Consider the following 57,671-nt stretch of genomic DNA (forward strand, 5'->3'; position numbering starts at 1 on the left):
AGGCGAGCAGCGCGTTCATCTGATTGCTCGCCCGCAGATGGCGCAGCTGCACGATGGCGGCGATGGCGGTCGCGGCGATGACGGCGAACGTCAGGCCGGCGACGATGGTGCTCAACACCTCAAGAGACACGGGCTTGCGCTCCGGCATCGGCGGGGAACTTGTCCACGACCGGGAGATGCGGCGTGTTCGCCGGGTAGGTGCCGTCCGGATATTTGGCTTCCCATAGCATCGCCCGCGACGCGAGATACTCGAACATGTCGTAGACCTGCGAACCGCGCTTTCGCCGGATGATCGCGATGACCGGCTCCAGCTTGCGCCACGACGAGATGATCGGGTAGCTGTTGAGATCCAAGTACGCCTCCTCGCTGATATGGCCCAGCTTGATCAACGAGCCGACCGATTCCCAGAAATCAAGATAGGCGACCTCGGGATGCGCGAGCTTGTCGATCGGCGCGTGCGAGAGCTCCGCACGGTATGCAGGATCGAGCAGCTTGCGCTCAAGCTCTCCTTGGTGCACGAAATTCGCAATTTTACGGAATTCGGGCGCGGCCCATTTGTCCATGAGGCCGATCGTCGCCGTGATTTGATTTGACGCGCGCATGTGGCGCAGCTGCACGAGGGCGGCGATCGCTGTCGCAGTGACGACGACGAACGTGCCGAGGGTTGAGAGCGCAGAGATTGCTTCCCAACTCATCGATTCGTCGCCCCGAACGGAGCTAAAGCTCCGTCGCTACGCGAGGGGTCAGCCGGATCTGAAGATCCGGCTCCACCTCAGTCAGTTGCTCGACGGTCCGGGAGCGGGTTCTTTCTCCGTCGGCGGCGGCTTGAGCGGTTCGCCGGCCTTGCGGAAAACGCTCTTGCCGTCTTCGACGTCGAACAGGATCGCGTCGCCGACCTTGAACGTGCCGCGCAGCAGCTCTTCGGACAGCGGATCCTCGACCAGGCGGCCGATCGCGCGCCGCAGCGGGCGCGCGCCGAACGCCGGGTCCCAGCCTTCCTTGGCGATGAGGTCGCGCGCGGCTTCGGTCGCCGTGAGCGTCATGTGCTGGTTCTCGAGTTCCTTGACGACTTTGGCCAGCTCGAGCGACACGATCTGCTTGATCTGGTCGATGTCGAGCGAGTGGAAGACCACGATTTCGTCGACGCGGTTGAGGAACTCCGGCCGGAAGACGTGCTTGATCTCTTCCAGGATCTTGTTCTTCATCCGCTCGTAGCGTACGGCGACCGAGCCTTCTTCTTTGACCGGCCGGAAGCCGATCTCGGCGTTCTTCTGCATGCCGAGCGCGCCGATGTTGCTGGTCATGATGATGACCGTGTTCTTGAAGTCCACGACGCGGCCCTGACTGTCCGTCAGGCGGCCATCTTCGAGCACTTGCAAGAGCAGGTTGAAAACATCCGGGTGGGCTTTTTCGATCTCGTCGAGCAGCACCACCGTGTAGGGGCGACGGCGCACCGATTCGGTGAGTTGGCCGCCTTCTTCGTAGCCGACGTAGCCGGGAGGCGCGCCGACCAGCCGCGACACGGAATACTTCTCCATGTACTCGGACATATCGATGCGCACCATGTTGTCGGCGTCGTCGAACATGAACTCGGCCAGCGTGCGCGCGAGTTCGGTCTTGCCGACGCCAGTCGGCCCCAAGAAGATGAACGAGCCGATGGGGCGTTTGGGATTCTTCAGACCTGCGCGCGCGCGGCGGATCGCGCGCGAGATCACTTTGATCGCCTCGTCTTGGCCGACGATGCGTTTATGGATCGAGTCGTCCATGTGCAGCAGCTTTGCCGTCTCTTCTTCTTTGAGCTTGCTGACCGGGATGCGCGTCCAGGTGGAAACGATGTGCGCGATCTCCTCGGGCCCGACGGAATTGACCCGCTCGCCCTTCTCGCTGCGCTTTTCGACCCACTCGGCTTCCATCGTCGCCTTCTTGGCGCGCAGTTTCTCCTCTTTATCGCGGATCTGCGCGGCCTTCTCGAACTCTTGCGCTTTGATGGCGGCCTCTTTCTCGGCCTTCACCTTGCGGATCTCGGTCTCGACCTCGCGGATCTCCGGCGGCAGCGAGGTGGACTGCAGGCGCACGCGCGAGGCGGCCTCGTCCATGAGATCCACGGCCTTGTCGGGCAAGAAGCGGTCGCTGATGTAGCGGGCGGACAGGCGCGCGGCAGCTTCCAGCGCTTCGTCCGTGATCTTGACGCGGTGATGCGCCTCGTAGCGATCGCGAAGACCCTTGAGGATCTCCACCGTTTCTTCGACCGATGGTTCTCCGACCATGATGGATTGGAAACGGCGCTCCAGCGCTGAATCTTTTTCGATGTGCTTGCGGAACTCGTTGAGAGTGGTCGCGCCGATGCATTGCAGTTCGCCGCGCGCGAGCGCCGGCTTGATGATATTGCTGGCGTCGATCGCGCCTTCGGCCGCGCCAGCGCCGACCAGCGTGTGCAGTTCGTCGATGAATAAGATGATTTCGCCGGCCGCGGCGCGGATCTCGTCCATCACGCGTTTCATGCGCTCTTCGAACTCGCCGCGGTACTTGGTGCCTGCCACCAATCCGGCAAGGTCGAGCGTGATGACGCGCTTGTCGCGCAGCAATTCGGGCACGTCGCCGTTGATGACGCGTTGGGCCAGACCCTCGGCGATGGCGGTCTTGCCGACGCCGGGCTCGCCGATGAGCGCCGGGTTGTTCTTCGTTCGCCGCGAGAGGATCTGCACGACGCGCTCGATCTCGGTGTTGCGGCCGATGACCGGGTCGAGCTTGCCCTCGCGGGCGAGCTGCGTGAGGTCGCGGCCATAGGCATCGAGCGTCGGCGTCTTGCTCTTGCCTTTGGCGGCGGTTTGCGACTGCGTTTCGGCGCCTAGCAGCGAGGTGGTTTGGACGCGCACCTTTGCCGGGTCGACGCCGAGGTTGGTCAGGACGCGCGCCGCGACGCCTTCGCCTTCCCTGATGAGGCCGAGCAGCAAGTGCTCGGTTCCGATGTAGTTGTGATTGAGTTGGCGCGCTTCTTCGAAGGCCAGTTCGATCACGCGTTTTGCGCGGGGCGTGAACACCATCTCCTGCTGCACGGTTTGACCACCGCGCCCGACGATCGCCTCAACTTCCGCGCGAACCTTCGCCAGGTTGACTCCTAGAGTTTCCAACACTTTGGCGGCAAGGCTCTCGCCTTCGCTGATGATGCCGAGGAGGATGTGTTCCGTTCCAATGTAGTTGTTGCCGAGGCGCTGCGCTTCTTCTTGGGCCAGCACGATGCTGCGCCTGGCGCGCTCCGTGAACGGCTCCCACATTGACATCTAGTTTGTCTCTCCTTGTTAGGGGCGGTTTAACCCCCAACCACCTGTTCGACGCCCACCCCCTACTACATTCTAAACGAAAGGGGAGGGCGAATCGCTCGCCTCCCCTGAGATTTTCCCGAGCTTCGCTCGGGACGCTACATAAAAAGTATTTTCGATTGCAAGCCCCAAGCGATCTCGGTCCTTGCTGTACTGGTGCCCGGTCATCCCGGGAGACGTATCGGCTTTCGCTGGATCGGGCAATGGCCCAATCGCTACGCCCGGGTTACGCAACTCGGATGCGGGTCGGTGCCTGCGACCCGCTCGCCGATCAGTACGCGTCGGAGCGGCCCCTTGAGGCTTAATCGGATGATACGCTCGATGCATTTGCATGTCAAGTCAGGCGACGGACTTTCATGTCGCATGCGCGAAATGTTTGCGCATGACGGAATCGCGCCATTTCGTAGCGCTCGCACTCGGTTCCAACTTGGGCGACCGGCAAGGCAACCTTGCCGCTGCGCTGCAACAACTGCGTTCGGCTGTGGATATCTCGCGCATCTCGTCGCTCTATGAAACCGCGCCGGTGGGCTTCGCGCAGCAGCCCGATTTTCTTAACTTGACATGCGTCGGCAGCACTTTGCTCGAGCCGCGGGCACTGCGCGATGCGATGCTGCGCGCCGAGCGTTTTGTGGGCCGCGCAGCGTCGTTCCCGATGGGCCCGCGCGCGATCGACATCGATTTGCTGCTGTACGACGATCTGGTGCTGCGCGAACCGGATCTGACTATTCCGCACCCGCGCATGACCGAGCGCGCCTTCGTGCTGGTGCCGCTCGCCGAGATCGCGCCGGATGTTGTGCACCCGGTCGCTCGCCGCAGCGTTCGCGAGTTGGCGGCCGCGGTGGACAGCGGGGGCGTGCGGCGTTGCGAGGGCGGGTTGGTCGCGCGCATCCGGCACGACATGCAGGCGCAGCGGCCGGAAGTACCGCTGGCGCTGAACCGAGCCGGCGTTTCGGGCGTGAAAAGCGTGCTCAATGTGGCCTTTGCAGGCAGCCGGCAGACGAGCACGGTGGCGACTATCGACGTGTACGCCGACCTCGACGCGCAGCACAGCGGGGTGCACATGTCGCGTTTCTCTCAGGATTTAGAGGACGCACTTGCCGATATCGCGCGGGAACCGGCGAAGGGCATCGATTCATTCGCCGTAACGCTGGCCGAGCGGGTGGTGTCGAGCCAGCATGCGCGCGTGGCCCATGTCGAGATGCGAGCGGAGATCGCGCTGCCGCGCTACACGCCGGCCAGCGCGATTCCCACGCATCAATTCTACGACGTTCGCGGCGTGGCGGTCGTCGGCGCGGACTTTCGACGCAGCTTGCTGGGCGTCGAGGCGTTTGGCATCACGGCCTGCCCGTGCGCGCAATCCATGGTGGCGGAGCAGTCGCGCGAGCGCTTGCTCGCGGAGGGATTCTCGGAAGAACAGATCCGACGGGTTTTGGACGTCGTGCCCATCGCCACGCACAACCAGCGCAGCCGAGGAACGCTTCTCATCGGCGGCGATGCGAGTTTAGACATCCCGGCGATGGTGGAGATCGTGGAGCAATCCATGTCGTCGGAGACCTACGATTTGTTGAAGCGGCCGGATGAGCTCTTCGTGGTCAACAAGGCGCATCGGCAGCCGCGTTTCGTCGAGGATTGCGTGCGTGAGATGCTGCGCTATTCGCACGACGCGCTCGCCGCAGCGCCGGACGATGCGTTCGTGCTCGCGCGTCAGGTGAATTTCGAGAGCATCCACAAGCACGACGCCGTGGCGGAATCGTGCGCCATGCTCGGCGAATTGCGCCGCGAACTGCGCGGCGAGACGGGGGTGTCGCACACCACCCTCGAACAATGGTTGCATATCAGCAAGGGCGATGTAGTGTACCGAGCGAGCGAAGCGAGCTCGGACTAGGACCAAACTTATGTGGGATTGGGAACGCGCCTCCGTCCCCTTCCAGCCGATCTATCGCCGGCGGCTGTGGCGCCGCCGTCTGCTCGTGTTCTGCTCAGCCCTTGCGATCGTCGTTCCGTACCTGCTCATCCATCATCAACGCGAAACCACGCCGGTCGGTGCGCGCGTTTTTGACGACGTCACGACGGCGATCTCCATGCGCTACTTCGACTGGTCGTATCACGGGCTCGATTGGAACGCCCTGACGCGCCAATATCGTCCGCTTGTCGCCGCCGCCCCCACGGTCGAGCGCCGCTACGCGCTCATGCGGCAAATGCTGCGCCGCTTGGGCGATAGCCATACGCTCGTCTACTCGCCGTCGCAGTTGAAGCCACCCGATCCGCTGCCGCGCCACGGCATCTTCGGCATGACGGCAGGCCGGGCCGGCGATCCCAGCTCGATCGTGGACTGGAAGTCGCTTTCGCGCGACGTCGGATATCTTCGACTCGGCTCGTTCCCCAATGCGATCGAACCCGTGCTCGGCTGGGCCATGGCCGATGTGGGCCGCAAGTCCAAGCTGATCCTGGATCTGCGCGGCAACCCGGGCGGCTTGGTCGATTCGGTGGACAGCGCCGCCGGCGTTTTCTTGCCGGCCGGCACGTTGATCTCGACCGGTCTGCGCCGCTACCACTTCTTCGGCCCGCAGCGCTTTGTCGCATCCGATAGCGTCGGGGCGCGCTACAATGGTCGTCTTGTCGTCTTGGTGGATAGGGGCAGCCGCAGCGGTGCTGAGTCCCTGGCGCGCGCGCTGCAGTATTATCATCGGGCGACGATCGTCGGAACGCGCACGGCGGGCAAGGTGCTGGGCGTCGATCTCGAGATCAATCTCGCGGACGGCGGCATGCTGCGCGTGGCCACGCTGGACATGCGCGCGCCGGACGGCCGGCGTTTGGAAGGCCGCGGCGTCACGCCGGATGTGTTTGTTGCGGCGTCGCGTCGCCGCGACGCGCAGCTCGATAGAGCGTTTCAACTGCTCCAAATGTCACGGCCTCTTTGGAGCGCGTCACGGGACTCGGCGGGGTCTTTTTCAAGTCGAGAGACCCTAAGCGGCTCTACGCATGGTACGAAAAGCACCTCGGGATCAGGCAGCCGTCCGGCTCGGGTGCGGAATTTCACTGGCGCGACGCCGAGGATGGATCGCCGGGCACGACGGCTTGGGCGATCTTCGACGAGAGCAGTGATTATTTCGATCCCAGCCGCGCAGGCTTCATGTTGAACTATCGCGTTGATGATCTCGATGCCGTGCTCGACGCGTTGCGAGCGGAGGGCGTTGAGATCGATCCGAAGCGCGAAGAATACGACTTCGGGCGCTTCGCGTGGATCATGGATCCGGATGGGAATCGGATCGAGTTGTGGGAGCCGAAAAACCGGGGCTGAAGCCCCGGCACTACATCTCCGAGCTCGCTTCGCTCGGAACGCTACACCCGAGCTTCGCTCGGGTCGCTACATAGATCGCGCGTTTATCCCGCGAGGATTTTCAGGTGGCGCTTCACCGCTTCGGCCAGGCCCTTGCGGTCGATGATCTCCGCTGTCGGCGCGGCCTGCCGGGTCTTGTCGAGATCGCTGGGCGCGACATCCGTGAGGATCGCCGGGATGTTGCGCGTATTGAATCCATCCTTAATGTAACGCGCGGCCTCGCGACCGTGGGAGGGCAGGGTGGCGCACGAAATGACGATCACATCAGGCCGCTCTTGCGTCACGACGTCGAAAAACGTCGGCCAGCGCGGCTCGGCCTCGACCAGCGTCGCACCAAGGTCAGCGAGCAGTTTGCGCCGCTCGTCGCATCCGGGGTCGGTGTGGAATTGCAAGAGCAATATCTTTGCCATGCCGGCCAGTTCGTCCGGATGGTGGCCGCGCCCCTGGCATGAATCGCCTGGAGTCTGCCGAATGGCTTGAGTTCACACTAAAAAGCCGAGAAAGAGGATAATCAGAATGGCCACAGCAGGAGCGACCAAAATCAAGGGCATGGACGCATCGTATTACACGGTCAAAGACCTCGATCGCGCGACGAAATTCTATAGCGCACTGTTGAGCATGGAGCCGACCCTGAAGTTCGGCGAGAACGTCGTCGAGTACACATTTCCCAGCGGCGAGACGTTCGGCTTGTACAAGACCGCCGAGGCCGAGTGGACGCAGCACGGCGGCATTCTGTTCGGTGTCGACGACATCAAATCGGCCGTCGCCGAGCACAAGGCGCGCGGCGTGAAGTTCGACGGGGACGGCCACATCGAAGACACGCCCGTCTGCTTTATGGCGTTTGGTGAAGACAGCGAAGGCAACAACTTCATTCTCCACCAGCACAAGGCAAGCAACTAACCCCACGTAGTCCTATAGCGGGTGCGGCCCGGGTCGGCACGGAATCCGGGTCCGCATGCCGCACGAAGAGCGACAAAAACGCCTGCGCGAAAAGCGCGCCCAATCGCTCGTTCCCGCCGGGGAGGACGCGATCGCGCGCCAGCATGCGCGCGGTAAGCTCACGGCGCGCGAGCGCGTCGAACGGCTGCTGGATGCGGGCTCTTTTGTAGAGCTCGACGCGTTCGCGGTCCATCGCACCGACGCATTCGGCTTGGCCGACAAGCAGTTCGTCGGCGACGGCGTCATCACGGGCTACGGCACGATCGACGGTCGTCAGATCTGCATCTTCTCGCAGGATTTCACCGTCCTGGGCGGCTCGCTCGGCGAAGTCTTCGCCGAAAAGATCTGCAAGGTGATGGATCTCGCCGTGAAGATCGGCTGCCCCATCATCGGCATCAACGATTCCGGCGGAGCGCGCATCCAAGAAGGCGTCGTCAGCCTCGGCGGTTACGCCGAGATCTTTTGGCGCAACGTGCAGGCCTCGGGCGTCATCCCGCAGATCTCGCTCATCGCGGGGCCGTGCGCCGGCGGAGCCGTGTACAGCCCGGCCATCACCGACTTCATCATCATGGTCGACAAGATCTCACAGATGTTCATCACCGGCCCCGAAGTCATCAAGACGGTCAGCGGCGAGGAAGTCAGCTTCGAGGAGCTCGGCGGCGCGATGACCCACAACGCGAAGAGCGGCGTCGCGCATTTCCTGGCGGCCGACGAAGCCGACGCGTTCGAGCAGCTGCGTCACCTGTTGTCCTTCCTGCCGCAGAACAATTTGGACGATGCGCCCGTGGCGGCGACGCGCGACGCCCCCGAACGCACCGATCCGTCGCTCATCGACGTGATTCCGGCCGCGCCGAATCTCCCGTACGACATGACCGAGGTCATCCGGCGCGTCGTCGACGACGAGGACTTCTTCGAAGTGCAGGCGCTCTACGGCGGTTCGATCGTGGTCGGTTTTGCGCGGCTTGACGGCCAACCCGTCGGCGTCGTCGGCAATCAGCCGAAGGTCTTGGCGGGCGTGCTCGACATCAATTCATCGCTCAAGGGCGCGCGCTTCGTGCGCTTCTGCGACGCGTTCAACATCCCGCTGATCGTGTTCGTCGACGTGCCCGGTTTCTTGCCCGGCACCAGTCAGGAGTACGGCGGCATCATCAAGCATGGCGCCAAGCTGCTGTACGCGTTCGCGGAGGCGACCGTGCCGAAACTGACGGTCATCACGCGCAAAGCGTACGGCGGAGCCTACGACGTCATGAATTCCAAACACATCCGCGCCGATTTCAACGTCGCGTGGCCGACTGCGGAGATCGCGGTGATGGGTCCGCCCGGGGCCGTCAAGATCATCTTCCGCGACGAGATTGCCGATGCGGAAAACCCTGCCGCGCGGGCGGACGAGTTGGTCAGCGAATACGTCGAGCGTTTCGCTAACCCGTATGTCGCAGCGGAGCGCGGCTACCTCGACGATGTCATCGATCCCGCGAACACGCGGCCGGTCCTCATCAACGCGCTCAAGATGCTGCGCACCAAACGCGTGCCTCGTCCGGCTCGACGGCATGGCAACATTCCGCTTTAGGACTCATCCGGGGCTAAAGCCCCGGCACTACACCCGAGCTTCGTTCGGGTCGCTACATCTACCGTGATCATCACACCGAGGCCGACGGCGGAGGAGGCCGCAGCCATCGCGGCGGCGCTCGCGCAACTCGGCGCGGGCGGCACGGACCTAAAGGTCCGTGGCTACAAAAGCAAGTGGAGTCGACCGGGGCTAAAGCCCCGGCACTACATACAGTTTGATTGGAAAAAAACGGCTAGGCGCGAGGCGGTCGAGCCGGATGTTTAAGAAAATCCTCGTCGCCAACCGCGGCGAGATAGCGCTGCGCGTGATCCGCGCCTGCCGCGAACTCGGCATCGCGGCGGTCGCGGTGTACTCGGACGCCGATCGCGAAGCGCTCCACGTCAAAGCCGCGGACGAAGCGTACCGCGTGGGTCCGCCGCCGGCCGCGCAATCCTATCTCGACATTGATCGGGTCATGCAGGTCGCCGCGTCCGCGAAGTGCGACGCGGTACATCCGGGATATGGTTTCTTGGCGGAGAACGCCGCGTTCGCCCGGCGCTGCACGGCCGAGGGCCTCACGTTCATCGGCCCGTCGGCGCGCGCCATCGACGCGATGGGCGACAAGATCCGCGCTCGCGGCGCGGCGCGTAAGGCAAAAATGCCCGTCGTGCCGGGAACGCTCGAGCCCGTCCGCGACGCCGCGGCCGTCCGCGCCCTCGGCAAGAAATTCGGCTACCCGATCGTCGTCAAGGCCGCCGCGGGCGGCGGTGGCAAGGGGCTCAAGGTCGCGTTGCGGGCTCAGGACGTCGATCAGGCAGTCGCGCTCGCTTCGAAGGAAGCGTCGACCTACTTCAAAGACGGAACGCTCTACGTTGAAAAATACTTGGCGCGGCCGAAGCACGTCGAGGTGCAGATCCTCGCCGACAAACACGGCCGCGTCGTGCACCTCGGAGAGCGGGATTGCTCGATGCAGCGCCGCCATCAAAAACTTGTCGAGGAGACGCCGGCTTGTATCGCCGGCGCGCTGCGCAAGCGCCTGCACGCGGCGGCGGTGAGGCTGGCTGAGTCGATAGGTTATGATAGCGCCGGCACGATCGAGTGTCTCGTCGAGGACGACGAGTTCTTCTTCCTGGAGATGAACGCGCGCATCCAAGTGGAGCACACGATCACCGAGATGACCTGCGGCGTCGATCTGGTCAAAGCGCAGATCCGGATTGCGACCGGCGAGAAGCTCTGGTTCGCGCAAGACGAGGTGGATCCGCGCGGACACGCCATCGAGTGCCGCATCAACGCGGAATCGCCGGCGCGCGATTTCATGCCTTGTGCCGGCACGCTGACGGCCTATCGCGAACCCGGCGGGCCCGGCGTGCGCGTCGACTCGGCCGCGTTCGCGGGTCTGACGATCCCTCAAGAGTACGATTCGCTGCTGGGCAAACTCATCGTGTGGGGTCAAGACCGGGAAGAGGCCAGGCGGCGCATGCTGCGCGCGCTTGGCGAATACACGATCGAGGGGGTGGATACCACCGTCGCGTTTCTCCAACTGCTCGTGCAATCCGACGAGTTCGCGAGCGGCACGTACGCGACCCCGAGCGTCGACGAATTCGTGCGCGCTCGTGCGGGCGACCTTAGCGCGCTGTATTCCGGTAACGCCTCCGTCTCGGGGTCGCCGCCGGGACCAGCAGCGGAGCCGATCACCGTCGAGGTCAACGACAAACGCTTCGTCGTCCGGGTCCACGGGTCGCTGACCGCCGCCGCCGACACGCGTCCGGCCGATCGCCGCCCGCCCGCGTTCAAAGCGCCCAAGAAGATCGCGCACGACGGCGCAACGGTCGTCTCGCCGATGCACGGCATCGTAGCGGAGATCCGCGTCAAGCCCGGCGACCACGTCGCCGACGGCCAGGTCGTCGCTATCATCGAGGCGATGAAGATGATGAACGAAGTCGTCGCCCATCGCGCCGGCGCGGTTGCGAGCGTTGCCGCGGAGGTCGGCCAGACCGTCGAGACCGGCGCGACGCTGATCTCGTTGCGGAGCTAGGCGGCGCGGGCGCGATCGCAGAACGTTGCGGTTGATGGAGGAACGGACCACCGACAGCGGCATTCCAATAAAGCCGGTGTACGCGCATGCAGACGTCGCCGATTTGAACCTAGCGCAGCAGCCGCTCGCCGGAGCGTATCCGTACACCCGCGGCATCCAAAAGCTCATGTATCGCGGCCGTCTCTGGACGATGCGCCAGTACGCCGGCTTCGCGACCGCCAAAGAATCCAACGCGCGCTATAAGTACCTCTTGGCGCAGGGGCAGTCGGGACTTTCGGTGGCGTTCGATCTACCGACGCAGATGGGCCTCGACTCGGATGCCGACCAGGCGGCGGGCGAAGTCGGCCGAACCGGCGTCGCGATCAACACCGTCGAGGACATGGAGACGCTGTTCGACGGTATCCCGCTGGACAAAATCAGCGTCTCGATGACGATCAACGCTCCCGCCGCATTGCTGCTGGCGCTCTTCCTCGCCGTCGCCAGGCGACGCGGCATTCCGTCCGATCAGCTCTCCGGCACGTCGCAAAACGATATTCTCAAAGAGTATGCGGCGCGCGGCACGTACATCTACCCGCCAAAACCCTCGATGCGCCTGGTCACGGACCTGATGGCGTACTGCGCGACCCGCGTGCCCCAATGGAACACCATCAGCGTAAGCGGCTATCACATCCGCGAGGCCGGATCTACCGCCGCGCAAGAGCTCGCGTTCACGCTCGCCAACGGCCGTGCGTATCTGCGTGCCGCTGTGGATGCAGGCCTCGACGTCGACACCGCCGCGCCGCGCATGTCGTTCTTTTGGAACGCGCACAATAATTTCTTCGAAGAGATCGCGAAGTTCCGCGCGGCACGCGCCATATGGGCGCGCATGGTGCGCGACGATTTCAAGGCGCAGTCGCCGAAGTCGTGGCTGCTGCGCTTTCACACCCAAACGGGCGGCTCGACGCTCGCGGCTCAGGAACCCGAAAATAACGTCGTCCGCGTGACGCTGCAGGCGCTCGCCGCGGTGCTGGGCGGCACGCAGTCGCTTCATACCAACGCGATGGACGAGGCGCTCGCTCTCCCGACGCAGGCGTCCGCCAAACTCGCTCTGCGCACCCAGCAGATCATCGCGTATGAGAGCGGCGTGCCAGATACGGCTGACCCGTTGGGCGGTTCATATTTCATCGAGCGCTTGACGACGCAGCTCACGACGATGGCGCGAGCCATCATGGCGGACGTCGCCGGGCGCGGCGGCGCGGTGGCGGCGATCGAAAGCGGGTGGATGCAAGAACAGATCGCCGACAGCGCTTATCGTGCGCAGGCGCGCATGGAGTCGCACGAGACGGTCGTGGTGGGCGTCAACAAATTCGTCGATCCGGACGTTTCGGCGCAGGCGCCGCAGTTGCAACGCATCGATCCGGCAACGGAGCGCGAGCAGCGCGAGCGCTTGGCGGCGTTTCGGGCGCGGCGCGATGCGGGTGCGGTGGCCGAACGGCTTGCGGCCGTCAAATGCGCCGCTTCTTCTTCAGCCCCGCTGATGCCGGAATTCGTCGAGGCGGTCGATCAGGGCTGCACGCTCGGCGAAGTGTGCGACGCGCTGCGTGAAGTCTTCTCGGTGTATCGAGCGGTCTGAGAAGGTCCGATCATCATGTCGATGTGGGAACCGTTCACCGAGCCTGCTCGTCGCAGCATCGAGTTGGCACAAAACGAGGCGCAACAGCTCGGCAATAACTTCATCGGAACGGAGCATATCCTGCTTGGCGTCATCGGGGAAGGCGAAAACCACGCGGCTAAGGCCTTGGTATCGATGGGCGTCGATCTGACAAAGGCACGTGCCCGGGTAGAAGCGATTGGCGGAAAGCGCGAACAGGTCGTCCAGCAAGAGATGGTCTTCACTCCGCGCGCCAAGCGCGTGATCGAACTGGCTTTTGAAGAAGCCCGTCAACTCAAGCACAACTACATCAGTACCGAGCACCTCTTGCTGGGTGTGATGCGCGACGGCGGATGCGTTGGCGCTCGCGCGCTCGCCGATCTGGGTGTGGAGACCGCAATCCTGCGGCAAAAGATCATCTCGAGCTTGGGCGCGCCGGCGACCGGGCTTGCAGCAGGTCTGGGGCCTGCCTCTCTTACCGGCCGGCCGATCGATCATGTCGCTCTGGTGGTCGCCGATCTCTTGGCGAGCGAGGCGCTCTACGCGAGCCTCGGTTTCGTCGTGCGCTACCGCGAGCGCGTAGAGGATCAGGAGGTGGACATCGTCGGCATGAGCGCGGGCGAATCCACGATCGAGTTGCTCAGACCGCTGCGAGAGGATTCTCCGCTCGTCCGCTTTCTGGGAGACAAGACGTCGAGGCTGCACCATCTCGCCTACCGGGTGGTCAGCATCGTCGATGAGCTCGCCAGGCTCAAGGCGCTCGGCTTGCGCCTCATCGATGAAAAGCCTCGGCGCGGCGCGCACGGCAACTTGATCGCCTTCATCCACCCGTCTGCGACCGGCGGGGCCCTCATCGAGGTCTGTCAGCCGGCAAGATGAGAAACACGGACCTAAAGGTCCGTGTCCACAAGGTCCGTGGCTACATCCGAGCTTCGTTTGGAAGGCTACATCCGAGCTTCGCTCGGAACGCTACATTCCGGGGCTAAAGCCCCGGCACTACATGCTCCGAGTGAGCGAGGACTCCACCTGCACCTCGAACGTCCGCGGCCAGGGAAGATAGAGGTTGAGGCGTCTATTGATCCAGCCGCGCGGCGCGAAGTCTTCATTGAAGATGTCGAGCGCGCGGCGCCATAGCATGCGTCGCAGTTGCGATTGCGCGAGATCCGTGGCGTCGCCGAGCCCATACGTGTCGAAGCCCCGCCGGATCATATCGTCATTGAGCGCCGGGCGGACGTCGAGCCTGAACGCGTAGTCATCGACGTAGCGCTCGAAGAGGAACGTTTCGTTGGCGGCGCGAGTATCAAGCCCGAAATGGCGCGCGATCGCGCCACAGCCTGCTTGAGCGAGCGCAGTTCCGACGGAATTGGCGGTGGTGTTCCAGGAAGCGTACGAGGCCAGATCGGCGCTCAAGCCACGCCGGCGCAGCTCGTCGACCGCTTGATGTTGCCCGAGAAGATCGCGATCCAGGAACGACAGGTCAACGAGCGCGCTGGACGTACCACCCTGTACTGACGATTGCAACTTGTCGAGGAGCGCGAGCGATTCCGCCGATGACGTGCCCGGCGTCTGCACGAAGAGGGAGAAGTCCGCGGCGCCCGGCGCATGCGTCATCCGCATCAGTCCTATCAGGTTGTCGATGGTCCGCGAGATCGGAAGGTACTCGTACTGGTCTTGCGCCGTCGCGCCGCGCTCTGATGAGAAGATGACGTCGACCGACGGGGTCCAGCCCACCGCATCTTCGACTGCGCGCGTGACCATGCTCATGCCCATTTCGTCTGTGCCGGGGTTTTGAAAGATCCGCCGGCGCACGCCGAGGGACCCCACCAACGCGTGCAAGCGAGCTTGTTCGGGAACTTGCAGGCCCGTGTCGACGCCGGCGTCGTCCTGCGTCAACGTCAGGTATGCGATGTCGCCCTGCGCGGTCAGTGCCACCAACTGCTTGTCGATTTCGAAATCGCGAGCTCGTGCATAGATGTAGCCCTGGAACGCGTCGTCGGGGACGTGCGAGCGCAGCGTGTCGAGCTCGGCGCGCTGCGCGTCCGTCGGATTCGCCGTTCCGGCGAGCTGCGCGTAGTTCGTGAGCGCTTCGACGTACGATTCGGTCTCCGGAATCTTCGTCGGCGCCAGGCGCATGACCGTGCCGAACGCGTAGATCGGTACTTCCGGGTGCGCTTCGTGGAAGCGGCTAATGGCACGGAGGTGAAAGTTCGCGTCTCCAAGCGGCATGCGCGGCATGCGCGATGCCACGAGCCCGCCGTATGCGAGCATGTCGGAAGACAGCACGACCGCGCTCAGTCCACGCGGGTCGAGGCCCGCCAGCCAGCGACCCAAGCCGGCGGGATCTCCCGGATGCGTGAAATGACCGAGTAACTGCTGCGGCGGCAGTTCGAGCGAAACACCGCAAATCGAAGCGACCTCGCGTGGGAAACGCTCCGTCGCCGGCCTGTCATCCAACGGGATGAATGCGATCCGGACGTCTGCGGGCAGCGTGAGCAGGAGTGCGATCGCGGCAAAGACAGCCGCCATCATGATGTAATCTTGATCAGACCGCGAGATACTTGCTGATCAGCGCGTCGTTGCCGCGAAGTTCTGCGGATTTTCCCGAGGCGACCACGCGGCCATCCGATAAGATGTGCGCGCGGTCGGACACCGCCAGCGAAAAGCGCGCGTTCTGCTCCACGAGCAGCATGGTCGTGCCTTCCGCCTTCATCTGATGGATCGCCGCTTCGATCGCCTGCTGGATGACGGGTGCCAGCCCTTCGAGCGGTTCGTCGAGCAGCATGATGAGCGGATTTGAGATGAGCGCGCGCGCGATGGTGAGCATCTGCTGCTCGCCTCCCGACAACGACGCCCCAAGGTTCTGCTTGCGCTCGGCCAAGCGCGGGAAAAAATCGAAGACCTTCTCGTAGTCCCATGCTCCCTTGCGGCCGGCAAGCGTCGCCAGCTTCAAGTTCTCCAGCACCGTGAGATTGGGAAACACCCGGCGCTCTTCGGGCACGAACGCGATGCCGAGCCGCGCCACCGAATAGGACCGCATCCCGGTGATGTTCCGCCCGCCGAGCGTGACGCTGCCGCGCCTGGGCGGCACGACGCCCATGATGCTTTTCAAGGTGGTGCTGCGTCCCGAGCCGTTGCGCCCGAGCAGCGCGACCACCTCGCCGCGATCGACGTCGAGTGACACGTCTTGCAGGATATGGCTTTTGCCGTAGTAGGTGTTGAGGTCGCGCGCTTCGAGCAGCATCAGGCTTCCGTTCCAAGGTACGCCTGGCGCACGAGCGCGTTGGCGCGGATGTCCGCCGGCGTCCCCTCGGCGATCTTCTTTCCGTTCTGCATCACCATGATCGGGTTGCACAGCGTCATGACCAGATCCATGTCGTGCTCGATCAGCACGATGGTGTGCTGGGTGCTGAGCTCGCGCAACAGCTCTATCGTCTGCCTGGATTCTTCCGGCGACATGCCCGCGGTCGGCTCGTCGAAGAGCAAGAGCGCAGGATGCGCGGCGAGCACGAGGCCGATCTCGAGCCGCTTCTCGTCGCCGTGCGAGAGCGTGGCGGCCTGCGCGGCGGCGAATTTCGAAAGACCGACGCGTTCGAGGATCGCCTCGGCTTTGTCGTCGACCTCGCTCAGCCATTTCGGCCGGACGAGGATGCCCATCGCATCGCCGTACGTCGCCTGCACGGCGACGCGCACATTCTCATACACCGTCAAACCGCCGAAGATGTTGCTGATCTGGAACGAACGGCCGATGCCTTTGCGCGTGATCACGTGCGGCGGCAGTCCGGTGATGTCTTCGTCGCGAAATGAGATGCGGCCGCTGGTCGGCCGAAAATTGCCGGTCAGCATGTTGAAGAACGTGGTCTTGCCGGCGCCGTTGGGCCCGATGATGGCGTGGATCGCGCCTTCTTGGACGGCGTAGTCCACCGCATCGACGGCCCTGAGCGCGCCGAAGTGCTTGGAGAGTTGTTCGGTGCGGAAAATCGTGCTCACGCGCTGCGCCGCCGCCACGCGCGCCAGCCGCTCTCCGCGAGGCCCCAAATGCCTTGCGGCGCGAGCAGCACGAACGTCACGAACACGATGCCGATGTAGCCCTCCCAGTATTGCGCGTAGCTGGCCATCCACTGCTGCACCGAGAGATATTGCTCTAAGAACTTGAACAGCGCGCCGCCGAGAATCGGGCCCCAGAACGTCGGCGCGCCGCCGAGCAGCGTCATCATGACGATGTCACCGGATTGCGTCCAGCGCAAGTCGCCCGGATTGACGGCGCCGTTGTAGTACGCCAGCAGCACGCCGCCGAAGGCCGGCAACAGCGCGGAGATCACGAACGCATTGATCTTGTAGCGCACCACGTTGTAGCCGAGGAACTCCGCGCGCTGCCGGTTCTCGCGAATGGCGTGGCAAACGGCTCCGAACGGCGAGTGCACGACGCGCCACATGAACAGGCACAACACCCACACGATCACCGCGCTCAAGATGTAGAAGTTGACCGAGTTGTTGAAATCGCGGTGGATGGAGGGCAGAATCGTGAGCCGGGAGACGCCCTGCAGTCCGTCGTCGCCGCCGGTCACCGCATTCCAGCGCTCGCCGACGAAATACAGCACTTGCCCGATGGAGAGCAGAACCATGGAGAAATAGATGCCCGTGCTTCGCGGCACGACGATACGCGCAGCGATGAACGCCAGCAGCATCGCCAGCGCCACGCCTACCGCCATGCACGGGAAGAAAGCCCAGTGATGGTTGAGCGCCATGTAAGCCGCGGCGTAGCCCGCCAAACCGACGAAGCCCGCGTGCCCGAACGACAATTCGCCCGTGTGGCCGTACAAGAAATTGAACCCGAGCGCGATGATGGCGAAAATGATCATGTTGGTGGCGAGCGGGATGTTGCTCTTGAGCACGTGGACCATCACCCATGGCAGCAGGGCCAGGACGATCGCCCACAAGAGCATCGGGTGCAGCACGATCCCGAGAACGCCGGCCGATTTTGGCCGCACGGACATCGCTTGATCGGCCATCAGTCGAATAACCCCGCTGTGCCGAAAAGGCCGCGCGGCCGCACCAGCAAGATCAACAGCATGAAGGCGAACGGCACGATGTCCACTGCCGACGAGCCGCCGGGGATGAGCTCGACTGTCGCTTCCTGCAATACGCCTATGACCAGTCCGCCGACGATCGCGCCCCAGAACGACCCGATGCCGCCGACGATCACCACCATGAACGCGATGATGACGAAGTTGGCTCCCAAGTTCGGATCGATGACGTGCAGCGGCGCCTCCAAGCCGCCGGCCAAGCCGCCGAGGAACGAACCGATGCCGAACACCAGCGTGAACGTCGCCGGCATGTTGATGCCGAGGATGTTGACCATTTCGCTGTCGCGCGTCCCGGCGCGGATCGTGAGGCCAAGGTTGGTGCGCACGAGGAGCAAGTAGACCAGCGCCAAGACCACGATGGTGATCACGACGACCAGTAGCCGGAAGCTGGGATACTGCGTGAAACCAAGATTGACCGTGCCGGACAGCGCGGGCGGCAGCGACAGCGGCTGCGGGTCGTCACCCCATATCCTGCGGATGACCTGCGTGATGACGAGAAACGCTCCGAAGGTGAACATGAGCACGTGTTCGGGAGGGCGCCCATAGAGACGGCGGATGAACGCGGCCTCGCCCGCCATGCCGAGCAGCGCTGTCAGGAACGCGGCCGCAACGATGGCGGGGAACAGCCCGAGGTGCGTCGACAGCGCGAACGTGAAGTAGGCGCCCAGCGTGAACAGCGCGCCGTGCGCGAAGTTGATCACGCCCATGAGTCCGAGGATGATGTTGAGGCCCAGCGCCAGCAGCACGTACAGCATGCCCAGGCTCAAGCCGTTGAACAGCATCTCGACGATTTGGGCAGGCGCGATCGTAGCGTAGTAGAGCGCCAGCGACCAGCCTACGTGCACGAGTAGCGGGATGGAATGCGCCTCCTCGCCGACACCCTACATCGAGGGGCGCCTTGACGGCGCCCCCAAACGCAGCGTGCTGCGACGCGTTATGTCTTGGGCGTGTAGCTCTCGCGTGATACGATCGACTGCCTGCTCAGAACCGCCGGCGCGTCGCTCTTGTCGCACGATATCAGCGTTTCGCTCGCGGGCACGATCTTGAGGATCTTGAAGAACTGATTGGGGATCTTCCATTGCGACTTCGGAATCGCTTGCGTTACGAGCACGTCGAGTTCGTTCTGATGATCGCAGGCTCGGATGTGGCAGAACTTGCGCTGCAAGCCGTTGAACGTGAGGCCTTCCATCGCGCGCACCAGCTTGGAGGCATCGGTGCTCTTCGCGCGCAGGATGCCCGTGATCGCCGCTTCGGCCGCGAGCCATCCGAGATACATGCGCCAATCGACGTACTTACCGCCGGCGGCCAGGAGCTTCTTGCCGAGTTCCTTTGAACCGTCGCTCGGATAGTCCGGCGCCCAGGGAGCGCCCCAGATGCCGACGTTGTTCTCGGCCCCGATGCCGATGACGACTTCCACGCCGTTGAGGGGACCGGCGATCTGCTTGAAATGCTTATGGAGGCCGGCCTGAACCAACTGTTTCAGGCAGTTCGACAGGTCAGCGCCATACAAGCTCAAGATGAGCACGTCGGCGTCGCTGTTCTTCGCCTTGGTCAGTTGCGGCGTGAAGTCGCCCGATGCGTTCGGGAAAGGCGTGAGCTCGTTGTCCACGGCCGTGCCGCCGTTCGCCATGAGCACGTTCTGGAAACCTTGCTGCGCTGAGTGGCCGTACGCGTAGTCGGGCGTGATGAAGAACCACTTCTTGCCGTATGGCAGCACGTAGTTGGCCACGGCATTGGCGAGCATGGCGTTCGCGGCGGTCGTCCGGAAGCAGGCCAAGTTCGCCTTGCTGCCGGTGATCGTCGTGTCGTGCGTACCCGAGGCGACGAACACAATGCCTGCGCTTTGCGCGTACGAGGATAGCGCAAGGCCGACGTTCGAGGACACCTCGCCGACGAGCACGTCGACTTTATCTTGTTCCACAAGTTTTCTGGCCGCCGGAATCGCGATGTCAGTTTTGGCCGCCGTGTCCGCGTGGATCATCTGGATCTTGCGCCCGAGCACGCCGCCGCGCGCGTTCCAGTCGTCGATGGCGACCTTCTTGCCGAGCGATTGGCTGCTGCCCGACACCGCGTATACGCCGCTGCTCTCGTCAACGTCGCCGATGACGATCGGGGCGTTGTCGGCGACGGCAGCCGGGGCGTAGCCAAGAGAGGTCGCTAAACCGGCGCCGAGGCCCGCGCTGGCAGCGGCGCCGAGGCCGACGCCGGCGATGAATTCCTTGCGCGAGATGCTGGGGCGCTCTTCGTCTTTGCCGGGGACTGACATGACAGGATACCTCCCAAAAAATCGAGCGGCCGGGCCAGTGTTATTCTGCCCGAGGCGCGCTGGATGTCCGGCGGATATTTGCCCCTTGCGGGGGGTCTCCTGGTTAGTCTTAGTCGGGGCGGACCGGTTGCACGGGCATTGCAAGCGGCGCAGGCCTTGTGCCCTGGCCTCGCACGCCGCCGAGCATGTCCATCCAAGCCTTGACGATCGCCGGGTAGATGCTCTGCAGGTGGTGGAGTCCGTTGGGTTGCTCGTAGTAGCGTGCCTCGATGCCCCCGTCTTGGAGCCACTGGACCGTCAGGCGAGCATACGCGTTGGGCACGTTGTCGTCGAGTTGGCCCGACACCACGTAGACCGGCTTGCCGACGAAGCGATTGAGCACATCGGCCCTGTCTGCGTTGGTCATGCTGCCCGCGATCGAGAGGAAGCCGGCCCACACCTCGGGGTGCGCCGGGCCGACCTCGAACACGCCGAAACCGCCCATCGAGTAACCCGACAGATAGACCCGTTTCGGATCGATCGCGAACGCGGAGCGCGCTTGCTCGACCGCGCGATAGATCTCGGCGGGCGCCGGATCCGCATACTGGATGTCGCCGCGCGCGAACGGCGCGAGGATGATAGCTCCCGTGCGCTCGGCGAGATCGCGGAAGATCGGATAGGCGAGCATGTCTTCTTCAGTCTGCGTCCGGCCGTGGAGCAGCACGACAAGCGGCACCGGTTTCTTGCCGTCGTACGTCGCGGGCACGTAGAGCCCGACTGGCTGTTTTGTGCCGTCGGCCGGCGAGGTGACGAAGACCTCTGCTGCGCCGCGCACGTTCGACCAGTCGCGACCTTGCGGCGTGAGCGCTGCGTCGACGAGCGACGCGTCGAGGGTCGCGACGACGCGTGCCATCGTCATGAACTCATCGACCGTCCAGTTCTTCGGTATGTCCTCCGGGTACAGCGCGGAGAGATCGCCGTCGAGGCGCTCTTGGATCTCAACTGCGAGGCCTGAGTTCTTCTGGATGTCCTTGAAGTGCGCGAGCAGCACTTCGCGGGCCCTGGAGATCTGAGCCCGGAGCGGAGCCAGCGCGTCGGATGCGTTAGCGGCCTGCGAAGCGGCCGGAGCCGCAAGCGAAACGAGCGCCGCCGCGACGACGGCTACGGCGGTGAGCATGCTCTCATTTTCGCCGCGCTGCGGGATCCTTCCGTGCCAACATTGATGTTTCATTAATGAAACTTTCACCATAGCGAGCAGTAGAATATGAGTGGTCAGCACAGGGTAGACAAACGTGGTGAAAGGAGCTCCTCCTATGTCCATAGCGCAAGTGCGCTTGGGTGCCGCGAGCGCGGCGGCCGCGCTCGCCGTGTGTTCCCTTGCAGCTTTCAGCGGGCTGCCCTCACGAGCAGCTGACGTGTCGGGAGACGGCACGTGCGGCAGCGTTCGAATCGGCCTGCAGGCAACGACAAGCAAAGACGCCTGGGCGGCGCAAACCTGCTTCTCCAAGGCGTTCGCCAAATGCGATCCTGCGACGCTGTTCGTCAGTTTCGGCGGCGTGGATTCCGGCGTGCGGCGCACGTTTACAACGCTCACGAGCAACTTCGACGGCACCTGCCAAGTCGTCGACGTGGTCGAGCACTATCGCGTGCCCAACTATAGCCAGAGCGACACGTACCTGTGCTCTAGCGTCTCGCAGACGAGCGACGGTTTGATCTTCACCAGATGCGGCGCCGACGGCGACGTGATGGTGCCGACCGATCCGTCGTCGCCGAAGGCAGCGGCCTTCAATCACTAGCACCCCAATGTAGTGCCGGGGCTTTAGCCCCGGTCAGGCGCGGCCGAAGGTCGCGCCTTTTTCCTGCGCTAAGCCCTGCGGATGCGCATCGTGAGCCTGCTTCCCAGTGCCACGGAGATTCTCTACGCGATCGGCGCCGGCGACCAGGTCGTCGGCGTCACCCACGAGTGCGACTTTCCGATAGAGACGCGCGGCAAGCCGCACCTGACATCGAGCTCGCTTCCGCAGGTCGCGCGCTCGGCCGACATCGACCGGCATGTCCGCGCCCATCTGCATGTGGGTTCGAGCATCTACGCGCTGGACGGCGCGTTGCTGGAACGGCTCGAGCCCGATCTCATCGTCACCCAAGAGCTGTGTCCGGTGTGCGCCGTGTCGTACGAGATCGTCAGCGCGGCGACGAAACGGCTCAAGGGTGATCCTCGGATCGTGTCGCTCGAACCGTCGAGTTTGGAAGACGTCTACGACAACATCCTCGCGGTCGGCGAGCTCGTGAGCCATTCCGAGCGGGCCAAGAAGTTTGTCGACGGACTGCGTCTTCGCGAACGGAATCTTCGCGCGCTTGTGGCCGGACGATCTACACCTCGTGCGCTCGTGCTCGAGTGGACCGATCCGCCGATGAGCGGCGGTCATTGGACGCCGGAAATCGTCGAACTCGCCGGCGGGGTTCCCGTGCTCGGCAATCCGCGCAAGGATTCGCAACGCTTGGAATGGAGCGCGATCGCGCTGGCCGATCCCGACTTCATCATCGTGGCGCCGTGCGGCTTCGATCTCACCACGACGGAGCGTGAGACGCGGGCACTAGAAGGCAACCAGATCTGGCGAGAGTTACGCGCCGTGAATTCCGGCGCGCTGGCGCTCGTCGACGGCAATGCCTATCTCAATAGGCCGGGACCGCGCTTGCTTGATACCGCGGAGATCTTCGCGGTCGCGCTGCACCCGGAAGTCGCCGACCAGCTTCCGCGGTATCCGGACGGGTGGAAAATCGCGGACCGGAAGATGTAGTGCCGGGCCTTTAGGCCCGGAAGAAAAAGGCCGGAGCTAAAGCTCCGGCACTACAACGTAGGGTTAGCGGGATCTAAAGATCCCGCTCCACAACGTCCAGGAAAACATTCCGGGGCTAAAGCCCCGGCACTACATTTCCGAGCTTCGCTCGGAACGCTACATTCAGGCGCAAGAAAAAGGCCGGGGCTAAAGCCCCGGCACTACATTTTGGTGGTTAGGTTGTTAGATTGTTAGTAGCCCATAGTGCGGCGCAACGTGAATCGATACGTGCGCGGGCCGACGACATTGCCGTTCGTCAGGCCGAAGGCGACCGGGGCGCCGCTGCTGGTACGGGCGCCGTTGACGAAGGCGACCGGAACCCCCTGGAACGCGTCGATATAGCTCGAGCCGTAGATGTTGGTGAGATTGTCGACCGACATCTGGATCGTCGTCATGCGATCGATGGGGTAGCGCACGCTCGTGTTCCAGACCAGAAATGCGGGCCGATTGTACGAGTTATTATTACCGTAGTACGTCGTGCCGAGCTCGTAGAAGTAGTTGGTCCGGCCGCGGTAGTTCAACGCCGCAAATCCCGACGAGTACGGAATGCTCTGGTTGGACACCGCGTTGAAACTGCCCGGCGATCCGGAACTGCCGCTCGATTGGAAGTTGATGCCGTTGACGATCGCGAGGTTGGTCGTGAACGGTCCGGCCGTCGTCGAATAGAAGCTGGGCGAAAGGCCATACGGGTACGCCTTTATCAACGCGCCTTGGAGCTGGAATCCGAGGCCGACCGGCGGCTGCCGCTGCACCGATGCCTCCAACCCCTCGTATCGCGCGCTTCCCAAGTTCTGGTTCTGCGTCGTGAAGATCGGGCACGGACCGCCTGAGCACGCGCCGTTGTTGCCGCTCACGAAGACGGAGGTCAGGAACTGGTTGTGCAGGTTCGTGGAATAGAAATCCCACGAGATAAGATTGAGGCCGTCGCCGTAGCGCACGTCTTCCCCAACATCATAGCCGAACGAGGTCTCGGGCAAGAGGCCGCCGTTGTTGAGCGTGGCTGTGCAAAACGTCGCGCCGGTGCGGCAGAACGGCGCCGTCGTCGCCTGGCTGACAAGAAACAGGTAGGGCGGCGCCACAGCCGAGCCTATGGCAAAACGGTACGACACGTTAGACGTCGGCTGCCACGCCATGCCGAAGCGCGCATCGTAATGATGCCGTGTGATGGTTTGGAAAGTCGTGCCTCTGTCCGCTGAAAAGCGCGTGTTGTACGTGTTGAGGTAGTTGCTCAGCGTGCCTTGGACTCTATCGCCCATCGGGAAGCTGGCGCGCAGCAGCAGGGTTCCGAAACGCTGGTTCGAGCCGGCCGGGATCGTCGAAGAGAAGAACACGTTGCTCGCCTGAGGGACGCCTAACGCCGGCTGGTTGCCGAACAGCGAGTACGTATTCGAAGCTGCGGTCCACTGATCGTATGCCAGCGTGAGCTGCGTCTGTCCGGCGAGATGATCGTATTCCACCGACCCGCCGTGCAGCTTGTCCTCTTCAGTACTTCGGAAGTATGCGCCGTTGATCGTCACCGCGGCGGTCTGCCCGTTGAAGGTCAGCAGACCCGGCGCCTTGACGGTGCCGTAGAGCTGCATGAAAGCGGTCACGGGAGAGTTGTCGTTGAGCGCGTTGTACTGCAGGCGATTGATGGAAGCCGAGTACCAGCGAGCGAGGATGGTATCTTTGCGGAGCGTTGTGCGCACGTCGGCCTGGAAAATGGGCTCGTTATTGACTTCCCACTCGCCGTCGGGGAAGAAAGTGCCCTGTAGCGTCGGCACAGATCCGGTGACTTTACCGATGTAGTTGCCGGACGCGCTTGGCGTGAGGAGGGTCGGCAGAATGCTGACGTGGTTGCCGTTCTGGTCGCTCCACGTCTGGCTGCCGAGGTAGCTAACGGTCGCCACGGTGCTGCTCGAGAACGTGTAGCGGATCTTGGCGAGTTCGGCCTTGTTGACGTAGGTGGTGCTCACGGGGAAGCAGCACGCGACGATCGTGCTGGTCGCGTTGAACGGATTGTTGATGTTGGCCGGGTTGTTGACGGCGTTGGTCGGAAAGCCGACGACGGGTTGGCCATTGATCAGGTTTCCGCTCGACAACGTGATGAAGGAGTTGGTGTGATTGAGCGGACCCGGCTCATCCCACACGGCATAGTCAAGCGCGTAGCCCCACTTGGTGCCCGGCAGCGTGCCGGTGCCCAACAGGTTGAGGAGGCTGCCGCCTTGGCTATCGTAGCCCAAGTCCAACGCCTCGCGGCGCGCCTGCGTCGGATCCTTGGTCCTGAAATTGATAGTGCCGCCGATCGCGTAGTTGATCTCTGGCGCCGCGGCGCCTGGCCCCTTGATCAATTCGGTATCGGCGAGCGCGTACGTGTTCAGAAATGTCGTGACGTAGTCCCCGAAGGCTCCGTTGGACACCGGATGGCCGTCGATGAGCGTCGCGGTCTCAAATCCAAGTCCGCCGCGGATGTTCGCAAAGGTGATGGCTCCGGGCGACGCGTTGTTGGCGGTTGAGCCCGGATGTGCGATGACGATGCCCGGCGTTTGGTCGAGCACGCGCATGACCTGGGTCTGGCCCTGATCCAAATAGGTCGTCGGGGCGACCACCGCCACGGAGGCCTGCGTCTTGTTGAATCTCGCGCGGCGCGCGGAGATCACTTCGCGGCCGAGCACGCGCAGCGACGTCAACGATTGAGCCGTCATCGTCAGGGTCACTTGCGTTTTGCTGCCTGCCAGCACGCTTACGTCGGTCAGGGTGGTCGAAATGTATCCGGTCTTCACGGCGCTGACCGCGTAGCTCCCCGCTGCGACCGAGTCAAATGAAAAGTTCCCGGCGCCGTTGCTCGTCGTGGCAGCCGCGGTCGGACCTTCGAGCAAGACCTGAACGTTGGCGAGCGGCGTGCCGTTCGTATCGACGGTCTTGCCGGCGATAGAACCCGGGTCGGCTGCCAAGGCGCGCGTCGCGCCGAAGTACATGACAAGCCCCGTTGTGACGAGCGCAATCAGCGCGCGAGTATGCGTGCGCACGGTCTCCTCCTTAGGATAAGAAAAATGCAGTGGCGCAAGTAGGAGCATACTGCCTGGAAATTATGGCCTTGTCAAGGATGCCCCTCCGCGCCAAAACCCCTATGCAAAATAAACCGGACTACGCGCGGCCCGATCACGTTTCCGTTCGTCAGCCCCAGCCTGCCGTTCGCCAGGGGCACAGGGACCCCGCCGTACTGGTCGATGGCCGTTCCGCCATACGCACCGCTCAAGTTATCCACAGATACCTGAAACGTCGTGGTCCGGTCGAGGGCGAACCGGGCCGTCGCATTCCAAACCGCGAAAGCGGGCCGGTTGAACGAGTTGTTCGGACCGTATAGCGTGACACCGATCGAGTAATAGTAGTTCGTCGTCCCGCGATAGCTCAACTCGCCGTATGCCTGCGAGTACGGAATGCCCTGATTCGTGAGCGAGTTGAACGTGCCGGGCACGCCCGGACTTCCGCTCGTCTGGTAGTTGGCGCCCTCGATGACCCCAAGGTTCGTCGTGAACGGTCCGGCCGACGAGGCGTACACGCCGGGCCCGACTCGAACCGGGTAGGCCTTGAGCAGCGCGCCTTGCAGGAGGTAGCCAAGCCCCGCATCCGGCACGCGCCGAAGCGCAAGTTCGAGCCCTTGGTAGCGCGCGTTGCCGAGATTGCCGTTGACGCTCGTGAACAACGGCAGCGTCAACGAGCACGGCGTATTGGGCGGCGACCCGAACGGCGCGACGCACGCGGTCCCATTGCCAAACGTCGACGTGATGAATTGGTTTTGCAGCGCCGTCGTGTACGCATCCCAGACGAATGCGTTGCGGCCATCGCCGTATTGGACGTCCGAGCCGACGTCGAACCCGAAGGCCGTTTCGGGCAGCAGCGAGCCGTTGTTGAGCGTCGACGTCGCGAAGAGGTTGCCGCGAGCGGCTTGCGGCGATGTGGTCGAGACATCGAGCAGGTTCAGAAAAGGCGGCGCCACCGCCGAGCCGAGCGAGACGCGCCACGCTACGTTTTGCGCGGGCCGCCATACCATGCCGAAGCGTCCGTCGTAGCGCGAACGTAGCGAACGCTGAAATGTCGCGCCCACGTCTTTGGTGAAGCGCGTGTCGTACCAGTCGAAATAGTTCGCCAGCGTGCCTCGAACCCGATCGCCCATCGGGAACTCGCCGCGGAGCAGCAGCGTCGTGAAGCGCTGGCTGGATCCGGCCGGGATCGAGACAAGGGTTTGCGCCCCGCTGACATCCGATGCGAACGAATCCGCTTGCGTGCGCTCGAGCGCCAGCGACAAGGACGTGGCGCCGGCTGGGTGATCGAGCTCGAGCGACGCGCCGCGCAGCAGGTCTTCTTTCGTCGAGCGCACGTAAGCTCCGGGAAAGGTGACATTCGCTTGCTGGCCGTTGAAGACGAGTTCTCCCGGCGCGTTCACCGTGCCGTAGAGCGCGAGGCTCGCGCTGGCCGGCGCGTTGGATTCGAGGGCGTTGTATTGCAATCTGTTGATGGACGCGGAGTACGCGCGCGCGAGGATGGTGTCGGTGCGCCACGTGCTACGGACTTCGGCCTGTAAGATCGGCTCGTTGTTCACTTCCCAACCGCCCTCGGGGAAGAACACGCTTTGGAACGTGGCCAGCGGGCCGCTGCGCACGAGGCCGATGTAGCCGGCTGTCGGGTCCGGCCTGAAATTCGTCTGCAGCTGCGCGAGGTTCTTGCCGTTCTGATCGGTCCATGTCTGGCTGCCGAAGTACGCCGCGGTTGCGACGGTCGCGCTTGATAATTTGTAGCGCAGTTTGAGGAGTTCGGTCTTGTCGTCGAACGTGGAGCTGACGCGAAGGCAGCAGGCGATGAGCGTGCTGTTGCCGGCCTGCGGGTTGTTCTGCACGCCGGGATTGACCGTGGCAAACGTCGTCGACCCGTTCTGCGGCTGTCCGTTGATGAGCGCAGTCGCAGGCAACGTGATGAAGCCGGCGGCGCGGTTCATCGGACCAGGCGAGCCATTCACCGCGTAGTCGAGAACGTATCCGAGCCGATCGCCGGGCAGCGTGCCGCTGGCGAGGAAATTGGAGAACTGGCCTCCGTAGCTGTCGTAGCCGAGGTCCAGCGCGCCGCTGCGCGCTTGCGTCGGGTCGCGGGTGCGAAAGTTGACGGTGCCTCCGATCGCGTAGTTGACCTCGGGTGCCGAAGCCCCCGGTCCCTTGACGATCTCGACGTCTTGCAGCACGAACGCGTTGATGAACGTCGTGTTATGCGCGCCGAAGCGGCCGACCGCGACCGGGTGGCCGTCGATCAAGGATGCGGTTTCATACGAGAGGCCGCCGCGCACATCGGGCGTGGTCAGCGCGCCCGGGCTGCCGCCGTTCGCGCTGGCAAGGGCATGCCCGGATACCACGCCCGGCGTCTGATCGAGAATGCGTGCGACCTGCAGTTGTCCTTGGTCGGCAAAAGTCTGCGGCGTGATGACGGCGATCGACGCGGGAGTCGTGTTGAATCCGCCGCGCCTTCCATAGATGACGGTGCTGCCGAGCACGCGCAGCGACGAAAGCGTGACGACCGGCATGATCAGCGCGATGCGCGTTGTGCCGCCCGCGGCGATCGCGATGCCGGTTTGCTCGGCGTCGACATAGCCGGGCTTGCTCGCGCGCGCCCGGTACAAGCCTTCCTTCACACGTTCGAAGACGAAGCTTCCGTGTTCGTCCGTCGTCGATGATTGTGGCGGTGACTTCAGTCCGGCAATGCTTATCCGCGCGGCCGGAATCGGGGCACCCGCGTCGTCAGTCACCGTGCCCGCGAGCACGCCGAACGCGATCAGCGCCGCGATCATTTCGGGGCAGCGAGCGCTTTGCGAAGCGAGCCGCCGGCCGCGGCGAGCCTGCTGCGCGCTTCTTCAACCCCGCAGTTGCTCGCGAGCATGACGCAGGCTTCCCTGACCCGCTGGCCGCTGGCTTCAAGCGCCGCAGTCACGCGTTCGTCCGGCGCTGAGGTCAATTGTTTGACGACCCGGCGAGCCCGCGCGCGAAGTTTTTCGTTCGAGGCGTCCACGTCGACCATGAGGTTGCCGTGCACCCGGCCGAGTTTGACCATCACCGCGGTGCTGATGGTGGTCAGCGCCATCTTCTGAGCCGACGCCGCCTTCATCCGCGTGGAGCCGGCGATGACCTCCGGTCCGGTGAGCAGCGCGATGGGGATCTCGACGTCGCGCAAGAGCTCGGTGCCCGGACTATTCGCGATGCCGATGGTGAGGGCGCCGGCGCTGCGGGCGGCGCGCATAGCGCCAAGCACGTACGGTGCGCCGCCGCTGGCCGAGAGCCCGATAGCCACGTCGTGCGCGTCGATCTTCGCCAAAGCGGCCTCGGCGGCTCCAGCCTGTTCATCGTCCTCTGCCGCTTCAACCGATGCCGTCATCGCGTGGGCGCCGCCGGCGATGTGCGCGCACACGAGGTCTTTCGGCGTCGAAAAAGTCGGTGGGATCTCGGCCGCGTCCATCACTGCGACGCGCCCGCTCGTTCCCGCTCCGAAGTAATGAAGGCGGCCGCCTTCGGACAGCCGCTTCGCGATGGCGTCGACCGCGGTCCCGATGACGTCGAGTTCGCGTTCCACGGCCCACACGCAGCGGCGATCCTCGTCGTTGATACGGTGCAGCAGCTCGTGCGTGTCGAGAAGGTCGAGATCGGCAGTCGAAGGATTCTGCTCTTCCGTGAGGGGCAGCGGCGCGGCCGGGCGATGCTTCACGCCGTCCATTTTGAATGAAATGGCGCTTGGCACCTTGGATGTTGCGGCGAGCGGCGGGATATCGTAGAATATTTGGACCGACTGATAAGGAGTATTTCGATGATGCGTGGGACCCTGCCGGCCATTCTTACCGCCCTTGCGACGGCTGCGCTGGTCGCAGGCTGCAACAGCAGCAGCTCGCCGGTGCCGCCGTCGTTCATCCCGTTTTCGACGATCTACGTGGCGAACAATACCGCCGTTACGAGCTACCCGCTTTCGGGAACCGGCAATATCCTTCCGAGCACCAACATAACCGGCGGCTCGACAACGTTTAACCACCCGTGGGGCATCAGCGTTGACGCGGCCGGCAATATTTTCGTCGCCGACGAAAATGCAAACGCCGTCGACAAATTCGCGGCAGGCGCCAACGGAAACGTCGCACCGATAGGAAGGATAACCGGTCTCAGCACGTCGCTCAACAACCCCCTCGGCGTCTGGGTCGACGGTGCCGGCAAGATCTACGTCGCCAATGAGCTCGAACCTGGTGTCCTGGTTTTCGCCGCAGGCGCCAATGGCAACGTCGCGCCCATTCAAAACATCACCGGCGCTGCGACGCAGATCGTCGATCCAACCGGCATCGTCGTCGACGCGGCCGGCAACATCTTCGTCGGCGATTGCACCTCCGGCGTCCTTGAATTTTCGGCCGGCGCCAACGGCAACGCCACGCCCGCCGCGCACATCGCCGGCGCGAGCACCATGCTTAGCTGCCCCGAGCAAATCGCGCTCGATGCCAGCGGCAAGTTGTATGTGGCCGAACGCAACAACAATAAGGTGCTTGTTTTTGCGGCGGGTGCCAACGGCAACGCCACGCCGGCGGCTCAAATCACCAACGCGACGACGGCTTTCGGAAGTGTGGCAGGTATCGCAGTCGATCAGTCAGGCAAGATCTACGTGAGCGACTTCACCCGCGCGAGCGTGATCGTCTTCGCGGCGGGCGCCAACGGCTCAACTGTTCCGATCCAAACGATCTCGGGAGGCAACACCGCTCTGTCCGGCAACGAGTATCTCGCGCTGCACTGAATGAAAAATATGCCGGACTAAAAGTCCGGCATACCACATACGAGTCTGCTTCGGGTTAGTGGAGCGGCGCCAGCTTGACGCTCGTCGCGCCGAGAGCTTGCGCCAGATCGTAGAACGCCTGGTTGCTGATGAGGTGGTACCAGAGATCGGCGGATTTGCCGAAGGCGGGATTCTTGTCGATGTCGTTCATGACCGCGACATGGATCTTGTGCGACACGGCTTTGTCGAGCAGGTACTCGATCTGAAATGCGCCGCCCTTATCCAGACCCGCCTTGACGAGAGCAACTGCGAGATCTTTGCCCTTGAGCGGAGCCGGTGCCGGCAGTTTGACGCCTGCGGCCGTCGCGATCTTGAGCGCATCGGTGACCGCGAAGTCGAACGTCTTGAGCCACTGCGTGACCTTGGCCTGACCGTATTGCTTGCTGAGCTTGGCGACTTCCTGACCCACCAGATCTTTGCCGACCATGTTGGTGAGCGCGGTGGCCGTCGAGTAGTTGGACGCGCCGCCGCCGGCAGCGACCAGCGCCGCGGTCACGTCGAGCGCCGGCGGACCACTGTACACGGGACCGCCGAAGCGCCCATGCATCGCGCCCATCGCCATGTAGTCTTTGCCGCTGTCTGACATCGAATCGGCGAGTGCGATGGCGCCGTTCGCGGCGATCGCCGCCGCGACGAGCGCAGCGGCAAGGGGATGAATCGATTTCATTGATGACTCCTGATTTTGAGAAGAGTGATTTTTTGGGAAAACCCGATAGCATTACGGCGCAAGTGCGCGGTCGGATGTATCAATCCAAAGAGCGGTGTCGTTCGTTATTCTTTGAGTCTCTCGAGCGCGATCAGCGCAGCGCCGATGGCTGCATCGATGGTCGGCCGAACGATCTCGCAGGGGCCGGTGCTCTCCACCGCGCGCTGCACCGCTTCGGCAAGTGCGGGCACAGCATCAAACGCGCCGCCGGCTAGGACGACCGGCAAAGGCGTGCCGTCTCTCACGGCGTTCGCTACGCGGCCAGCCATAGCGCCAAGGGCACCCGCCTGATGTTCGAGGACTTGCCGTGCGACCTGGTCGCCCGCTTCGCTCGCTTGCGCCACCAGCGGCGCGAGAGCCGCGACTTCCGCCGCGTCGCGGTTCGCGAACCCCATGACTTCCGCGAGGCTCGTCGCGCCGAGCGCGGCAAGAACGCTTTCGACGAGCGCACCCCGAGGCTCAAGGCCGTCGAGCGCGTGCGCCGCGCTGCGCAGCGCGCCCAGGCCGATCGCGTAACCGCTGCCTGCATCGCCGAGCGCCGCGCCATAGCCTCCGGCACGAATGGAGCTTCCGTCGGCGCGCTCTCCGTACGCGATGCTGCCGGTTCCGGCCGCGACGACCGCTGCCGGCCGCGCCTTGGTTCCGGCGCGCAGCCAGGCTTGTGCGTCGTGGCAGATCGTCACCTGGACGTCCGGCGCAAGGAGCACGCGCACGACTTGTTCCAGCGCCTCGGCGTCGGCGGGCCTGCCGCTCCCGGCAGCGGCGAGGCAGGCTGTACGCAACACGGCGCCGTGCGCGAGCGATTCGATCACCTGGCGTAGGTTTGCCGCCACCGCGAGCGGGTCGTTGACGCGGATGTTCGCGCCGCCGGCCGTCTCGCGCTTGAGGACCTGTCCGTCAGCCGACACCAGCACGCCGGTGGTCTTGCTTGCGCCGGCGTCGACGCCGATCGCGATGCCTTCTTTCATGATTTCTTTCTCCGAGCTTCGCTCGGAACGTTACATCCGGGGCTAAAGCCCCGGCACAACATTTTTTGGTTTAAGTGTCGCGTAGTTTTTGGCGGGGTAGATCGCGCCCAAGACCACACGCTTACGCGCTCCCGTGACCGCTGGGATATTCGCCGGCTCTATTCGCACCGTCGCGCGCGCCAGCAACGCGAATGCGATGGCCTCCTTCGCGTCGACGGGCAACCCGAACGCGTCGGAGTCGTCGACGGATACCGCGACGCCGTCTCGCGCCGCCAACGCTTGGACCAAGAAGCGGCGCAGCGTCGCGTTGTGCGCTCCTCCGCCGCTGATGATCACTCGAGAAAAGTCGTGCGGCACGGCTTTGGCGATCGTGACGGCGGTGAGTTTGGTCACGGTCGCCACGATGTCGGCCTCGGGGATGCTCCTTGAAGCTGCGCGCTCCCACACAACGCGGGCATAATCGCTGCCAAAATCCTCGCGTCCGCTCGATTTCGGCGGTGACAATGCGAAGAACGGATGCTGGAGCAACCACTCGAGCAATGCATCGGACACGCGCCCGCGACCGGCCAGCGCACCGTCGACGTCCATAGAGTCTTTCCCATGCGTCGCGAGCCGCACGCATTCGTCGATGAGCATGTTGCCCGGCCCGGTGTCGTATCCGCGGATCGCTTCGACACCGCATTTCGCCGGCAATAGCGTGACGTTGGCGATGCCGCCGACGTTGACCACCGCGCGAGACTCCGCGTCGTCACGCAGCAAGAGATGATCCACGTACGGCACGAGCGGCGCGCCCTGTCCGCCAGCGGCGATATCGGCAGCGCGAAAATCTCCGACGGTCGTGACGCCGGTGCGGGCGGCTATGATCGCCGGCGCGCCGATCTGCAACGTCGAGGGCTGCGGACCTCGACCGTCGTGGAACAAGGTGTGGCCGTGCGAGCCGATGAGCTGGACCGAGCGCGTGGCAAAGCCGGCGTGGTCGGCGAGCGCAAGCGCCGCCGAGGCGAACGCTTCGCCGACGGATGCGTGCAGCCGGCTCACCTCCGCCGTGCTGCCCGGCGCCGGCGGCATCGCGGCGCGCAATTGAGCGTGCAGCGCGGGCGCATAAGGCGTGGTGGCGAAAGCGACCAGCTTGAGATCGAGCCGTCCATCCCGTTCGTCGACGTCGATCGCCGCCGCGTCGATACCGTCGAGCGAGGTTCCCGACATCAATCCGATGATGCGCATGCTGGAGGAACTCACGGAGCTAAAGCTCCGTGGCTACGTGGGCGTGGGTACAAGGGCGTTCACGATGCGAGGCCGAGGTCGCGGATGACCGCGTCATGCACGGCGACGCGCAGCGCTCCTATGGGTTCCGGGTCGCGGCTCACGTGCACGCGGTTGGTGAACAGCGCGATCGTCAGCGCGCGCTCGGGATCGACAAACACCGAAGTCCCGGTGTAGCCCGTGTGGCCGAACGACGACTCCGAGAGCATCGGCCCGCACGGCCTGCCTTCGCCGGCTTTGAGCGCCCAGGCGAGTCCGCGGCGCTCGTCCCCGCTGCGGGCGTGTTCCTTGACCGCCGCCGCTGCCGTCGGCCGCATCAGCACCCGGCGCAGATCGCATGCGCCGCCTTGTCTGAACATCTCGGCGATCTCCGCGGCCGCGCTCGCCGTTCCGAACATTCCCGCGTGACCCGCGATGCCGTTCATGGACCAGCACGTTTCGTCGTGCACCTCGCCCCGCAGCAGGCGGCCGCGCCACGGATCGTTTTCCGTGCAGACCGTGCGCTCGATCAGCGCGCCCTGCGGTCGAAAGCCCAGCTCCGCGATGCCGAGCGGATCGACGACCAACGTTCGCACCGCATCCGCCAGCGGCATCTGCGCGAGCCGGGCGACGGCTTGCCCCACGAGAATGAATCCGCAATCGCTGTAGACCACGCGCTCGCCGGGTGCAGAGCGCAGCGGCATGGCGCAGATGCGCGCGATGATCGGCTCGGCGCCGACCTCGTCGCGGGCGTTGATGCTCGGCGGCAAGCCCGACGTGTGCGTGAGCAGATGACGGAACGTCACGGTCGAGCGCCGCGGATCGCGCCCAGTGAACTCGGGGATCGCGCGCACGATCGGATCGTCCAACGCGCCTTCGCGCCGGTCGATGAGCGCCAACAGCGCCGCGCCCACCACGACCTTGGTGAGCGAAGCGAGGTCGAAGATCGCGTCCGGCCGCGCCGCAGCGCCGCCGGGAAACAATTCGCCGAAAGCGATGTCGCACACGGTCTCGCCGCGATGGCGCACGTGCAGCGCCGCGCAGGTGTAAACGGTGCCCAACGCGTCGGCGATGGCCGCGACTGCGCGTGGAAGTCTCTCGGCGCCGTCGCTCACGACGGATCTCGTCACTGCCATTGCGACGTCACCGCCGCTTGTAATTGCGGCACGCGAACCGGCAGCTTACCGCTTGCGGTAAACGTTCCCATCAGCGTTTCCGCAGCGGCGACCAGCGCATCGTCGCCGTCTCCGTAGGTCGCGATGACCGCGATGCTCTGCGGCAGGACGCCGGCATCGTACGGCTCAAGCGCGGCGATCGCCACAATCGGCTTGCCGAACATGGCGAGATCCGCAACGGCTTGCACTTGCAGCGGATGTGCGGCAGCGCGCCGCGTGACGGCGATGAACATGCTCGCCGCGCCCGCCGCCATCAGCAATTGCTTGTACTCTTGTCCGGCAGGATCGAGCGAGCGTATCTGTTCTTGCACGCGCGCCGGACCGCGCGCGAGGGCAGCGCCAAGTACCGATGTGACGCGGCCGGTTGAACTTTTCGTTCCCGCTTCGGTAGGCATGAAGTTCACGATGAGGATGCGATCCGTGGCTGACGGCTTGAGCGGCAGCACCGCGTTCGGGTCGCGCACGAGCGTGATGGCGCGGCGCGCCGCGGCCGCTGCGAGGCGGCGATGCGCGCTGGATCCGATGCCGGTCGAATCAGCCGGAGGCGAAGACGCTGCCAGCTTCGTGCGCAGCGCGTCGACGCGCGCCAAGCTCTTCTCGACCAAACCCGGATCGAGCGTGCCGGCGCGCACTGCATCGCGCAGCGCCGCAGCCGCGCGAGCCGCGTTGTCCACGCGCTCGAACAGGACAAGATCGGCGCCGGCTGCGACCGCGCGCACCGAAGCATCGCCGGGCTCGTAGGTATCGGCGATCGCCTTCATATCCATCGCGTCCGTACAGATCACGCCGTCAAACCCAAGCTCTTCTCGCAAGAGCCCGGTGAGGATCGCTCGCGAGAGCGTGGCCGGAACGCCGGTCGGTTCGAGCGCGGGGAAAGCAACATGCGCGCTCATCAGGATGTCGACACCCGCCGCAATCGCCGCGCGAAAGGGCACCAGCTCACGCGCGCTCAGACGCGCCAGGGCATGCTCGACGACGGGCAGCGTCTTGTGCGAGTCGAGCGCGGTGTCGCCGTGGCCCGGAAAATGCTTAGCGGCAGCCGCGATGCCGGCGCTGTGCAGGCCGCGGATCGCCGCCGACACGTGACGCGCGACGCGTTGCGGATCATCCCCGAACGAGCGCAAGCCGATCACCGGATTGCTCGAGTTGGTGTTCAAGTCCGCTACCGGCGCGAGATCGAGGTTGATGCCAAGCGCCGCGAGTTCGGCGCCGATCAGAGCATAGATGTCGTGCGTCAGCGCTTCGTCATCGGCGGCGCCGAGCGCCATCGCCGACGGCGTGCCGGTGCCGATCGCCCTGAGTCGCGCTATCGGACCGCCCTCTTGATCGACGGCGATGAGCCGCGGCGGCCGGCTCGAACCGCGCAGCCTCGCCAAGAGACCTTGCGCCGCAGCGACGCTTTGCAGATCGCGTTCAAAAAGGATGGCTCCGGCCGTTTCGGCAATATCCGGCGGCGCGTTCGGGGCGGCGTCGGCCCCGGGGGAACCCACAAGCAGCAGGTCGCCAACGCGGTCTGCGAGTGCGTTCAATTGCACCGATTCCCGCTTCTTCGCTCTGTGAGGAGAATCTTCGTGAAGTCAGTTGCTCCAAGCTGCGTCGCGATCGCCGCCATTGCCATCTTGCTCGCCGGCGGCGCAGGACCATCCAGAGCAGCCTCTGACGTCACGCGCGCCACGCTGCCCAACGGTCTGCGCGTCGTCATCGTACGCGATGGCATCGCGCCGGTCGTCACCACCGAACTGACCTATCTGGCCGGCGCAGACGAGACGCCGCCCGGATTCCCGGGCATGGCGCACGCACAGGAGCACATGATGTTCCGGGGCTCCAACGGTCTGACGTCCACGCAGCTCTCGGCCATCTCGTCCTCGCTCGGCGGCGACTTCAACGCCGATACCGAGCAGACCGTCACGAACTACTACTTCACGATACCGGCTGAGGATCTGGAACTGGCGCTGCACATCGAAGCGATCCGCATGCGCGGCGTGCACGACGCGCAGTCGGAATGGAACGAAGAGCGGGGCGCGATCGAGCAAGAAGTGGCGATGGATCTTTCCAACACGCTCTATCGCTATTTCTCGACCGCGCAGGCGACCTTGTTCAAAGGCACGCCTTACGACCACGACGCGCTTGGAACCCGGCCGTCTTTTGACAAGACGACGGGTGCCATGCTCAAGAAATTCTACGATACGTGGTACTGGCCGAACAACGCCGTGCTCACCATCGCCGGCGACGTCGACCCTGCGCAAACGCTCGCCATCGTCAAAAGGCTGTTCGGCCCGATCCCGCGCCACACGGTTCCTTCACGGCCGCTCGTGAAGCTGCGGCCTCCTTTAGCCCAGACGTTGACGCTCGACAGCGACCAGCCGGTAGCCCTCACCTTGCTCACCTATCGGATGCCCGGCATCGAGAGCGCCGATCATGCCGCCGCGCAGATCCTCGGCTCAGTCCTCGCGAGCCAGCGCGGCGATCTTTATGCGCTGGGACCGCAGGGCAAGGCCCTCGCCGCCGGTTTCGCTCCATTCGCGCAATATCCCAAAGCGGGAGCGGGCATCGTCTACGCGGTGCTGGTGCCCGGCAGCGACACAAAAACTATGATCGGCACGCTCGAAAGCATCCTTGACAACTATAAGAAGAACGGCGTGCCCGCCGAGCTCGTGGATGCCGCCAAGCGCAGTGCCGTCGCCAACGCCGAGTTTCAGAAGAACTCGATCGAGGGCTTGGCAAACGCATGGGCTCATGCGGTCGCGGTTGAGGGCCATAACTCTCCCGACGACGACATCGAGGCGATCAAACGCGTCAGCGTCGCCGACGTCAACCGCGTGCTGCGCGCGTATTTCGACAAATCCAGCGCGGTCGTCGGCATCCTGAATCCGAAGCCCGCGGGCAAACCATCGACGGCTGCCGGTTTCGGCGGCGCCGAGTCGTTTGCGCCGAAGAACCCGGTGGAGGTGTCGCTTCCGGCATGGGCGCAAAGCGCGCTCGCCTCGGTGCAGGTGCCGAAGTCGACCCTTAATCCCACGTCGACGATCCTCCCCAACGGCTTGCGCTTGATCGTGCAGCGCGAGAGCGTGAGCCCGACCGTGAGCGTCTTCGGTGAGATCAAGAACAATTCCGATCTCGAGGCGCCGCCCGGCAAGGAGGGCGTGGACCAAGTGCTCGGCGGCATGTTCGAATACGGCACGACGACGCGCGACAGGCTCGCGTACCGCAAGGCCTTGGATGATATCGCCGCCGATGCGTCCGCCGGACCAAGCTTCTCTCTCACCGTGCTGTCGCCAAGCTTCGACCGGGGTATGGAGTTGATCGCCGACGGCGTGCTGCATCCGGCGATGCCCGACCAAGCCTTCGCGATCGTGCAAAAACAAACGGCCGGAACTGTCGCAGGCGAGCAGCAAAGCCCGGACTATCAGTCGCAGCAAGCGCTCGTCAAAGCGCTGTATCCCGCAGACGATCCGCAGCAGCGCTGGTCGACGCCGCAGTCCGTGTCCGCACTGAGCCTCGACGACGTCAAAGCCTATTACGCCAAGACGTTCAGGCCGGACCTCACGACCATCGTCGTCGTGGGGGACATCACGCCCGAGCAAGCACAAGCCTCGGTTCAAAAATGGTTCGGGGCTTGGAGTGCGACGGGCGCCAAGCCGCAGACGGACTACCCGGCGGCGGCCGACAACAAAGCCTCGGCGGCGCTTGTGCCGGCGACGGGGCGCGTGCAGGACATGGTCTCGCTCACGGAAACGACCGGCGTCACGCGCGGCGACGCGGACTACTATGCGCTGCAACTCGGCGCCAATGTGCTGGGCGGCGGCGGTTACGCGTCGCGCTTGACGCGAGACGTCCGCCAAAAGGCCGGCCTCGTGTACTTCGTCAGCCAGACCTTCGACATCGGCAAGACGCGCAGCATGGTGAACGTCGAATACGGCTGCGACCCGGGCAAAGTGTCTGCCGCGCGGGCGCTCATCGAGAAGAACCTCCACGACATGCAGACCTCGCTCGTGACGCCCGACGAATTGCTGCGGGCGAAAGCCGCGCTGATCAGGCGCTTGCCGTTGGGCGAATCGAGCGAAGGCACGATCGCGCGGGGGCTCTTGGGCCGATCCGTGCTCGACCTGCCGTTGGACGAGCCGGTGCGCGCCGCCAATCGCTACCTGACGACCACGGCGCCACAGATCCGCGACGCGTACGCCAAGTGGGTGCGCGTGAGCGATTTCGTCCAGATCGTGGTGGGCCCGCCGCCAGGCTAAGCGAGCCGGCCGCGGGGGCCTGAATTTCGGCTGAAAGGCCTAAGAAACTTTTCCGGTGGTCCGGCGTATATAGCTTTGTCGTCAGCACCGACCGGAGAAACCTCTTCATGCATCAGAAGCGATGGCTCTCGGCCTGCGTTGCAATTTTGGTTATTTTCGCCCTTGCTCCATCCCTAGCCCGGGCGACGGCAAGCAAAGATCAGAAATTCCCCGCCGTGCGCGCCCCGCACGCGATGCCGCTCGACGCGTCGCTCTCCGATCCGGCCTGGAAGACCGGCTTGGTCGCGAACGACTTCATCAATTTCACGGCCAAGGTGCCCCCGAAAATGGACACCGTCGCTTATCTCTTGTACGACGATCAGAATCTATACGTCGCGTTTCATTGCGAACAGGCCGGCACGCAAGTCGTCGCCACCCAGAGCACCGACAACCTAGGCTTTGGACTTGACGATTACGTGGCGGTCGGCTTCGACACGAGCGGCAACGGCACCCAAGTCTACGATTTCGAGGCGACGCCGCGCGGCGTGCGCTACCAGCACTCCACCGAGAACGTCAAGTACCAGCCGCCGTGGCAGGTCGCGGTGAGCAACGTGGGCACCGGTTGGAACGCCGTCATGGTGATCCCGCTCAAGAATCTGCGCGCGCAGTCGGCGAAGGAGCAGTCGTGGCGGATAAGTTTTCAGCGCCACCTCGCGTCCAGCAGCGAAGACTACTCGTGGGCCTACTCACGCCAGATGGGTTACATCGGGGACTCGACGTATTGGCCCACCTTGTCCGGGCTGCAGTTGTCCGGCGCGCTGACGCGGCCAAAACCGCGCGCGGAGTTCTACGGCCTTTCGAGCTCCGGCAGCGACCGCAATCGTTTTCCGCAGCTCAACGGCACTGCAGGGCCGGCGAGCGCGCGCCATGTCGGGCTGGACGCGACCTATCCTTTCACCAGCTCGCTGGCCTTTGTCGGCACGCTGAACCCGGATTTTTCCAACGTCGAGTCCGACCAGCAGGTCATCACGCCGCAGCAGTTCCAACGCGCGCTCACGGAGTACCGTCCCTTTTTCGCCCAGGGGCAGAACTTCCTGACGCCGACGATCCACTTGGGCATCAATTACCCGGCCAACGAGATCCTTTATACTCCCTCCTTCGGGTCATTTGGCCACGGTGAAAAAGTGGAGGGGACCGTCGGTCTGAACGCCGTGGGCGCGCTCGCCGTGAAAGGCCCCGGTTTCTCGGATCAGGCTTTCGGCATTAATCACATCACGGCGGACCACGCCGACCGGTATTTCGTCGCCGGCGTGATGGCGCATCACACGGGGGACGGCTCGAGCGTGATCCCGTGCCCGGTGTTGAATTCGGTGCAGTTGCCGTCGTGCCGCGACTCGGTGCTCACCGCCGGGTTTCGCATCTCCAGCCTCAAGACGGGGGCTGAGGCCGCGTTCGAGTACGGCGGCGAGTCCGGCGACTACGTGCCAAACTCGACGCAAGCGCGCAACTTCATCACGATCGAAAGCGTCAACCGCGCCAACTACGACGGGCATCTCGCGTATCGCGACGTCGGGCCGTACTACAGCCCGGTCGACGGATTCACGCTGATCAACGACATCCGCGGACCCGCAGTGACGATCAACGGGCAAGGCTCAGGCAGCCCCAATTCGGCGATCAAGCGCTACGACGGCGGCGTGAGCGCGGAGCGCTACGTCGATCGCAGCGGCGCTGCGCGTTTCGCTCAGGACGGCGGCTATTTCGATCTCGTGTTCAAGAATCTGCTCGACTTGAACGGTGCGCTATTCGACTCGGAGCAGCGTCAATACGACATCGGCTTTCCGGTGTACTCAAACGGTCAGACGTTCTCGTCGCACACGCAGGACTTGGCGCTCAACTATCGGGATGGCACGCCGAAGTCGGTGGACGGCTATTACCTCTGGGGTCCGAGCGCGGGCTTCCTCCCAAGCCGCGCCGGCCTCTCCTCATTCTATTTCCAGGAGTGGGGCGCCAGCAGCAGCTATCAGTTGGGCACGCGTTACAGCGTTGCAGGCAACTTCGTGATGGACCGTTTGCGCTGCTTTGACGCATCGTGCAACGGGCATACGTATCTGCGTCGCGTGAACATCGGCGAGACGTTCGGTCCCAACTCGAATATCTCGCTCGGCGTGCGCGGCATCTCCGGCACGCTGCTCTCCCCGTCGGCGACCAACTTCGTGGCCGCGTTCCATCGGAAGTTCGCGACCGGCAGCGAGCTGTTCGTGGATTACGGCGCGCCTTCGACGACGTATCAGCTCAATCGGCTTGTGGTCAAGTACGTCTTACATTTGGGCGGCGGTACGGGAACGTAAGATCCGGGGCTAAAGCCCCGGCACTACATTAGGGCACTACATTTAGGGCTCGGTCGTAGACGAGGGCGGCGCAGGCGATGTCTTCGATGGCGATGCCGAGCGACTTGAAGACCGTGATCTCCTCGCGGGAAGTGCGACCCGGGGACTTGCCCGCGACCGCGTCGGCGAGCAGCGTGAGGCGCGGCTCCTCGGGCAATGCACCCTCGGCGATCGCCTGGATGATGTCGGCGGCCTCGTGCATCGCCCCCTCGATCGAGTCCACGAAGATGCGCGCGCGTGACATCAGCGCGCCCGGCAGCTCGCGCATGGCCGGCGTTGAGGCGCCCACGGCGTTGACATGCGCCCCCATGCTTATCGCGTCTGCGGCGAAGAGCACTTCGGATGCGGCAGTCGTCGTGCATACCACGGTGGCGCCGCGACATGCCTCATCCGCCGAAGCCGCGGCGCGCGCCGGTATTTTCCGCGCGGCTGCCACCCAGCTCGCGAGCGCGTCTGCCTTTGCCTTGGTCCTTCCCCATACGCGCAGCTCTTCAATGCGCATCACCCGCGACAACGCATCGATGTGAGAACGCGCTTGCACGCCGGTGCCAAGAACAGCGAGCACGCCTGCGCTTGAAGCTGCCAGCGTTCGCGTGGCGACAGCCGAGGTGGCTGCAGTGCGGATTTCGGTGATGTAGCGGCCGTCCATCAGCGCCAGCGGTTCGCCCGTGCTCGGGTCGAAGAGCGCGATCACCGCGTTGTGGGTGTGCATCCCCCGCGCTGCATTGCCGAGGAAGAACGTGACGAGTTTGGCGCCGAGCGCCGGCTGCGCCCCCGTGATGACGCCGGGCATCGCGCCGAGGATTCCGCCCGGCGCCTTTAAAGCCTGGCGCAGCGGAAAGTTCGTTTCGCCCGCGGATTGCGCGCGCAACGCGCCGTCCACGGCCGCGATCGCGTCGTCCATGTCGAGCAGGCGCGTGACCTGCGCTTCGTCGAGGACGAGCATCGGCGCTAGCGCGCTTTGAGCCAATCCGCGATGAGCGGAGGCAAGTCGCGCTGCACTTTTCCGCTCACGTACATGCCGATGTGCCCGACGGGAAACGACTTGGCCGTGTAGTCGCTCGAGCCGACGTAGTCCTTCAGCGCGGTGGTCGATGCGGGAGGCACAAGCGTATCCTCTTCGCCGTAGATGTTGAGCACCGGCATGCTTATGCGATGCAGGTCCACGCGCGCGCCGCCGAGTTCCACTTCGCCCTTGATCAGCTTGTTGTGCTGGTAGAAATCCTTGATGAATTGACGCCATGCCTCGCCGGCCTGATCCGGACTGTCGAAGATCCAGCGTTCCATGCGCAAGAAATTGACGAGCTTTTCACGGTCATCGAGGATGTCGACCAGGTCGGTGTACTTGCCGAGTCCTAGCGCGAACGGGCGCAGCAGCAAGAAGCCGAAATTCATGAAGTCGCCGGGGATGTTCCCCAACGCCTGGACCATCAGGTCGGCGTCGAGCGCGTCCGCATCGCCGTTGCAGCCCGCCCATGTGTTGAGCAGTCCTGCGGGGACGTTGAAGTCGACCGGCGTGACCATCGTGATGAAGTTCTTGATGCGCTCCGGATGCAGCGCCGCATAGCACAGGCTGAACGTGCCGCCCTGGCAGATGCCGAGCACGTTGATCTGCTCGAGCTTGTGCCGCTTGAGCACGGCGTCGACGCAGTTGTGGATGTAGCCGTTGACGTAGTCGTCAATCGTCAGCCAGCGGTCCGCGCGCCCGGGGTAGCCCCAATCGATGAGATACACGTCGATGCCGCGCGTCAGCAAGCCGTGCACAAGCGAGCGATCCTGCTGGAGATCGACCATGTACGGCCGGTTGACCAGCGCGTACGAAACGAGCAGCGGCACCGGATGCAGCTGGCTCGCGATCGGCGTGTAACGGTAGAGCGTGACGCCGTCCTCGCGATAGATCTCCTGCTTCGGCGATGCGCCGACGATGGTGTCAGCGTCCTTGATCCCGCCGAGCACCTCCATGCCGCGCACGATCTTGCGGTTGAACTCGATGAGTTCGTGAAGAGCGCTGTCGGGCGTGATGTCGATGGGCAGCGGCGGCACGGCTAGCTGCCCTCGCGTTCTTCGAGTTTCTTCTGCAGCGCTTTGACCATCTTGCCGAGCTCGTAGATGCGGCGGTTGGCTTCGTCGATATCGGTGGGCGTCGGCAAGCCGCGCATCTTCATATACGCTTCGAGCACCTCGCGCTCGCGGATGCGCTGCGTCATCGACGCCTTGACCAGCCTGCTCTGTGCGGCGATGTACGGCTCCGAACGGAAGAACTGCATGAACTCATCGTCGAATTCGTCGATCCACAGCGTGAAGAGCTCGCGCAGACTCGTGACGCTCTCGTGTTTTTCCCCTTTGGCGACGAGCGTTCGCACGAAGCGTTCGTACGCGCGCACCCAGGCGTCCGCCATGAGGCTTTGATAGTCGAGCGTAGCGCGCCGCAGCGCCATCCACGCGTCGAACGCGCGCACTTGTTTGTCGTGGGATTCGCGCGACAGCCCGAGCGACGGCATGTCGATGAGCTTGCCCAACGTGCGCTCGTACGCGCTCCAAAAAAGGCCGCTCATCTCCGATGCAGCGGCTGAGCTGTCCCCCTTCGCGACGTCCTTGAGCGAGCGTTGTGATTGGGTGAACGAATCCATCCACGGTTTGCTGAAATGTCCGAATTGTTCGAGGTACAGTCGCCACAGCTCGGCGGCGTCGGTGCCGGCGTGCGCGAACTGCTCGGGAGACTGCATGAACTGCTTGCGCGCTTGCTCTGCGTGACGCGCGAGCGCCGCGCTCCAATCCTCGCCCGCTTCGACGCGCGGCGCGACATCTTTCCAGGTGTCGGCGAAGAGCGCGGCCAGCCGGGTCATCGCTTCCTGTCCTGCTAGCGCGCGCTTGGCGACTTCTTGCACGAACGGAGCGCTGCCGGCGGTCAACTGCTCGACGCTTTTGGCGGCGAGATCGCGCCATTGCTCGAACGCGCCGTTGGTCGAAGGCGATGCCGCGCGAGTGGCCGTCGGCATGTCAACCCAGCTCTGCAGTATCTCCTTTTGCGCTTGCACCCACGCGTCGGCGAGGGCCTGCGAGTCTTCGATCCAGCTCACTTGTTACGATTTCGCGCTTTTTTCGGAGGATTTCTTTTTCTGACTCAGCGTTTCGGTCCAGCGCTTCGCCCAGTCGCGCTGAGCCTCGAGCGCTTTGTCCGCCACCTCTTGCCACTTGCGCATGAACGATTCGACGTCGCTTTCCCACGCGCCGCCGGTTTTCGCCGTGTTCAGCCTGCTCACGACGCGGATCCATTCCGACCAAAGGCGAGCTTGGGTGTCGGCGAGGGTCTTCATCATGTCGCGCGCCTGGCCCGCCCACTCGCGCAAGCCTTCCGGCGCGTTTGCGGAGCTCAGCTGCTCGGCCCACATCTTGGTCCACTGCGCCTGCATCTCGAGCGCCTTCTTGATCGATTCTTCCAGCGCTTGCATGCTCTTCTCCCACATCTCGCCGGCCTGCGAGCCGCCCAGGCCTTTGGAAGCGGAGAGCATCGTATCCCACGCCCGCTTTTGGGCGTCGGTCCACATCTTGATCATGTCTTCTGCTTGCTTGGTGTAATCCATGACGATTCGTCTCCTGACTATTTACATGTGGTGGCCGCCGTTGATGCGCAAGACCGCTCCCGTTATGTAGCTCGATGCCACGGGCGAGAGCAGTATCGCGCATCCCCAGCCGATCTCGTCCGGCTTGCCGAAACGCCGGAACGGGATCTCCATCAAGATCTTCTCCTTCACTTTGTCCGGCACGGGCTTGAGCATATCGGTGTCGATGAATCCCGGCGTGATGACGTTCACCCGCACGTTGTTCCGGGCTCCCTCGCGCGCAAGCGTTTTGGCGAAGCCGACCAGTCCGGCTTTCGACGCTGCGTAATTCGCTTGCCCCATGTTGCCGCGCTCGCCGACGATCGAGCTGATGAACACGATCGAGCCGCCTTTGCGTTCGTAGAGCTTGCCAACGAGCGGGTGGGTCAGGTTGTACGCGCCGGTGAGATTGGTGTGGATGACTTTCGTCCAATCCTCGGGTGTGATGTTCAAGAACGAGTTGTCGCGCGTGATGCCCGCGTTGGACACCGCGCCCCAGATCGGGCCGAGTTCGTTCTCGACGCGATCCACGGCTTTTTGCATCTCGTCCGCGCTGGCGATGTCGGCTTTTATGGCCAGCGCGCCGCGCTGCCCCGGCGCCGTCTGGTAGGTGTACGCGACCTTGCAGCCCATGTCTTCGAGCAGGCCCACAAGCGCAGCACCGATGCCGCGGCTGCCGCCCGTCACAAAGATCACTTTGCCTTCAAGGCCCAGCGTGATCATTTGCCTTCCTAGTCCGAGCTTCGCTCGGAACGCTACATCGAGAGAGTCTGTTATGCGATCTGCTTGCGCAACGCATTCGCCTCATCGAGCAGCATGACCGCTTCCCCGTCCAGGACCGCCTCCCCATGCTGATTGACGCAGCGGGTGTGCAGGGTGATGATCGGCTTGCTTTCGTGGATCGAGGTCACCGTGGCCGATGCGGTGATCGTGTCGCCGATGAACACGGGCTTCAGGAACATCAGCGACTGCGAAAGATAAATGGCTCCGGGTCCCGGCAGCTTGGTTCCCAGCACCGCCGAGATGAGGCTGGCGGTGAGGATGCCGTGGACGATCTGTTTGCCGAAGCGAGTCCCTTTGGCGAACTCGGCGCTGAGGTGCATCGGATTGTCGTCACCCGACACGCCGGCGAACGTCTTCAGGTCTGCTTCGGTGAAGGTCTTGGTCACCGACGCGGTGACTCCGGGAGCAAGCGTCAAATGATCCTCCTCTTATTTCGCGACGAGTTCGATCGCCAGCGCCGTGGCGCCGCCGGTTCCGTGGCAGATGGCGGCGAGCCCGCGACGGCCGCCGTGGGTTTCCAGCGCATTGAGCAGGGTGACGACGAGGCGCGCGCCGCTCGCGCCGATCGGGTGGCCGAGCGCGATCGCGCCGCCATGCACGTTGAGTTTTTCGTACGGCACATCGAGGAGCTGGTGGAAGAGCGCGTTGTTGAGCGCAAACGCTTCGTTGTTCTCGAACAGATCAAAATCCGCGATGCTCATGCCAAGCTTGGCGAGCAGTTTTTTGACCGCCGGGATCGGCGCCTCGGGGAAGCGCCAGGTCTCGCCTGCCGCCCACGCCCCGCCGAGGATGCGGGCGCGCGGTTTCAGGCCCCGTTTCGAAGCGGCTTCCCCGCTCGCCAGCAACAGCGCCGCCGCGCCGTCCGATAGCTGGCTCGCGTTGCCCGCGGTCAAGACGCCGTCTTTTCGAAATGCAGGGCGAAGCGCGGCCAGCGACTCGCGCGTCGTATCGCCGCGGATGCCTTCGTCGTGCTCGAAGACGGTTGGGGCTTTCTTGCCGTTGAGTTTGATCGGCGCGATCTCACGCGCGAACGTTCCCGTCTCGGTCGCTGCTCGAGCGCGTTGCTGCGACATCAGCGCGATCTCGTCGAGCTCGCTGCGCTCGACTTCGTATTCGCGCGCGAGGCGCTCCGTCTGTTCGCCCATGCCCTCGCCGGTGATGGGATCGGTAAGCCCGTCGACGACCATCAGATCCTTGATCTCTTCAGGCGCGCCGAGCAGCATCTTGTAGCCCCAGCGCGCGCGATGCGAAATGCCGAAGCCGGCCTGCGACATCGATTCGAATCCGCCGGCGAGCACGAGGTCGGCGTCGCCGACGCGGATCATGTTGTGCGCGTTCATGACGCTCATCATGCCCGATGCGCAGACCATGTCGATTGCATAGCCGTCGATGGACTCCGGGATGCCGGCCTTGATGGCGGCCTGGCGCGGCAGCAGTTGCCCGTGACCGCCGCGCAGCACATTGCCGAAGACGAAAAGATCCAGGTCGCCGCCCGGCACGGCAGCCCGCTCGAGAGCGGCTTTCATGGCGTGCGCGCAGAGGTCGGCGGGTGAGAAGTCTTTGAGCGCGCCGCCGAACTTGCCGATGGGCGTGCGGGCAGCGGAGACGAGATAGACGTCGGACATAGCAGTTGAGACTTTGCCGAGCGAGCGAGCACAGTCCTGGGAAACGAGCCTGGAACAAGCGACTTTCGCGGCAGGAACGGACATAAAAAACGGACCTAAAGGTCCGTTGCTACGTAGAGGGGTTGTCTGTGAGGGCTAGTTGATGGCGATGGAGACGGCGATACGCTCGCCGTTGCGCATCACGCCGGTGATCGTCAGCTTCTGGTTCTGACGGATGTCGGCGATGGAGCCGGTTTCGCCTTTGCGCGCGATCGATGTGGTGGGGGTGACGTGAATCGTAACCCTCGCGCCGCCGGTCTGCAGCTCGATCGTGTTCTGACTGTAGTGCACGGCCATCACGACGCCGCTCATCGTGAAGCTGGTCTCGGCGACTAGCGCTTCCTCAGAGATGCTGTATGCGGCATCGAAATAGGCCGCCTGCGCAGTGCTTCCCGTCAGGACAAACGCCAATACCAGGGCCGCGCTGAGGCGCCCCGCAGCGTTGACCACTGCCCCCGACTTCTTGTTCATCATTAATCTAACGAAAGTTTGCGCCTGGTCGTTTCGAGCCCCTGCCGGCGGAACGGACCTGAGGGTCCGTTGCTACGTTAAAGGTCAATCGAGTCCGATATCCCACATGGCTTGGACGTCTTTGCGACTAAAACAGCGGAAAGCGACCAGCGTCATGGTCGCTCGTATGCCCTCGACAGCGGACAAGCGCTCCGTGACCAAGTCATTGAGCTGGTCGTGGTGTTTGACGCGGATGATGGCGACCAGATCGTAGGCGCCGGCCACGCTGTAGACCTCGGTCACCGCCGGTATTTCGAGCAGCGACGACGAGACCGCAGGCACTTTGCCTCGCTCGATGTTCATGAGGACGATCGCGGTGACCAAAGCCTCTCGTGCCTCCCATGCTAGGCGCCCCGTTGTGCGAACGCGAACCCGCCCGCCATGAACAGTACGGAACTGCCATCTCGACTCCTGGGCAAGACCGGGCAGCGGGTCAGCATTTTCGGCCTCGGCGGCGAGGGCGTTTTGCGCACCTTTGGTTACGATGCTCAAGCGAGGGCGATGATCGACGCGGCGCTGGAGGCGGGCGTCACGTATTGCGACAGCGCGCGTGCGTACGCGGGCAGCGAGCAGTATTACGGCGCGGCGTTAGGCCCCCGCCGCGAGCGGATCTTTCTGACCTCGAAAGCGCACGAACGCAGCAAGCGCGGAGCGCTTGCGATGCTCGATGAAACGCTGCGCAACATGCGCACGGATCATCTCGACCTCTGGCAGCTGCACGACGTGCGCACGTGGGATGAGATCGAGATGATGGGCGATCCCGAGGGCACCTATGCCGCGTTCGAGCAGGCCAAGCGCGAAGGCAAGACGCGCTTCATCGGCGTGACGGGGCATCACGACGTCGAGGTGCTGCTCGCCGCGATCAAGCAGTTCGATTTCGACACGGTTTTGCTGCCGATCAATCCGTGCGAGCCGGCGGCCGAGGCGTTTGCCGACGCGGTCGTGCCCGAGGCGAACGCGCGCGGCATGGGCGTGATCGCGATGAAGGTGCTGTGCAGAGGTCTTCTTCTGCAGACGCAGGAGCCGCCCAGCGTGCAGCAACTGTTCGACTACGCCTTGAGCCAAGCGGTGTCGCTGGCGATCATCGGCTGCGACGATGTATTGCAGGTGCGCGAAAACGCGGCGGCCGCGCGTGCTTTCAAGCCGATGGCGCAAGCGGACCAGCGCGCGCTCGAAGCGCGCGTGCGCCCATGGGCCGAGCGCATGCTCTACTATCGGCCTGCGGCAGCTCCCAGATAAAAGCCGGACTAAAGTCCGGCATACCACATCCGGGGCTAAAGCCCCGGCACTACATTTAGTCGAGGATATTTCAGTCGACGAAGTCGATTTTTTCCACCGCGGGGACGATGCCCCGTTCGGCGCCGCGTTCGAGGAAGAGCCGGATGCTCGTCCGCGCATCCTCGCCGAGATCGATGGTGCGCCGGTTGACGTACATGCCCACAAAGGCGTCGGCGGTCTCCTTCTCCATGCCGCGCGCGTAGCGCAGCGCCCACTCCAATGCTTCGGGTCGGTGCGCCAGTCCGTACTCGATGCTGGCCTTGAGATCTTGCGAAGCCTGGCGCTGGACATCCTCGGGCAAGGAGCGCTTGATCGCGTTGACGCCGAGCGGCAGCGGCAGGCCGGTTTCGTCATGCCACCACGAACCGAGATTGACGATCGAATGCAGGCCGAGCTTCGCATGCGTGAGCTGGCCCTCGTGGATGAGCAAGCCGTATTTCACGCTGCCGTCCGCCACGGCTTCCATGATCTTGTCGAACGGCATGACCACCGGGATGAACTCCTTGATGCACAGATGCAGCGCGAGGTACGCGCTGGTCATGAGGCCCGGTACTGCGATCGCCGCGCCGCGCAGCTCCTCGACCTTTGCCGGTTCGCGCGCCACGACCATCGGGCCGTAATCTTTCTCCCCCATGGACGCGCCGTGGTTGAGGATCGCATATTTGTCGGCCACGTACGCGTACGCGTGCACGGAGATCGCGGTGGTGTCGAGCTTGCTCTCTTTGGCCCACTCGTTGAGAGTCTGGATGTCTTCGAGGATGTACTCGTACTTCAAAGCGCTTTTCACGGCGCCCGACGCCAGACCGAAAAACATGAATGCGTCGTCCGAATCCGGCGAGTGACCGAGCGTGAGCGTGTGTGTGGGCGTCATCGTGCGCCGCTTCGCGCAGGACTCCATTTTCTCCGCCCCTAAACAAGCAAGGCCATGAATGACGAAACGACTTCTCCCACGACCACCGGGCCAGCGACCGAAGCCGCTGAAACGCCGGTCACCGAAGAGCGCGTGCGCGAAGAGCTCAAAAATGTCGTCGATCCCGAGATCGGCCTCGACATGGTCAGCCTCGGGCTGCTGTACGGCGTGACCGTCGAAGGCAGCGACGTCAAAGTGCTCATGACGCTGACCACGCCCGCGTGTCCGGTCGGACCGATGTTCGTGAACGCGGTGCATACCGCGGTGATGGCGATGCCCGGCGTGAAGTCGTGCAGCGTCGACCTGACGTTCTCGCCGCCGTGGGATCCGCGCACGATGGCCAGCGACGACGTCAAACTTCAAATGGGGTTCTATTATTGAGCGGCGCGCCGCCCGCGTCCGCGACGCCGAACGGCGCCCTTGACGGCGCCGTTTCCATTCGCCATCTCACCAAGCGCTACGGTGAGGTGCTGGCCGTGGACGATCTCTCGTTCGACGTCGCGCCCGGCGAGTTTTTCGGTTTCCTCGGTCCCAACGGCGCCGGCAAGACGACGACCATCAACGCGATCGTCGGCCTCGCCACGTATCAATCGGGCAACATCAAGATCTTCGGGGCGGACGCGGTGTCGGAATATCGGCGCGCGCGCTCGTACGTCGGGTTGTCGCCGCAGGAGTTCAACTTCGATCGCTACCTGACGGCCGAGGAGATCCTTGAGTTTCAGGCCGGCTATTACGGCATCCCGCGCGCGCAGGCGCGCGCGCGGGCCAAGGAGCTGCTCGATCAATTCGAGCTGACCGACAAACGTCGGAGTTTGTTTATGCAGTTGTCCGGCGGCATGAAGCGGCGCTTGTCGCTGGCCCGCGCGCTCATCCACCAACCGCGCCTGCTCATCCTCGACGAGCCCACCGCCGGCATGGACGTCGAGCTGCGCTTGGAGCTATGGGAGTTCTTGCGCGGCATCAACGCCGGCGGCATGACCGTGCTCATGACCTCGCACTATCTCGAAGAGGTCGAGCAGCTGTGCAATCGCATCGGCATCGTCAACTATGGCAAGCTCGTGGCGCTTGAGGACAAGGCCGCGCTCATGGCCAAGCACGGCACGAGTTCGCTGCAAGACATCTTCCTCGATCTCGTCGGGCGGCGCGCGCGTGCCTAACTACATCGGGCTCAGCACGCTCGTGCGCCGGGAATTCAAGCGCACGGCGATGACGATCAATCAGGTCGTGTGGCCGCCGATCATCACGACGCTGCTCTTCTTGTTCATCTTCGGGGTCGGTTTGAGCGCGCGCATCAAGACGCTCAACGGCGTGCCGTACCTGGAGTTCCTGCTGCCCGGACTCGTCATGATGAACGTCATCTCCTCGAGTTATGACGAATCGTCATCCTCGTTGTTCCAGCAGCGCTTCATGATGTCGATCCAGGAAGTGCTCATCGCGCCGCTTTCTTATTTCGAGATGCTCATCGGTTTTCTCACCGGCAGCCTGCTGCGCGGGGTCGTCATCGGATGCCTGGTCATGGGCATCGGCCTCATCGTCGTGCATGCCGGGCCGAGCAACATCCCGGTCTTCAGCTTCTTCATGTTCGTGACCGCGCTTTTGTTCTCGTCGATCGGCATGATCGGCGGTTTGATCGCGAAGACGTTCGACAACCTCGCCATCGTGACGACGTTCATCATCACGCCGCTCACCTACGTCGGCGGCGTGTTCTCGAGCATCCATCTGCTGCCGCCCCTCCTGCAGCAGATCTCGCTCTTCAATCCTATGCTTTATATGGTGGACGGCTTGCGCTACTCATACACCGGGGTTGCCGACATCAGTCCCGGCATCGACGCCGTCGTCGTCAGCGTGCTCGCGGTCATCGCGTTTAGCGTCGCTTATTGGATGACCAAAAAGGGCGTCAATTTGCGCGTGTAACTCAGGCGCCGGGGGGAGATTCGCGCAGGTACTCTCCGTAGCGTGCGTAGTTGTTGCCGCCCGAGCGCTTCGCGGAGTACATCGCGCTATCGGCGGAGGCGATCAACTCATTCGCGGTGGTCCCGTCTTTCGGAAAACCCGCGACGCCCATGCTGATCCCGACCGATCGCGTCTCGTCGCCGACCTTGATCTTGTCGCGCGCCGCTTCCACGATTTTCTCCGCCATCGATTCGATGTCTCGCGGCAGCGTGATCGGCGGCGTGAGGATGGCGAACTCGTCTCCACCGACTCGCGCGAAGAGGTCGCTTTCGCGCAATCGCCCGGCGATGCTCGTGACGACTCCGCGCAGCGCGTCGTCGCCGGCCGCATGGCCCTTCCTATCGTTGATCTCCTTCAACCCGTCGAGATCGAAATACAAGACCGCGAACGAAAGCTGGTGGCGTTGCGCGATATTGATCGACCGGTTCAGCTCCTGGATGAAATGCCGCCGGTTCGGCAAGCCGGTGAGGTGATCGTTGTTGGACAGCTGCGCGAGCTGCGTCTCGGTGCGCACGTGATCCGTCTCGTCGCGCGCGGCGACGTAGATCAGGCGCCGGCTCGGATCGGGCACGGCGTTCCAGACCAGCCAATGATAGGAGCCGTCTTTGGCGCGGTAGCGGTTGCGGAAGCCGCGCACGCGCTCGTTGCGGCTGAGGCGCAGCATTTGGTAGGCGGTCGGGGCACGATCCGTCGGGTACACGAAATCGGTGAACGGCCGCGATTTCATATCTTTGGGCATGTGACCAAGCACGCGCTGCCACGCCAGATTCGTCCATAAGAAGTAGCCTTGATAGTTGACCACCGCCACGAGGTCGTCCACGGCCTCGACGAAGTGCATGCCCTCCGACTCCAATATCTCGCGGCGGCCTTCCGAGAGCAGCGCGATGATCATGAAAGCAAGGACGGCCAGCACCGCGGTCGCTGCCGCCGCACCGGCGAGTTCCTCGCCGCGCTTGAGTTCCGCCGTGGCCGCGTCGTCCGCCATGCTCAGCATGGCGGACAGGTCCGCGCGCATGCCGCGCATCAAACGCGCCCCGCGCGAGCGGATCGCGACGAGCTCCGCCGTCGCCGGTTTGGTCTCGATCGACGGCCGGGCGACGCCGCTCAGCCAGCGATGATAGCCGCGGTAGAACCGGTTGAACGTGGCTGCCGAAGAGGAGGGCAGGGCGGCGACTTCAAGTCCGGCCTTGCGCATGGTTCCGTCAAACGTGTTGCGATCCGTCAAGTACGAGCGCAGGTCGCGCTGGTCGTGCCAGACGGAGAAGCCGCGCACGCTGGCGTCCTGGTCGAGCAGGTTTGCCTCAAGGGCTAGAATGCTGGAGCGGGCCGCCTGGATGCGTTCTGCGCGATTGAATGAAGGTTCGATCTGCCATTGGACCAGCCAGATGAACAGGAGCGCCGCCCCGAAGACGATCGCAATAGCGATTATACCGAGCCGCTTACCGCTTGTCCGCACGGTGCTCCACGGGGCCAGTGTTTACCAAGTACTCGGCGGCATCCTAGGCCTTCCGGGGCTAAAGCCCCGGCACTACATCCGAGCTAGCGCTCGGGTCGCTACGTTCGATTACGCTCCTTTGGACCTGGTCCGCACGAGTTTCTTCGGGGCGCTGGTGAGCGATTTGCCCTCGAATGCCTCGATTTGGTGCCGGCGTTTATCCGAGATAGCGACCGACTTGCCGGTGGCGTAGTCGTACATCACCTGCACGGAGTTCACCTCGCATACCAGCTGGCCGGTCACGACGTTGCTGATCTCGGCCTCGCACAGGAACGACGAGCGGCGCAACTCGGTGATCCGCACGCCCACGAGCAGTTCGTCGCCGAGTTTGGCCGGCGCGTGGTAGCGCGCGGTCACTTCGGCGAGGACGAAATCGAACTCCGACACATCTTGCAGCTCGCACACCTTCATCCAGTACTCGTTGCGCGCGGTCTCGCAGTAGGTCAAGTACACGGCATGGTTCACGTGGCGCATGCCGTCGATGTCGCGGAACGCCACCTTGATCGGACGCGCGAACTTGAAGCGGTTTTCGCGAGGACCCTGGTCGCTCATGGATTCCTCGGCGCGCGCGGCGCCTTGCCCTCGATCACCGCGATGGCTTCGAGCGCAGCGCGGTGTTGGAACGAGGTTTTCGCGCTCTGCGCATAGCGCTGAAGGTACGGGATGGCCGCGCGATCCCCCAGGCCGGTAAGAGCGCTCACGATCGCCCTATTCGTGCGCGCGTTAGGGTCGCCGAGCAGGCCGCCGAGGAATTGCGTCACCTGCGCGTTGCCCTTGCCGATCTCCCCAAGCGCGTCGATCGCGGCATTTCGCGTGTCCAGTGGAGCCCCGTAACGCGCATACTGTTCCTCGAGCGGGATGACGTCCGCACCCTTGAGCTTTGCGTAACCTCGCAGCGCCGCCGAGGCGATCACTCCCTTGTCGGATGGTTGCTGCAGCGCCTTGGCCAGCACGGCGTCCGCACCCGCAGCCTTCGAGGCTGCGAGCGACTCGACCGAGTTCGCGATGACGGCGTAGGACGGATCGTACGTGGCGTGCAGATTCAACGCCGCGACCGACGAGATGTCGCTGCCGAAGAGAGCCAGCGACTTCGCCGCCGCCGCTCGCACGTGGGCGCTCGGATCGCCCATCGCTTGACGCAGCGCCGAGGCGGCCCGCGGATCCGGCGCGAATTTCGCAAAGCCCGCCGCCGCGTAGGCGCGGGCGTCGGCCACCGGATCGTGCGCCAGGAACGTCTCGGCCGCAGCGAACCGCTGGACATCCGGTTTCGCCGGCGCGATCAGCGCGTCGAACGCATCGAGGCGATCGAACACCGATGGCGCCTTGCGCGCGATGAAGGCCAGCTCGTCGTCGCTGCGCGGGAAGCGCACCTTCGAAACGATGGTGTGGCCCGGGTCGAAGAGCAGCGCCACCGGTTTGGCCGGCGCGGCGATCGTGAACACCTGACGGCGCTTGTCGTTTTGGATCAGCGTCGGGTGCGGCGTTCCGTCGCCGTCGAGCAGCGCGATCGTGATCGGCATGACGAACACGGCAGGCGTGTTCCATGCGGTTTTTTGCGTCTGATCGACCGCCACTCTGATGGTGTTCGTGGTCGCATCATATCTGTACGAGACGCTGTATTCGGGGAAGCCCGCCTTGTACAGCCACTCGATCGTGAACCAACCGAGGTCTTTACCCGAGGCTTGCTCCATCGCGGCTTGCCATTGCGCGGTGTCGACGGACTTTTCGCGGTACTGCGTGAGGAACGCCGTCTGCGCCTTCTGGTAGCTGTCGGTGCCGACCACCGTGCGCAGCATATGCAGCACCAGCGCGCCTTTACCGTACGTCGTGTCGTCTGCCATATCGAACGGATCGCCGTACATCTGCGTCACGACCGGCCTGCGGTAGGTCGCATCGTTGCTGAAGTATTCCGCCTGCGTGTTTCGCCGCTCGATGTCGAATCCATCGATGCCGTGCGCATGTTCGGCGTACAGCATCGTATAATACTCCGCGTAGCCTTCATTCAGCCAGAACTGGCCCCAATCCGCGCCGGTCACGAGATCGCCCCACCACTGGTGCGCAAGCTCGTGCGCCAGCAGGCCTTCGCCGTCGGCGTCGAGCTCGCTGCGCCGGTCGTGCAGGGAGCGACTGGTGAGCGTCACCGCTGAGACGTTTTCCATCCCGCCGTACAGGAAATTGGTGACGACGGTTTGCGCGAACTTCTCGTAGGGATACGGCACGCCGTTGAAGTCGGAGAAGAACTTGATCATATCCGGAGTCGCGCGGAACGTGAACGCCGCCTCGGCGATGGCGTCCGCCGGCGCGTCATACGTCACCGGGATCGGGCCGGCGTGGCTGGAGGCCTGGGCGAACGCGCCCGCGATGATCGAGATGAGATAGGTCGAGTGCGGCACGCTCTCGACCCAATCGAAGGTGGCGGTCCTGCGAGCGCGATCGTGCGTCACCTTGGCCAGCGAACCGTTGCTGATGACCACCTGACCCTCGGGGACGGTGATGACCGTTTCGCTTGGGGCCTTGCGGTCGGGGTTATCGTAGGTGGGGAACCAATAGTGGTTGTCCTCGGGCTCGCCTTGCGACCAGACCTCGCGCGGCAGTCTGGGGTAGAACTTGTCGGGGCCTTCGAAGTACAGACCTTTGATCGGCCGCGCTTGATAGCGCGTTTCGATCGCGTAGGTCTGACCCGAGACGGCAGCCTGCGGCAGGTAAACGCGCACGTAGTCGGCGTGCGTCTCGTAGCGCAGCGACGAGCCGCCTGCGAGCGCAACGCGTGTGAATCGCAAGCCGGATGCGTCGAGGTCGATGGAGCGCCCGCCCGCCTGCACCATGCGAATCGTATTCGTGACGTCGCCGTCGACGGAGCGATTCGCTTCGTCGAGCGTCGCAAGGATTTTCACGTTGACGAGATCGTAGACGTGGGGGCGCGCGACGTGACGATGCGCGCGGCCGGCGGCGAAGAGAACGCGGTGGTCGCCGTCAGCGTTCGCGATCGCGGGAAGCGACAATACCGCGCAGAGGATACCACCTACTACGGCCAGACTAAAGTCTGGCATACCACATGCTTTCACTAGTCTTTCACGACCGCTGGACGGCGCGCCGCCAAGCGCATGAAAACGCCTAGGTACGTCCCGACGAACGCCGGCACGAACGCCAGCAGCGGCGACAAAAGGTAGTCGGGGGTCAGCGGCCTGGTCCCATCCATGAGCCGCGACGTGATCTGCGCGATGGGCACCCAAACGCCGAGAATGGCGGCCCAGCGCCATGCCCTGTTCGGCTGCGCGAAGCCCAGGATGAAGCCGAAGACGAGCAACAACGACACGGTGACCTGCACCTCAGCGGTGTTCAGATCGACGTATGCCGCTATGAAACCGAATACGATGGCAAGCGCAGACAGCCATACGGTGAGCGTCCGCATTGCCGCCCCATTCCATGCGCGCCGGGGACAGTCATTCAGCGCCGACGACGGCGTCGACCTCGATCTCCACCAGCATCGCCGGATCCAGAAGCTGACGCACCTCGACCATCGTGGATGCGGGCCGGACATCGCGGAAGTACTCGGCATGCGCTTCCCCGATGCGCCGCCATTGTGAGATGTCCGTCACGAACATGCGGGTGCGCACCACGTCGTTCATGCTCGCGCCTGCAGCCTCGAGCGCCCGGCGGATCTTCTCGAGCGCGTGTGAAGCTTGTGCGCGGGCGTCGGCGCCGCCCACGACGTCGCCGTTCTCGTCGCTGGCCGTCGTGCCCGCGACGAAGACGTGCGCGCCGGCGCGCACCGCGCGCGAATAGCCGACCACCGATTCCCACGGCGAGCCGCTCGACACTCGATCGCGTTTCAATTGCAGGTCCTCCTTAGATGGAATGGGCGCGACGACCGCGTACCTCGACGCGTAATGCTCGCGACTCAGTTCGGCATGTCTTATCACGATCTCGTCGCGTATTTCTCCGCCGAGTTCGGTTTGCACAAAGGCTTCCCCATCTATT

At 63.9% G+C, this 57,671-nt stretch carries 52 protein-coding genes and 1 pseudogene (2 of these 53 only partly in view); 19 read left to right on the forward strand and 34 right to left on the reverse strand.

The genetic code is table 11. From position 1 onward, the window contains the following. From VN934_04400 to VN934_04410, 3 genes are all read right to left on the reverse strand, one after another. Positions 1-130, reverse strand: partial view of a hypothetical protein gene (locus VN934_04400; protein ID HXM18030.1) — the start only. Its footprint begins 413 nt before the window's first position; only the first 130 of its 543 coding nucleotides appear in the window; it begins with the start codon at positions 128-130; its stop codon lies off the left edge, out of view. Further along, on the reverse strand, positions 120-695 hold the full coding sequence (locus VN934_04405; protein HXM18031.1) for a hypothetical protein: 576 nt from the start codon (positions 693-695) through the stop codon (positions 120-122). Before VN934_04405 ends, VN934_04400 begins: the two co-directional genes overlap by 11 nt. A gap of 81 nt (positions 696-776) precedes the next feature. Beyond that, positions 777-3,281, reverse strand: a complete 2,505-nt coding sequence (locus VN934_04410; protein ID HXM18032.1) for an ATP-dependent Clp protease ATP-binding subunit — start codon at positions 3,279-3,281, stop codon at positions 777-779. A 421-nt stretch (positions 3,282-3,702) separates the two neighbouring features. Between VN934_04410 and mptA the strand changes: the two genes are divergently transcribed. The 3 genes and pseudogenes from mptA to VN934_04425 all read left to right on the forward strand — a co-directional run bounded on the left by mptA (position 3,703) and on the right by VN934_04425 (position 6,621). Next, positions 3,703-5,205, forward strand: a complete 1,503-nt coding sequence (gene mptA / locus VN934_04415; GenBank protein ID HXM18033.1) for a GTP cyclohydrolase MptA — start codon at positions 3,703-3,705, stop codon at positions 5,203-5,205. A gap of 10 nt (positions 5,206-5,215) precedes the next feature. Then, positions 5,216-6,151 (forward strand): annotated as a pseudogene (locus VN934_04420) (S41 family peptidase). Between the two features lie 86 nt (positions 6,152-6,237). After that, the gene (locus VN934_04425; protein ID HXM18034.1) at positions 6,238-6,621 is read left to right on the forward strand and encodes a VOC family protein; all 384 of its coding nucleotides are present in this window, start codon (positions 6,238-6,240) and stop codon (positions 6,619-6,621) included. 83 nt (positions 6,622-6,704) lie between these two features. Here VN934_04425 and VN934_04430 read toward each other — a convergent pair whose 3' ends face one another. After that, positions 6,705-7,070: a hypothetical protein gene (locus VN934_04430; protein HXM18035.1), complete on the reverse strand. Its 366-nt coding sequence runs from the start codon at positions 7,068-7,070 to the stop codon at positions 6,705-6,707. A 106-nt stretch (positions 7,071-7,176) separates the two neighbouring features. On the opposite strand from VN934_04430, the gene VN934_04435 reads away from it, so the two are divergent. The 6 genes from VN934_04435 to VN934_04460 all read left to right on the forward strand — a co-directional run bounded on the left by VN934_04435 (position 7,177) and on the right by VN934_04460 (position 13,689). Further along, entirely contained in the window at positions 7,177-7,560 is a 384-nt protein-coding gene (locus VN934_04435; protein ID HXM18036.1) for a VOC family protein, read from the forward strand. Between the two features lie 55 nt (positions 7,561-7,615). Beyond that, positions 7,616-9,166, forward strand: a complete 1,551-nt coding sequence (locus VN934_04440) for an acyl-CoA carboxylase subunit beta (protein HXM18037.1) — start codon at positions 7,616-7,618, stop codon at positions 9,164-9,166. A gap of 63 nt (positions 9,167-9,229) precedes the next feature. Next, the gene (locus VN934_04445; GenBank protein HXM18038.1) at positions 9,230-9,430 is read left to right on the forward strand and encodes a hypothetical protein; all 201 of its coding nucleotides are present in this window, start codon (positions 9,230-9,232) and stop codon (positions 9,428-9,430) included. After that, positions 9,423-11,180, forward strand: coding sequence for an acetyl-CoA carboxylase biotin carboxylase subunit (locus tag VN934_04450; protein ID HXM18039.1), 1,758 nt, complete (start codon positions 9,423-9,425; stop codon positions 11,178-11,180). Before VN934_04445 ends, VN934_04450 begins: the two co-directional genes overlap by 8 nt. A 34-nt stretch (positions 11,181-11,214) precedes the next feature. Next, positions 11,215-12,792, forward strand: coding sequence for a methylmalonyl-CoA mutase family protein (locus VN934_04455; protein ID HXM18040.1), 1,578 nt, complete (start codon positions 11,215-11,217; stop codon positions 12,790-12,792). Between the two features lie 15 nt (positions 12,793-12,807). Continuing rightward, positions 12,808-13,689, forward strand: coding sequence for a Clp protease N-terminal domain-containing protein (locus tag VN934_04460; protein ID HXM18041.1), 882 nt, complete (start codon positions 12,808-12,810; stop codon positions 13,687-13,689). A gap of 117 nt (positions 13,690-13,806) precedes the next feature. Here VN934_04460 and VN934_04465 read toward each other — a convergent pair whose 3' ends face one another. From VN934_04465 to VN934_04495, 7 genes are all read right to left on the reverse strand, one after another. Next, positions 13,807-15,339 (reverse strand): DUF4127 family protein, encoded by a 1,533-nt coding sequence (locus tag VN934_04465; GenBank protein ID HXM18042.1) that lies wholly within the window; start codon positions 15,337-15,339, stop codon positions 13,807-13,809. Positions 15,340-15,352: 13 nt separating this feature from the next. Further along, positions 15,353-16,051: an ABC transporter ATP-binding protein gene (locus tag VN934_04470; protein HXM18043.1), complete on the reverse strand. Its 699-nt coding sequence runs from the start codon at positions 16,049-16,051 to the stop codon at positions 15,353-15,355. Beyond that, positions 16,051-16,797, reverse strand: coding sequence for an ABC transporter ATP-binding protein (locus VN934_04475; GenBank protein ID HXM18044.1), 747 nt, complete (start codon positions 16,795-16,797; stop codon positions 16,051-16,053). Before VN934_04475 ends, VN934_04470 begins: the two co-directional genes overlap by 1 nt. After that, entirely contained in the window at positions 16,794-17,804 is a 1,011-nt protein-coding gene (locus tag VN934_04480; GenBank protein ID HXM18045.1) for a branched-chain amino acid ABC transporter permease, read from the reverse strand. The genes VN934_04475 and VN934_04480 overlap by 4 nt, the downstream gene beginning before the upstream one ends. Positions 17,805-17,818: 14 nt before the next feature. Next, on the reverse strand, positions 17,819-18,739 hold the full coding sequence (locus VN934_04485) for a branched-chain amino acid ABC transporter permease (GenBank protein ID HXM18046.1): 921 nt from the start codon (positions 18,737-18,739) through the stop codon (positions 17,819-17,821). 89 nt (positions 18,740-18,828) lie between these two features. Further along, positions 18,829-20,160, reverse strand: coding sequence for an ABC transporter substrate-binding protein (locus VN934_04490; GenBank protein HXM18047.1), 1,332 nt, complete (start codon positions 20,158-20,160; stop codon positions 18,829-18,831). A 109-nt stretch (positions 20,161-20,269) separates the two neighbouring features. Then, positions 20,270-21,316, reverse strand: a complete 1,047-nt coding sequence (locus VN934_04495) for a PHB depolymerase family esterase (GenBank protein ID HXM18048.1) — start codon at positions 21,314-21,316, stop codon at positions 20,270-20,272. A gap of 136 nt (positions 21,317-21,452) precedes the next feature. Between VN934_04495 and VN934_04500 the strand changes: the two genes are divergently transcribed. Further along, entirely contained in the window at positions 21,453-21,935 is a 483-nt protein-coding gene (locus VN934_04500) for a hypothetical protein (GenBank protein ID HXM18049.1), read from the forward strand. Between the two features lie 90 nt (positions 21,936-22,025). Further along, on the forward strand, positions 22,026-22,937 hold the full coding sequence (locus VN934_04505; protein HXM18050.1) for a cobalamin-binding protein: 912 nt from the start codon (positions 22,026-22,028) through the stop codon (positions 22,935-22,937). 230 nt (positions 22,938-23,167) lie between these two features. Here VN934_04505 and VN934_04510 read toward each other — a convergent pair whose 3' ends face one another. From VN934_04510 to murQ, 3 genes are all read right to left on the reverse strand, one after another. Further along, the gene (locus tag VN934_04510) at positions 23,168-25,984 is read right to left on the reverse strand and encodes a TonB-dependent receptor (protein ID HXM18051.1); all 2,817 of its coding nucleotides are present in this window, start codon (positions 25,982-25,984) and stop codon (positions 23,168-23,170) included. Between the two features lie 71 nt (positions 25,985-26,055). Then, a complete protein-coding gene (locus VN934_04515; protein HXM18052.1) occupies positions 26,056-28,791 on the reverse strand; it encodes a TonB-dependent receptor in 2,736 nt (911 codons plus the stop codon). Further along, on the reverse strand, positions 28,788-29,699 hold the full coding sequence (murQ, locus tag VN934_04520) for an N-acetylmuramic acid 6-phosphate etherase (protein HXM18053.1): 912 nt from the start codon (positions 29,697-29,699) through the stop codon (positions 28,788-28,790). Before murQ ends, VN934_04515 begins: the two co-directional genes overlap by 4 nt. 99 nt (positions 29,700-29,798) lie before the next feature. Between murQ and VN934_04525 the strand changes: the two genes are divergently transcribed. Then, positions 29,799-30,758, forward strand: coding sequence for an NHL repeat-containing protein (locus VN934_04525; GenBank protein HXM18054.1), 960 nt, complete (start codon positions 29,799-29,801; stop codon positions 30,756-30,758). Positions 30,759-30,813: 55 nt separating this feature from the next. On the opposite strand, the gene VN934_04530 is transcribed toward VN934_04525, so the two are convergent. The 5 genes from VN934_04530 to VN934_04550 all read right to left on the reverse strand — a co-directional run bounded on the left by VN934_04530 (position 30,814) and on the right by VN934_04550 (position 36,417). Then, entirely contained in the window at positions 30,814-31,464 is a 651-nt protein-coding gene (locus VN934_04530) for a hypothetical protein (GenBank protein ID HXM18055.1), read from the reverse strand. A 104-nt stretch (positions 31,465-31,568) separates the two neighbouring features. Continuing rightward, on the reverse strand, positions 31,569-32,471 hold the full coding sequence (locus VN934_04535; protein HXM18056.1) for a BadF/BadG/BcrA/BcrD ATPase family protein: 903 nt from the start codon (positions 32,469-32,471) through the stop codon (positions 31,569-31,571). Positions 32,472-32,513: 42 nt separating this feature from the next. Then, entirely contained in the window at positions 32,514-33,710 is a 1,197-nt protein-coding gene (locus VN934_04540) for an anhydro-N-acetylmuramic acid kinase (GenBank protein ID HXM18057.1), read from the reverse strand. A gap of 44 nt (positions 33,711-33,754) precedes the next feature. Next, entirely contained in the window at positions 33,755-34,843 is a 1,089-nt protein-coding gene (locus tag VN934_04545) for a serine hydrolase domain-containing protein (GenBank protein ID HXM18058.1), read from the reverse strand. Next, a complete protein-coding gene (locus tag VN934_04550; protein ID HXM18059.1) occupies positions 34,840-36,417 on the reverse strand; it encodes a glycoside hydrolase family 3 protein in 1,578 nt (525 codons plus the stop codon). Before VN934_04550 ends, VN934_04545 begins: the two co-directional genes overlap by 4 nt. A 42-nt stretch (positions 36,418-36,459) precedes the next feature. Between VN934_04550 and VN934_04555 the strand changes: the two genes are divergently transcribed. Further along, positions 36,460-39,129: a pitrilysin family protein gene (locus VN934_04555; GenBank protein HXM18060.1), complete on the forward strand. Its 2,670-nt coding sequence runs from the start codon at positions 36,460-36,462 to the stop codon at positions 39,127-39,129. 107 nt (positions 39,130-39,236) lie between these two features. After that, a complete protein-coding gene (locus tag VN934_04560; GenBank protein HXM18061.1) occupies positions 39,237-41,456 on the forward strand; it encodes a DUF5916 domain-containing protein in 2,220 nt (739 codons plus the stop codon). A 28-nt stretch (positions 41,457-41,484) separates the two neighbouring features. Here the strand turns inward: VN934_04560 and VN934_04565 are convergent, their stop codons facing one another. The 9 genes from VN934_04565 to VN934_04605 all read right to left on the reverse strand — a co-directional run bounded on the left by VN934_04565 (position 41,485) and on the right by VN934_04605 (position 48,378). After that, the gene (locus VN934_04565; GenBank protein HXM18062.1) at positions 41,485-42,441 is read right to left on the reverse strand and encodes an ornithine cyclodeaminase family protein; all 957 of its coding nucleotides are present in this window, start codon (positions 42,439-42,441) and stop codon (positions 41,485-41,487) included. A 5-nt stretch (positions 42,442-42,446) separates the two neighbouring features. Next, the gene (gene phaC / locus VN934_04570; protein HXM18063.1) at positions 42,447-43,538 is read right to left on the reverse strand and encodes a class III poly(R)-hydroxyalkanoic acid synthase subunit PhaC; all 1,092 of its coding nucleotides are present in this window, start codon (positions 43,536-43,538) and stop codon (positions 42,447-42,449) included. Positions 43,539-43,540: 2 nt separating this feature from the next. Then, on the reverse strand, positions 43,541-44,575 hold the full coding sequence (locus VN934_04575) for a poly(R)-hydroxyalkanoic acid synthase subunit PhaE (protein HXM18064.1): 1,035 nt from the start codon (positions 44,573-44,575) through the stop codon (positions 43,541-43,543). 3 nt (positions 44,576-44,578) lie between these two features. Then, positions 44,579-45,079 (reverse strand): hypothetical protein, encoded by a 501-nt coding sequence (locus VN934_04580; protein HXM18065.1) that lies wholly within the window; start codon positions 45,077-45,079, stop codon positions 44,579-44,581. Positions 45,080-45,100: 21 nt separating this feature from the next. Next, on the reverse strand, positions 45,101-45,820 hold the full coding sequence (locus tag VN934_04585) for an SDR family oxidoreductase (protein HXM18066.1): 720 nt from the start codon (positions 45,818-45,820) through the stop codon (positions 45,101-45,103). A gap of 50 nt (positions 45,821-45,870) precedes the next feature. Further along, entirely contained in the window at positions 45,871-46,296 is a 426-nt protein-coding gene (locus VN934_04590) for a MaoC family dehydratase (GenBank protein ID HXM18067.1), read from the reverse strand. 12 nt (positions 46,297-46,308) lie between these two features. Then, positions 46,309-47,505, reverse strand: coding sequence for a thiolase family protein (locus tag VN934_04595; GenBank protein ID HXM18068.1), 1,197 nt, complete (start codon positions 47,503-47,505; stop codon positions 46,309-46,311). A gap of 135 nt (positions 47,506-47,640) precedes the next feature. Next, complete coding sequence (locus tag VN934_04600; protein HXM18069.1) at positions 47,641-48,018, reverse strand: hypothetical protein; 378 nt, start codon at positions 48,016-48,018, stop codon at positions 47,641-47,643. 81 nt (positions 48,019-48,099) lie between these two features. Next, positions 48,100-48,378 (reverse strand): Lrp/AsnC ligand binding domain-containing protein, encoded by a 279-nt coding sequence (locus VN934_04605; protein HXM18070.1) that lies wholly within the window; start codon positions 48,376-48,378, stop codon positions 48,100-48,102. Positions 48,379-48,435: 57 nt separating this feature from the next. Between VN934_04605 and VN934_04610 the strand changes: the two genes are divergently transcribed. Continuing rightward, the gene (locus VN934_04610; GenBank protein HXM18071.1) at positions 48,436-49,293 is read left to right on the forward strand and encodes an aldo/keto reductase; all 858 of its coding nucleotides are present in this window, start codon (positions 48,436-48,438) and stop codon (positions 49,291-49,293) included. Between the two features lie 70 nt (positions 49,294-49,363). On the opposite strand, the gene VN934_04615 is transcribed toward VN934_04610, so the two are convergent. Beyond that, positions 49,364-50,203, reverse strand: a complete 840-nt coding sequence (locus VN934_04615; protein HXM18072.1) for an MqnA/MqnD/SBP family protein — start codon at positions 50,201-50,203, stop codon at positions 49,364-49,366. A 54-nt stretch (positions 50,204-50,257) separates the two neighbouring features. On the opposite strand from VN934_04615, the gene VN934_04620 reads away from it, so the two are divergent. Genes VN934_04620 through VN934_04630 form a run of 3 tightly spaced genes read left to right on the forward strand, consistent with a single transcriptional unit; the run spans position 50,258 to position 52,156 of the window. Further along, positions 50,258-50,623, forward strand: coding sequence for a metal-sulfur cluster assembly factor (locus tag VN934_04620; protein HXM18073.1), 366 nt, complete (start codon positions 50,258-50,260; stop codon positions 50,621-50,623). Next, complete coding sequence (locus VN934_04625; GenBank protein ID HXM18074.1) at positions 50,620-51,399, forward strand: ABC transporter ATP-binding protein; 780 nt, start codon at positions 50,620-50,622, stop codon at positions 51,397-51,399. The genes VN934_04620 and VN934_04625 overlap by 4 nt, the downstream gene beginning before the upstream one ends. Next, entirely contained in the window at positions 51,392-52,156 is a 765-nt protein-coding gene (locus tag VN934_04630) for an ABC transporter permease (GenBank protein HXM18075.1), read from the forward strand. Before VN934_04625 ends, VN934_04630 begins: the two co-directional genes overlap by 8 nt. Before the next feature lies 1 nt (position 52,157). Here VN934_04630 and VN934_04635 read toward each other — a convergent pair whose 3' ends face one another. The 5 genes from VN934_04635 to VN934_04655 form a co-directional block, all read right to left on the reverse strand. Then, positions 52,158-53,651, reverse strand: coding sequence for a diguanylate cyclase (locus tag VN934_04635; GenBank protein ID HXM18076.1), 1,494 nt, complete (start codon positions 53,649-53,651; stop codon positions 52,158-52,160). Positions 53,652-53,759: 108 nt separating this feature from the next. Next, entirely contained in the window at positions 53,760-54,242 is a 483-nt protein-coding gene (locus VN934_04640) for a thioesterase family protein (protein HXM18077.1), read from the reverse strand. Further along, positions 54,239-56,740: a M1 family aminopeptidase gene (locus tag VN934_04645; GenBank protein HXM18078.1), complete on the reverse strand. Its 2,502-nt coding sequence runs from the start codon at positions 56,738-56,740 to the stop codon at positions 54,239-54,241. The genes VN934_04640 and VN934_04645 overlap by 4 nt, the downstream gene beginning before the upstream one ends. Positions 56,741-56,754: 14 nt before the next feature. Beyond that, positions 56,755-57,102 (reverse strand): hypothetical protein, encoded by a 348-nt coding sequence (locus tag VN934_04650; protein ID HXM18079.1) that lies wholly within the window; start codon positions 57,100-57,102, stop codon positions 56,755-56,757. Between the two features lie 31 nt (positions 57,103-57,133). Next, positions 57,134-57,613 (reverse strand): RidA family protein, encoded by a 480-nt coding sequence (locus VN934_04655; GenBank protein HXM18080.1) that lies wholly within the window; start codon positions 57,611-57,613, stop codon positions 57,134-57,136. Here VN934_04655 and glgP point away from each other — a divergent pair. Continuing rightward, positions 57,602-57,671, forward strand: the beginning of a protein-coding gene (gene glgP, locus VN934_04660; GenBank protein HXM18081.1) for an alpha-glucan family phosphorylase. 2,123 nt of this gene lie beyond the right edge of the window; the window shows 70 of its 2,193 coding nt (coding positions 1-70); its start codon is at positions 57,602-57,604; its stop codon lies beyond the right edge, outside the window. The two genes, VN934_04655 and glgP, sit on opposite strands and share 12 nt — an antisense overlap.

The organism is Candidatus Tumulicola sp., from assembly GCA_035601835.1.
GTDB lineage: Bacteria > Vulcanimicrobiota > Vulcanimicrobiia > Eremiobacterales > Eremiobacteraceae > DATNNM01.

Bases quoted from the DNA above. Each gene is read 5' to 3' on its own strand.
- VN934_04455 (HXM18040.1), top strand. From the start codon at position 11,215: ATGGAGGAACGGACCACCGACAGCGGCATTCCAATAAAGCCGGTGTAC.
- VN934_04650 (HXM18079.1), bottom strand. From the start codon at position 57,102: ATGCGGACGCTCACCGTATGGCTGTCTGCGCTTGCCATCGTATTCGGT.
- VN934_04470 (HXM18043.1), bottom strand. From the start codon at position 16,051: ATGCTGCTCGAAGCGCGCGACCTCAACACCTACTACGGCAAAAGCCAT.
- VN934_04430 (HXM18035.1), bottom strand. From the start codon at position 7,070: ATGGCAAAGATATTGCTCTTGCAATTCCACACCGACCCCGGATGCGAC.
- VN934_04450 (HXM18039.1), top strand. From the start codon at position 9,423: ATGTTTAAGAAAATCCTCGTCGCCAACCGCGGCGAGATAGCGCTGCGC.
- VN934_04525 (HXM18054.1), top strand. From the start codon at position 29,799: ATGATGCGTGGGACCCTGCCGGCCATTCTTACCGCCCTTGCGACGGCT.
- VN934_04580 (HXM18065.1), bottom strand. From the start codon at position 45,079: ATGGATTACACCAAGCAAGCAGAAGACATGATCAAGATGTGGACCGAC.
- VN934_04530 (HXM18055.1), bottom strand. From the start codon at position 31,464: ATGAAATCGATTCATCCCCTTGCCGCTGCGCTCGTCGCGGCGGCGATC.
- VN934_04640 (HXM18077.1), bottom strand. From the start codon at position 54,242: ATGAGCGACCAGGGTCCTCGCGAAAACCGCTTCAAGTTCGCGCGTCCG.
- VN934_04435 (HXM18036.1), top strand. From the start codon at position 7,177: ATGGCCACAGCAGGAGCGACCAAAATCAAGGGCATGGACGCATCGTAT.
- VN934_04480 (HXM18045.1), bottom strand. From the start codon at position 17,804: ATGTCCGTGCGGCCAAAATCGGCCGGCGTTCTCGGGATCGTGCTGCAC.
- VN934_04560 (HXM18061.1), top strand. From the start codon at position 39,237: ATGCATCAGAAGCGATGGCTCTCGGCCTGCGTTGCAATTTTGGTTATT.
- VN934_04535 (HXM18056.1), bottom strand. From the start codon at position 32,471: ATGAAAGAAGGCATCGCGATCGGCGTCGACGCCGGCGCAAGCAAGACC.
- VN934_04620 (HXM18073.1), top strand. From the start codon at position 50,258: ATGAATGACGAAACGACTTCTCCCACGACCACCGGGCCAGCGACCGAA.
- VN934_04585 (HXM18066.1), bottom strand. From the start codon at position 45,820: ATGATCACGCTGGGCCTTGAAGGCAAAGTGATCTTTGTGACGGGCGGC.
- VN934_04595 (HXM18068.1), bottom strand. From the start codon at position 47,505: ATGTCCGACGTCTATCTCGTCTCCGCTGCCCGCACGCCCATCGGCAAG.
- VN934_04500 (HXM18049.1), top strand. From the start codon at position 21,453: ATGTCCATAGCGCAAGTGCGCTTGGGTGCCGCGAGCGCGGCGGCCGCG.
- VN934_04515 (HXM18052.1), bottom strand. From the start codon at position 28,791: ATGATCGCGGCGCTGATCGCGTTCGGCGTGCTCGCGGGCACGGTGACT.
- VN934_04440 (HXM18037.1), top strand. From the start codon at position 7,616: ATGCCGCACGAAGAGCGACAAAAACGCCTGCGCGAAAAGCGCGCCCAA.
- VN934_04495 (HXM18048.1), bottom strand. From the start codon at position 21,316: ATGCTCACCGCCGTAGCCGTCGTCGCGGCGGCGCTCGTTTCGCTTGCG.
- VN934_04565 (HXM18062.1), bottom strand. From the start codon at position 42,441: ATGCTCGTCCTCGACGAAGCGCAGGTCACGCGCCTGCTCGACATGGAC.
- VN934_04405 (HXM18031.1), bottom strand. From the start codon at position 695: ATGAGTTGGGAAGCAATCTCTGCGCTCTCAACCCTCGGCACGTTCGTC.
- VN934_04465 (HXM18042.1), bottom strand. From the start codon at position 15,339: ATGATGGCGGCTGTCTTTGCCGCGATCGCACTCCTGCTCACGCTGCCC.
- VN934_04410 (HXM18032.1), bottom strand. From the start codon at position 3,281: ATGTCAATGTGGGAGCCGTTCACGGAGCGCGCCAGGCGCAGCATCGTG.
- VN934_04615 (HXM18072.1), bottom strand. From the start codon at position 50,203: ATGACGCCCACACACACGCTCACGCTCGGTCACTCGCCGGATTCGGAC.
- VN934_04610 (HXM18071.1), top strand. From the start codon at position 48,436: ATGAACAGTACGGAACTGCCATCTCGACTCCTGGGCAAGACCGGGCAG.
- VN934_04490 (HXM18047.1), bottom strand. From the start codon at position 20,160: ATGTCAGTCCCCGGCAAAGACGAAGAGCGCCCCAGCATCTCGCGCAAG.
- VN934_04645 (HXM18078.1), bottom strand. From the start codon at position 56,740: ATGCCAGACTTTAGTCTGGCCGTAGTAGGTGGTATCCTCTGCGCGGTA.
- VN934_04460 (HXM18041.1), top strand. From the start codon at position 12,808: ATGTCGATGTGGGAACCGTTCACCGAGCCTGCTCGTCGCAGCATCGAG.
- VN934_04600 (HXM18069.1), bottom strand. From the start codon at position 48,018: ATGATGAACAAGAAGTCGGGGGCAGTGGTCAACGCTGCGGGGCGCCTC.
- mptA (HXM18033.1), top strand. From the start codon at position 3,703: ATGACGGAATCGCGCCATTTCGTAGCGCTCGCACTCGGTTCCAACTTG.